Origin of the sequence: Sphingomonas sp. CD22, from assembly GCF_034556155.1 — a bacterium.
Taxonomy (GTDB): Bacteria; Pseudomonadota; Alphaproteobacteria; order Sphingomonadales; family Sphingomonadaceae; genus Sphingomonas.
In genome coordinates, this window is sequence record NZ_JAYDYX010000004.1 from 341419 (window position 1) to 399089 (window position 57671).

The 57671-nt window shown below is 68.2% G+C and carries 51 protein-coding genes (2 of these 51 only partly in view); 26 read left to right on the top strand and 25 right to left on the bottom strand.

Annotation, left to right across the window (positions count from 1 at the left end; all coding sequences use genetic code 11):
• Positions 1–610 carry the 3' portion of a 23S rRNA (guanosine(2251)-2'-O)-methyltransferase RlmB gene (gene rlmB / locus SFC76_RS10260; RefSeq protein WP_322849373.1) on the top strand. 134 nt of this gene lie to the left of the window's left edge, so the window shows 610 of its 744 coding nt (coding positions 135–744); its start codon lies off the left edge, out of view; it ends in the stop codon at positions 608–610.
• Between the two features lie 156 nt (positions 611–766).
• On the opposite strand, the gene SFC76_RS10265 is transcribed toward rlmB, so the two are convergent.
• Positions 767–1084: a 2Fe-2S iron-sulfur cluster-binding protein gene (locus SFC76_RS10265; RefSeq protein ID WP_179508309.1), complete on the bottom strand. Its 318-nt coding sequence runs from the start codon at positions 1082–1084 to the stop codon at positions 767–769.
• 57 nt (positions 1085–1141) lie between these two features.
• On the opposite strand from SFC76_RS10265, the gene SFC76_RS10270 reads away from it, so the two are divergent.
• From SFC76_RS10270 to treA, 9 genes are all read left to right on the top strand, one after another.
• Complete coding sequence (locus tag SFC76_RS10270) at positions 1142–1777, top strand: DNA-3-methyladenine glycosylase 2 family protein (protein WP_322849374.1); 636 nt, start codon at positions 1142–1144, stop codon at positions 1775–1777.
• A gap of 389 nt (positions 1778–2166) precedes the next feature.
• A complete protein-coding gene (locus SFC76_RS10275; RefSeq protein WP_322849375.1) occupies positions 2167–3474 on the top strand; it encodes an Nramp family divalent metal transporter in 1308 nt (435 codons plus the stop codon).
• Between the two features lie 79 nt (positions 3475–3553).
• A complete protein-coding gene (locus SFC76_RS10280; RefSeq protein WP_322849376.1) occupies positions 3554–5986 on the top strand; it encodes a glycogen/starch/alpha-glucan phosphorylase in 2433 nt (810 codons plus the stop codon).
• Entirely contained in the window at positions 5983–8148 is a 2166-nt protein-coding gene (gene glgB, locus SFC76_RS10285; protein ID WP_322849377.1) for a 1,4-alpha-glucan branching protein GlgB, read from the top strand. Before SFC76_RS10280 ends, glgB begins: the two co-directional genes overlap by 4 nt.
• Positions 8149–8193: 45 nt before the next feature.
• Entirely contained in the window at positions 8194–9456 is a 1263-nt protein-coding gene (gene glgC / locus SFC76_RS10290; RefSeq protein ID WP_322849378.1) for a glucose-1-phosphate adenylyltransferase, read from the top strand.
• The gene (gene glgA, locus SFC76_RS10295; RefSeq protein WP_322849379.1) at positions 9453–10868 is read left to right on the top strand and encodes a glycogen synthase GlgA; all 1416 of its coding nucleotides are present in this window, start codon (positions 9453–9455) and stop codon (positions 10866–10868) included. The genes glgC and glgA overlap by 4 nt, the downstream gene beginning before the upstream one ends.
• On the top strand, positions 10865–12484 hold the full coding sequence (locus tag SFC76_RS10300) for an alpha-D-glucose phosphate-specific phosphoglucomutase (protein WP_322849380.1): 1620 nt from the start codon (positions 10865–10867) through the stop codon (positions 12482–12484). Before glgA ends, SFC76_RS10300 begins: the two co-directional genes overlap by 4 nt.
• Complete coding sequence (locus SFC76_RS10305) at positions 12481–14373, top strand: isoamylase (RefSeq protein WP_322849381.1); 1893 nt, start codon at positions 12481–12483, stop codon at positions 14371–14373. The genes SFC76_RS10300 and SFC76_RS10305 overlap by 4 nt, the downstream gene beginning before the upstream one ends.
• Positions 14370–15908, top strand: coding sequence for an alpha,alpha-trehalase TreA (gene treA / locus SFC76_RS10310; RefSeq protein WP_322849382.1), 1539 nt, complete (start codon positions 14370–14372; stop codon positions 15906–15908). The genes SFC76_RS10305 and treA overlap by 4 nt, the downstream gene beginning before the upstream one ends.
• A 3-nt stretch (positions 15909–15911) precedes the next feature.
• On the opposite strand, the gene cyoD is transcribed toward treA, so the two are convergent.
• The 14 genes from cyoD to SFC76_RS10380 all read right to left on the bottom strand — a co-directional run bounded on the left by cyoD (position 15912) and on the right by SFC76_RS10380 (position 31536).
• Entirely contained in the window at positions 15912–16301 is a 390-nt protein-coding gene (gene cyoD, locus SFC76_RS10315) for a cytochrome o ubiquinol oxidase subunit IV (RefSeq protein WP_322849383.1), read from the bottom strand.
• Positions 16298–16921 carry a cytochrome o ubiquinol oxidase subunit III gene (cyoC, locus tag SFC76_RS10320; protein WP_322849384.1) on the bottom strand — a complete coding sequence of 208 codons (624 nt, stop codon included), beginning with the start codon at positions 16919–16921 and terminating at the stop codon, positions 16298–16300. The genes cyoD and cyoC overlap by 4 nt, the downstream gene beginning before the upstream one ends.
• Positions 16918–18924, bottom strand: a complete 2007-nt coding sequence (gene cyoB / locus SFC76_RS10325; RefSeq protein ID WP_322849385.1) for a cytochrome o ubiquinol oxidase subunit I — start codon at positions 18922–18924, stop codon at positions 16918–16920. The genes cyoC and cyoB overlap by 4 nt, the downstream gene beginning before the upstream one ends.
• 2 nt (positions 18925–18926) lie before the next feature.
• Positions 18927–19820 (bottom strand): ubiquinol oxidase subunit II, encoded by an 894-nt coding sequence (gene cyoA / locus SFC76_RS10330; RefSeq protein WP_322849386.1) that lies wholly within the window; start codon positions 19818–19820, stop codon positions 18927–18929.
• Between the two features lie 235 nt (positions 19821–20055).
• Positions 20056–20388 carry a GCN5-related N-acetyltransferase gene (locus tag SFC76_RS10335; RefSeq protein ID WP_322849387.1) on the bottom strand — a complete coding sequence of 111 codons (333 nt, stop codon included), beginning with the start codon at positions 20386–20388 and terminating at the stop codon, positions 20056–20058.
• 3 nt (positions 20389–20391) lie between these two features.
• Positions 20392–21792, bottom strand: a complete 1401-nt coding sequence (gene lpdA, locus SFC76_RS10340) for a dihydrolipoyl dehydrogenase (RefSeq protein ID WP_322849388.1) — start codon at positions 21790–21792, stop codon at positions 20392–20394.
• A 128-nt stretch (positions 21793–21920) separates the two neighbouring features.
• Positions 21921–23165, bottom strand: a complete 1245-nt coding sequence (gene odhB / locus SFC76_RS10345; RefSeq protein WP_322849389.1) for a 2-oxoglutarate dehydrogenase complex dihydrolipoyllysine-residue succinyltransferase — start codon at positions 23163–23165, stop codon at positions 21921–21923.
• A gap of 47 nt (positions 23166–23212) precedes the next feature.
• Entirely contained in the window at positions 23213–26185 is a 2973-nt protein-coding gene (locus SFC76_RS10350; RefSeq protein WP_322849390.1) for a 2-oxoglutarate dehydrogenase E1 component, read from the bottom strand.
• A 156-nt stretch (positions 26186–26341) separates the two neighbouring features.
• Positions 26342–27226 (bottom strand): succinate--CoA ligase subunit alpha, encoded by an 885-nt coding sequence (gene sucD / locus SFC76_RS10355; protein ID WP_293877422.1) that lies wholly within the window; start codon positions 27224–27226, stop codon positions 26342–26344.
• A 90-nt stretch (positions 27227–27316) separates the two neighbouring features.
• The gene (gene mdh, locus SFC76_RS10360) at positions 27317–28279 is read right to left on the bottom strand and encodes a malate dehydrogenase (RefSeq protein WP_322849391.1); all 963 of its coding nucleotides are present in this window, start codon (positions 28277–28279) and stop codon (positions 27317–27319) included.
• A 131-nt stretch (positions 28280–28410) separates the two neighbouring features.
• The gene (gene zapE, locus SFC76_RS10365) at positions 28411–29511 is read right to left on the bottom strand and encodes a cell division protein ZapE (RefSeq protein ID WP_322849392.1); all 1101 of its coding nucleotides are present in this window, start codon (positions 29509–29511) and stop codon (positions 28411–28413) included.
• 120 nt (positions 29512–29631) lie between these two features.
• Positions 29632–30078 (bottom strand): PaaI family thioesterase, encoded by a 447-nt coding sequence (locus tag SFC76_RS10370; RefSeq protein WP_322849393.1) that lies wholly within the window; start codon positions 30076–30078, stop codon positions 29632–29634.
• 10 nt (positions 30079–30088) lie between these two features.
• Entirely contained in the window at positions 30089–30874 is a 786-nt protein-coding gene (locus SFC76_RS10375; protein WP_038659584.1) for a succinate dehydrogenase iron-sulfur subunit, read from the bottom strand.
• 80 nt (positions 30875–30954) lie between these two features.
• The gene (locus SFC76_RS10380) at positions 30955–31536 is read right to left on the bottom strand and encodes a ClpP family protease (RefSeq protein ID WP_322849394.1); all 582 of its coding nucleotides are present in this window, start codon (positions 31534–31536) and stop codon (positions 30955–30957) included.
• A 99-nt stretch (positions 31537–31635) separates the two neighbouring features.
• Between SFC76_RS10380 and SFC76_RS10385 the strand changes: the two genes are divergently transcribed.
• Both SFC76_RS10385 and SFC76_RS10390 read left to right on the top strand, forming a co-directional pair.
• Positions 31636–32643, top strand: a complete 1008-nt coding sequence (locus SFC76_RS10385) for an SDR family oxidoreductase (protein WP_322849395.1) — start codon at positions 31636–31638, stop codon at positions 32641–32643.
• Positions 32640–32876, top strand: coding sequence for a hypothetical protein (locus SFC76_RS10390; RefSeq protein WP_322849396.1), 237 nt, complete (start codon positions 32640–32642; stop codon positions 32874–32876). Before SFC76_RS10385 ends, SFC76_RS10390 begins: the two co-directional genes overlap by 4 nt.
• Before the next feature lie 4 nt (positions 32877–32880).
• Here SFC76_RS10390 and galA read toward each other — a convergent pair whose 3' ends face one another.
• Positions 32881–35346 (bottom strand): beta-galactosidase GalA, encoded by a 2466-nt coding sequence (galA, locus tag SFC76_RS10395; RefSeq protein WP_322849397.1) that lies wholly within the window; start codon positions 35344–35346, stop codon positions 32881–32883.
• Between the two features lie 456 nt (positions 35347–35802).
• Between galA and SFC76_RS10400 the strand changes: the two genes are divergently transcribed.
• A complete protein-coding gene (locus SFC76_RS10400) occupies positions 35803–36045 on the top strand; it encodes a hypothetical protein (protein WP_179508589.1) in 243 nt (80 codons plus the stop codon).
• A 75-nt stretch (positions 36046–36120) separates the two neighbouring features.
• Here SFC76_RS10400 and SFC76_RS10405 read toward each other — a convergent pair whose 3' ends face one another.
• The 5 genes from SFC76_RS10405 to SFC76_RS10425 all read right to left on the bottom strand — a co-directional run bounded on the left by SFC76_RS10405 (position 36121) and on the right by SFC76_RS10425 (position 40113).
• Complete coding sequence (locus SFC76_RS10405; RefSeq protein WP_322849398.1) at positions 36121–36390, bottom strand: hypothetical protein; 270 nt, start codon at positions 36388–36390, stop codon at positions 36121–36123.
• Positions 36391–36594: 204 nt separating this feature from the next.
• Positions 36595–37176: a hypothetical protein gene (locus SFC76_RS10410; protein WP_322849399.1), complete on the bottom strand. Its 582-nt coding sequence runs from the start codon at positions 37174–37176 to the stop codon at positions 36595–36597.
• A 419-nt stretch (positions 37177–37595) separates the two neighbouring features.
• Positions 37596–38195, bottom strand: coding sequence for a hypothetical protein (locus tag SFC76_RS10415; protein ID WP_322849400.1), 600 nt, complete (start codon positions 38193–38195; stop codon positions 37596–37598).
• A gap of 9 nt (positions 38196–38204) precedes the next feature.
• Complete coding sequence (locus tag SFC76_RS10420) at positions 38205–39365, bottom strand: M48 family metallopeptidase (protein WP_322849401.1); 1161 nt, start codon at positions 39363–39365, stop codon at positions 38205–38207.
• A gap of 1 nt (position 39366) precedes the next feature.
• Positions 39367–40113: a hypothetical protein gene (locus SFC76_RS10425; protein ID WP_322849402.1), complete on the bottom strand. Its 747-nt coding sequence runs from the start codon at positions 40111–40113 to the stop codon at positions 39367–39369.
• A 228-nt stretch (positions 40114–40341) separates the two neighbouring features.
• Here SFC76_RS10425 and SFC76_RS10430 point away from each other — a divergent pair, with 228 nt between their 5' ends.
• From SFC76_RS10430 to SFC76_RS10475, 10 genes are all read left to right on the top strand, one after another.
• A complete protein-coding gene (locus SFC76_RS10430) occupies positions 40342–41049 on the top strand; it encodes an endonuclease/exonuclease/phosphatase family protein (RefSeq protein ID WP_322849403.1) in 708 nt (235 codons plus the stop codon).
• A complete protein-coding gene (locus SFC76_RS10435) occupies positions 41049–43343 on the top strand; it encodes a patatin-like protein (protein WP_322849404.1) in 2295 nt (764 codons plus the stop codon). The genes SFC76_RS10430 and SFC76_RS10435 overlap by 1 nt, the downstream gene beginning before the upstream one ends.
• Positions 43344–43561: 218 nt before the next feature.
• A complete protein-coding gene (locus SFC76_RS10440; RefSeq protein ID WP_322849405.1) occupies positions 43562–43906 on the top strand; it encodes a lipopolysaccharide assembly protein LapA domain-containing protein in 345 nt (114 codons plus the stop codon).
• Positions 43903–44574, top strand: coding sequence for an orotidine-5'-phosphate decarboxylase (pyrF, locus tag SFC76_RS10445; RefSeq protein ID WP_322849406.1), 672 nt, complete (start codon positions 43903–43905; stop codon positions 44572–44574). The genes SFC76_RS10440 and pyrF overlap by 4 nt, the downstream gene beginning before the upstream one ends.
• 183 nt (positions 44575–44757) lie before the next feature.
• Positions 44758–45393 (top strand): phosphoribosylanthranilate isomerase, encoded by a 636-nt coding sequence (locus SFC76_RS10450; protein WP_322849407.1) that lies wholly within the window; start codon positions 44758–44760, stop codon positions 45391–45393.
• A complete protein-coding gene (gene trpB / locus SFC76_RS10455; RefSeq protein WP_322849408.1) occupies positions 45390–46622 on the top strand; it encodes a tryptophan synthase subunit beta in 1233 nt (410 codons plus the stop codon). Before SFC76_RS10450 ends, trpB begins: the two co-directional genes overlap by 4 nt.
• Positions 46619–47422, top strand: coding sequence for a tryptophan synthase subunit alpha (gene trpA / locus SFC76_RS10460; RefSeq protein WP_322849409.1), 804 nt, complete (start codon positions 46619–46621; stop codon positions 47420–47422). The genes trpB and trpA overlap by 4 nt, the downstream gene beginning before the upstream one ends.
• Positions 47419–48273: an acetyl-CoA carboxylase, carboxyltransferase subunit beta gene (accD, locus tag SFC76_RS10465; RefSeq protein ID WP_322849410.1), complete on the top strand. Its 855-nt coding sequence runs from the start codon at positions 47419–47421 to the stop codon at positions 48271–48273. The genes trpA and accD overlap by 4 nt, the downstream gene beginning before the upstream one ends.
• Positions 48274–48415: 142 nt before the next feature.
• Complete coding sequence (locus tag SFC76_RS10470) at positions 48416–49741, top strand: folylpolyglutamate synthase/dihydrofolate synthase family protein (RefSeq protein WP_322849411.1); 1326 nt, start codon at positions 48416–48418, stop codon at positions 49739–49741.
• A gap of 69 nt (positions 49742–49810) precedes the next feature.
• The gene (locus SFC76_RS10475) at positions 49811–50239 is read left to right on the top strand and encodes a DUF6628 family protein (protein ID WP_322849412.1); all 429 of its coding nucleotides are present in this window, start codon (positions 49811–49813) and stop codon (positions 50237–50239) included.
• Here SFC76_RS10475 and SFC76_RS10480 read toward each other — a convergent pair.
• A complete protein-coding gene (locus SFC76_RS10480; protein WP_322849467.1) occupies positions 50236–51570 on the bottom strand; it encodes an AmpG family muropeptide MFS transporter in 1335 nt (444 codons plus the stop codon). The two genes, SFC76_RS10475 and SFC76_RS10480, sit on opposite strands and share 4 nt — an antisense overlap.
• Before the next feature lie 331 nt (positions 51571–51901).
• Complete coding sequence (locus tag SFC76_RS10485; RefSeq protein ID WP_322849413.1) at positions 51902–52336, bottom strand: response regulator; 435 nt, start codon at positions 52334–52336, stop codon at positions 51902–51904.
• Positions 52337–52452: 116 nt separating this feature from the next.
• On the opposite strand from SFC76_RS10485, the gene SFC76_RS10490 reads away from it, so the two are divergent.
• Entirely contained in the window at positions 52453–53988 is a 1536-nt protein-coding gene (locus SFC76_RS10490; RefSeq protein WP_322849414.1) for a pseudouridine synthase, read from the top strand.
• Positions 53985–54521 (top strand): 16S rRNA (guanine(966)-N(2))-methyltransferase RsmD, encoded by a 537-nt coding sequence (gene rsmD, locus SFC76_RS10495; protein ID WP_322849415.1) that lies wholly within the window; start codon positions 53985–53987, stop codon positions 54519–54521. The genes SFC76_RS10490 and rsmD overlap by 4 nt, the downstream gene beginning before the upstream one ends.
• Positions 54522–54526: 5 nt before the next feature.
• Here the strand turns inward: rsmD and SFC76_RS10500 are convergent, their stop codons facing one another.
• A complete protein-coding gene (locus SFC76_RS10500) occupies positions 54527–55807 on the bottom strand; it encodes an MFS transporter (protein WP_322849416.1) in 1281 nt (426 codons plus the stop codon).
• A gap of 248 nt (positions 55808–56055) precedes the next feature.
• The gene (locus SFC76_RS10505) at positions 56056–56400 is read right to left on the bottom strand and encodes a UrcA family protein (protein ID WP_322849417.1); all 345 of its coding nucleotides are present in this window, start codon (positions 56398–56400) and stop codon (positions 56056–56058) included.
• A gap of 215 nt (positions 56401–56615) precedes the next feature.
• Between SFC76_RS10505 and SFC76_RS10510 the strand changes: the two genes are divergently transcribed.
• Positions 56616–57671, top strand: partial view of an ATP-dependent helicase gene (locus SFC76_RS10510; protein WP_322849418.1) — the 5' end (the start) only. 1233 nt of this gene lie beyond the right edge of the window; only the first 1056 of its 2289 coding nucleotides appear in the window; its start codon is at positions 56616–56618; its stop codon lies beyond the right edge, outside the window.

Consider the following 57671-nt stretch of genomic DNA (forward strand, 5'->3'; position numbering starts at 1 on the left):
CGCCTCGCTCGATATTCCGGCGTCGATGCCGGTGGTCTATGCCGATGTCGCCGATCTCGGCCGGCTGGTGCCCTCCGACGCGCCGCATCAGGGCCTCGTCGCCGAGGTCGAGCCGCTCGAGGACAATTGGCTCGCCGATCTGCTGATCGAGGGCAAGGACGACCAGAGACCGCTGGTGGTGCTAGATCAGGTCACCGATCCGCACAACGTCGGCGCGATCCTGCGCTCGGCGGCGGCGTTCGACGCACTCGGCATCGTCACGCAGGACCGCCATGCGCCGCCCGAGAGCGGCACGGTCGCGCGCGCGGCCTCGGGGGCGCTGGAGACGGTGCCATGGGTGCGGGTCGTCAACCTCGCACGCGCGCTGGAGGAGATCGCCGAGGCGGGGTTCTGGCGGATCGGGCTCACCGGCCATGCAGAACAGACGCTCGCCGAAGCTTTGGGGACGCAGCGCATCTGCATCGTACTCGGCGCCGAGGGCGAGGGCATGCGCCAGAATACCGAGGCGCATTGCGACGAACTCGCCAAGCTGCCGATCAGCGAGAAGGTGGAGAGCCTCAACGTGTCAAACGCCGCGGCGATCGCGCTGTACGCAGTGGCGGCGCGGTAGCGTCCTAATTCCTCCCCCGCCAGGGGGAGGTGGCAGGCCGAAGGCCTGACGGAGGGGGAGGATACTGCGAACTTGGTTGTTTGCGGCAACGCCCCCTCCACCACCGGCCTGCGGCCGGCGGTCCCCCTCCCCCGCTTCGCGAGGAAGGAATTTGGCTTAATCCTCCCCCGCGATCGTCACCTTCAGGCCATCGAGCGCCGGCGTCATCTGGATCTGGCACGACAGGCGCGAGGTCGCGTTACGCTCGTCGCTCGAATCGAGCAGGTCGTCCTCGTCCGGCCCCATCGCCGGCAGCTTGTCGGCAAACGCCGGATCGACGTGGACGTGGCAGGTGGCGCAGCTGCAGCAGCCGCCGCATAGCGCCAGCAATTCGTCGATGCCGGCGTCGCGGATGACCTCCATCACCGACAAACCGGCCTCGCCGTTGATTTCGCGTTCTTCCCCCTCACGCGTGACGACGATAAGCTTGGGCATGACAGTCTCCGATACAGTTGCCGACGGCCATGCCGCGCGTTGGGTCAAGGATCAAGCATGGGCCTGAGCGCCGAACAGATTCGCACGGCGATGGATGCACTTGCATTGACGGAGCCGGCCTTCGCCGCCGGCCTCGCCCGCGTCGGCTATCCGCCGCCGCGGTTGCGCGAGCGCGGCTATGCGACGCTGCTGCGCACGATCCTCGGCCAGCAGGTGAGCGTCGCGTCGGCCGCCGCGGTGTATCGCAAGCTCGAGACGTTGGTCGGCGATCCCGGCGATCCCCACACCATCCTCGCGGCGAGCGACGAGACGCTGCGCGCCGCCGGCCTGTCGCGGCAGAAAGCGAGCTATGCGCGCAGCCTCGCCGAGGAGGTGACCAGCGGGCGGCTCGATCTCGATCATCTGCCCGCGGACGACGAGGAGGCGATCGCGCAGCTCGTCCGGGTCAAGGGGATCGGCCGGTGGTCGGCGGAAATCTATCTGCTGTTCGCCGAGGGACGCGAGGATGTCTGGCCGGCGGGCGACCTTGCGGTGCAGATCGAGGTCGGGCGGCTGCTCGGCCATGACGAGCGGCCATCGGAGAAACTGACGCGCGCGCTCGCCGAGGCATGGCGGCCGCATCGCGGCGCGCTGGCTATCTTCACTTGGCACCATTATGGTGCGGGTCCTGATGTGGACGCGGCGCCGGTTTAGCGCGGGGGCGACGGTCGGGGCCTCAGCGAAAATCCTCCCCCGCCAGGGAGTGCCGGGTTGAACGGCCCCCGGCCGTTCAAGGTCATGCCGGGGGCATGACCGACCCGGCACTGTGGCGCGGCGAAGCCGTGACGGAGGGGGAGGACACGGAACAGACGTGTCGCTTACCTCCCCCTCCGTCATGCCTTCGGCATGCCACCTCCCCCTGGCGGGGGAGGACTTTTTTTCAAAGCCCCTGACGCCGCCCCGTCCTCACACATGGCGGGGGTGTGGACGGGCGCAAGTGTCTGATCCGCCGCCTCTCCCTCGTCCGATAGTTGCAGCCGATTGATCCAGCCGGCGCGCTCGCACCTTGCCCGCGCGCGCCGCTTCCGCCACACACCGGCGCCATGACGCCACCCGCCTCTGCCCCAGCCGTATCCCTCAGCGGCAGCCACCGCAGTATCGCGGTGCCGGTGGGCGGCGCGGGGTGGCGGCGGTTGGCGGCGTTCATGGGGCCGGGGTTCCTCGTCGCGGTCGGCTATATGGACCCGGGTAATTGGGCGACCGACATCGCCGGCGGATCCGCCTTCGGCTATACCTTGCTGTCGGTCATCCTGCTGTCGAACCTGATGGCGATCGTGTTGCAGGCGCTGTCGGCGCGGCTGGGCATCGCCGCCGGGCTCGACCTCGCGCAGGCGTGCCGGGCCTATTATTCGAAACCGGTGTCGATGTTGCTCTGGCTGCTCGCCGAGATCGCGATCATCGCCTGCGACCTCGCCGAGGTGCTGGGCACCGCGATCGCGCTGCAATTGCTGTTCGGCATCCCGCTGGTATGGGGCGTGATCGTCACCGCGCTCGACGTGTTCCTGATCCTCGCGCTGCAACGCTACGGCTTCCGCAAGATCGAGGCGTTCATCGTCGCGCTGCTGCTGATCATCGCCGGCTGCTTCGCGTTCGAGCTGTTCAGCGCGCGGCCCGACATGGGCGCGGTGCTGGCGGGCTTCGTGCCGTCGCCGGGGATCGTCACCGATCCCGCCAAACTCTATCTGGCGATCGGCATCCTCGGCGCGACGGTGATGCCGCACAATCTCTATCTCCATTCCTCGATCGTCCAGACCCGCGCGTTCGAACCGAGCGATGCCGGCAAGGCGGAGGCGGCGAAATGGGCGACGATCGACAGCACGGTCGCGCTCGGCCTCGCCTTCTTCATCAACGCCGCGATCCTGATCGTCGCCGCGGCGGTGTTCCATACCGCCGGCCGCACCGAGATCGCCGAGATCGACGAGGCCTATCGCCTGCTCGCGCCAATGATGGGCGTCGGCGCGGCGAGCATCGTATTCGGCGTCGCGTTGCTCGCCTCGGGACAGAATTCCACCGTCACCGGGACGCTCGCCGGGCAGATCGTGATGGAGGGGTTCCTCAACCTGCGGCTGCCGGTGTGGCTGCGGCGGATGGTGACGCGGCTGCTCGCGATCGTGCCGGCGGTGTTCGTCGTCGGCCTGTCGGGTGACGGCGGCGCGACCAAGCTGCTGGTGCTGAGCCAGGTGGTGCTGAGCCTGCAATTGCCGTTCGCGGTCGTGCCGCTGGTGCTGTTCACCGGCCAGTCGCGGGTGATGGGGCGGTTCGTCAGCCCGTGGTGGCTGCGCACGCTCGCCTGGGGCATCGCGGCGATCATCATCGGGCTCAACCTGACCTTGCTCGTCGGCATGCTCTGACGCCGGATCGGCCGTTTTCGCGGGTGACTTTCGCGGACCGGCATCGTCTACTGCCCCCTCCTCTTGCTTCGGACATGCCGTGACAGACAGCCAAGCCGCCGCACCGACCGACCCCCGCCCCGCGCTCGCCTCGGCGATCGTCGACACGCTCGTCCACCGGATCGGCAAGGACGCGCAGGCGGCACGGCCGCACGACTGGCTCGCCGCGACGATCCTGACCCTGCGCAACGAGATCATCGAACGCTGGATGGAATCGACCAAGGCGGCGCATGCCGCCGGAGCGAAGCGGGTCTATTACCTTAGCCTCGAATTCCTCATCGGCCGGCTGCTGCGCGACGCTTTGTCCAACCTGCGCCATAACGACGAGGTCGCCGACGCGCTCGCCAGCCTGGGCGTCGACCTCGCCGCGATCGAGGAGATCGAGCCCGATGCCGCGCTAGGGAATGGCGGGCTCGGGCGGCTGGCGGCGTGTTTCATGGAGAGCCTCGCCAGCCTCGACCTGCCCGCTTACGGTTATGGCATCCGCTATGTGAACGGCATGTTCCGCCAGCGGCTCGACGACGGCTGGCAGGTCGAGCTGCCGGAGAATTGGCTCGCCCACGGCAACCCCTGGGAGTTCGAGCGGCGCGAGAGCGCCTATTTCGTCGGCTTCGGCGGCGAGGTCACCGCGACCGCGGCGGGCCAGATCCACTGGTCGCCCGCCGAGGCGGTCGAGGCGGTCGCGGTCGACACGCCGATGGTCGGCTGGCGCGGCAAGCGCGTCAACACACTGCGATTGTGGAACGCCCGCGCCTTCGACCCGATCAAGCTCGACCGGTTCAACGCCGGCGATTTCGAGGGCGCGCTCGCCGGGCAGATGCGCGCCGAGACGCTGACCCGCGTGCTCTATCCCAACGACAGCACGCCGGCGGGGCAGGAATTGCGGTTGCGGCAGGAGTATTTCTTCTCCTCCGCATCGATCCAGGACATCGTCCGCCGGCACCTGCAATATTTCGGCGATATCCGCACTTTGTCCGACAAGGCGGCGATCCAGCTCAACGACACGCACCCGGCGGTCGCGGTCGCCGAACTGATGCGGTTGCTCACCGATTTCCACGAACTGTCGTTCGACGAGGCGTGGGACATCACCCGGGCGACCTTCGGCTATACCAACCACACGTTGCTGCCCGAGGCGCTGGAAAGCTGGCCGCTGCCGTTGTTCGAGCGGTTGCTGCCGCGGCACATGCAGATCGTCTATGCGATCAACGCCAGATTGCTGCGCGAGGCGAGCAAAGTCGATGGCATCGACGGCCGTGCGATCGCCGCGATCAGCCTGATCGACGAGGGCGGCGAGCGGCGCGTCAGGATGGCGAACCTCGCCTTCGCCGGCAGCCACAGCGTCAACGGCGTGGCGGCATTGCACACCGAATTGATGAAGAAGACGGTGTTCGCCGATCTTCACACACTCTATCCCGACCGCATCAACAACAAGACCAACGGCATCACCCCGCGCCGCTGGCTGCAGCAGTGCAACCCGGGCCTCACCGGCCTGCTGGTCGAGGCGATCGGCGAGGATTTCAAGGACGACGCCGCCAAGCTGACCGCGCTCGCGCCCTTCGCAAATGATTCATCGTTTCGGGAGCGTTTCGCCGCCGTTAAGCGTTCGAACAAGGTGACGCTCTCGACCTACATCAAGGACAGCATGGGGCTGGCGCTCGACCCGGATGCGATCTTCGATGTGCAGATCAAGCGCATCCACGAATACAAGCGCCAGTTGCTCGGGATCGTCGAGGCGGTGGCGCTGTACGACCAGATCCGCAGCCATCCCGAGCGCAATTGGGTGCCCCGCGTCAAGCTGTTCGCCGGCAAGGCGGCGTCGAGCTATCATACCGCCAAGCTCGTCATCAAACTGGCGAACGACGTCGCCAAGCGGATCAACGCCGACCCCGCGGTCGGCGACCTGCTGAAGGTGGCGTTCATCCCCAATTACAACGTGAGCCTCGCCGAGCGGATCATCCCCGCCGCCGATCTGTCCGAGCAGATCTCGACCGCGGGCATGGAGGCGTCGGGCACCGGCAACATGAAGTTCGCGCTCAACGGCGCGCTGACCATCGGCACGCTGGACGGCGCCAATATCGAGATCAAGGATCATGTCGGCGACGACAATATCTTCATCTTCGGCCTCACCGCCGACGAGGTCGCCGAGAAGCGCGCGAGCGGCTATCGCGGCCGCCAAGTGATCGAGGGGTCGCGCGAGCTGGCGCAGGCGGTCAACGCGATCGCGTCGGGCGTGTTCTCGCCCGACGATCCCGATCGCTACAAGGGGCTGATGGACGGTTTGTACGAGCATGACTGGTTCATGCTCGCCGCCGACTTCGACGCTTATGCCGCCGCGCAGCGACAGGTCGATACACGCTGGAGCGATGCCGATGCTTGGGGCCGGTCGGCGGTGCTCAACGTCGCCAACATGGGCTGGTTCTCGTCGGACCGGACGATCGGCGAATATGCCAAACAGATCTGGGGTGTGATGTGAAACCGCCGCGTGGCGCCATCGCCGCATTGCTGGAAGGGCGCCACGACGATCCGTTCTCGTTGCTCGGCACGTTCGCCGGGCCGGAAGGGACGTTCGCGCGCGCCTGGATCCCCGGCGCCGAGACCGCGGAAGCGCATGATCTCGCCGGGACGCCGCTGGGCGCGCTGACCCGGATCGAGGATGCCGGCCTGTTCGAAGGTCCGATCGCCGGTGCGCCGCAGCCGATCAGACACAAGGCACAGGGGTTCGGCGCGGAATGGTGGGTGACCGATCCCTATAGTTTCGGGCCGGTGCTCGGCCCGACCGACGATTATCTGATCGCCGAGGGCTCGCATTTCCGCCTCTACGACAAGATGGGCGCGCATCTGATCGAGCATCAGGGCGCGAGCGGCATGCATTTCGCGGTATGGGCCCCCAATGCGCGGCGCGTTTCGGTGGTCGGCGACTTCAACGACTGGAACGACACCCGCCACGTGATGCGCCGGCGCAGCGACATCGGCGTGTGGGAAATCTTCCTGCCCGACGTCGGGGCGGGTCGCAGCTACAAATTCGCGATCGTCGGACCCGACGGCACGCTCCAGCCGCTGAAGGCCGATCCCTTCGCCTTCGCCGCCGAACTGCGGCCGAAGACCGCATCGATCACCACCGCGCCGCCCGCACACGTCTGGGGCGACGACGCGCATCGCGAGACCTGGGCGAAGGTCGATCCGCGCCGGGTGCCGGTCAGCATCTACGAGGTCCATGCGGGAAGCTGGGACAAGGATGCGAACGGCTGGTATCTGTCGTGGGACGCGCTCGCCGACCGGCTGATCCCCTATGTCGTCGACCTCGGCTTCACCCACATCGAATTCATGCCGATCAGCGAGCATCCCTATGATCCGTCATGGGGCTATCAGACGACGGGGCTCTACGCGCCGTCGGCACGGTTCGGCGATGCGGACGGGTTCGCGCGCTTCGTCGACGGTGCGCATCGCGCCGGGATCGGCGTGCTGCTCGACTGGGTGCCGGCGCATTTCCCGGTCGACCCGCACGGCCTCACGCGCTTCGACGGCACCGCTTTGTACGAGCACGAAGACCCGCGGCTCGGCTTCCATCCCGACTGGAACACCGCGATCTACAATTTCGGGCGGCGCGAAGTGCGCTCGTTCCTCATCAACAACGCGCTGTTCTGGCCGGAACGCTATCATGTCGACGGCCTGCGCGTCGATGCGGTCGCCTCGATGCTCTACCGCGACTATAGCCGCGAGGCGGGCGAGTGGATCCCCAACGACGAGGGCGGCCGCGAGAATTGGGAGGCGGTGAGCTTCCTGCGCGAGATGAACCGCGCGGTCTACGGCAAGGAAGACGGCGTCTTCACCGTCGCCGAAGAATCGACGAGCTGGCCGGGCGTGTCGATGCCCGCGTTCGAGGAGGGGCCGCGCGAGGCGCTCGGCTTCGGCTTCAAGTGGAACATGGGCTGGATGCACGACACGCTCCAGTATTTCGCGCGCGAGCCGGTGCATCGCCGGCACCATCACGGCGAGATCACCTTCGGCTTCGTCTATGCCTTCGACGAGAATTTCGTGCTGCCGCTGAGCCACGACGAGGTCGTCCACGGCAAGGGATCGCTGCTGACCAAGATGGCGGGCGACGACTGGCAACAATTCGCCAATCTGCGCGCTTATTACGCGTTCATGTGGGGTTATCCGGGCAAGAAGCTGCTGTTCATGGGGCAGGAATTCGCACAGCGGCAGGAATGGAGCGAGGAGCGCGCGCTCGACTGGCATCTCGGCCAGTCCGCGGCGCATGGCGGCGTGCGCAGGCTGGTCCGCGATCTCAACCGCCTCTACCGCGATACCCCGGCGCTGCACGCGCGCGATTGCGAGCCGGAAGGGTTCGAATGGCTGATCGGCGACGATGCCGCAAATTCGGTGTTCGCCTGGCTGCGCAAGGCACCGGGCGAGCGACCGGTGGCGGTGATCGCCAACCTGACGCCGGTGGCGCGGGCGCCGTATCGCATCCCCCTGCCCCATGACGGACGCTGGCGGGAGATCATCAATTCCGACGCGCACGATTATTGGGGATCGGGCCTCGGCAATCTCGGCGGGGTCGAGGCCAAGGACGGCGCGGCCTGGGTGACGCTGCCGCCGCTGGCGACGGTCATGCTGCAATTCGACGGCTAAGCGCGCGACGCGCGCACCGATAACGACGATATTTGGAGGGAGCCGATGGTAGACAGACGAGGACAGCCGCTTTCGCGCGACGCGATGGCATACGTGCTGGCGGGCGGGCGCGGCAGCCGGTTGATGGAGCTGACCGACACGCGCGCCAAGCCCGCGGTGTATTTCGGCGGCAAGAGCCGGATCATTGACTTCGCGCTGTCGAATGCGATCAATTCGGGCATCCGCCGGATCGGCGTCGCGACGCAATACAAGGCGCATTCGTTGATCCGCCATCTCCAGCGCGGCTGGAACTTCCTGCGCCCGGAGCGCAACGAGAGCTTCGACATCCTGCCCGCCTCGCAGCGCGTGTCGGAGTTCCAATGGTATGAGGGTACCGCCGATGCGGTGTTCCAGAACATCGACATCATCGAGACGTATAACGTCGAGTATATGGTGATCCTGGCCGGGGATCACATCTACAAGATGGATTACGAGATCATGCTCCAGCAGCATTGCGACAGCGGTGCGGACGTGACCGTCGCCTGTATGGAGGTGCCGCGGATGGAGGCGGTGGCGTTCGGCGTGATGCACGTCGACGAGACCGACCGGATCATCGACTTCGTCGAGAAGCCCGCCGATCCCCCCGCGATCCCCGGCCAGCCCGATATCGCATTGGCCAGCCTCGGCATCTACGTCTTCCGCACCAAGTTCCTGATCGAGCAGCTCAAGCGCGACGCCGCGACCGAGGGTTCGGCACGCGACTTCGGCAAGGACATCATCCCCTATCTGGTCGAGCATGGCGTCGCGCAGGCGCATCGCTTCTCGAAGAGCTGCGTGCGGACCAGCGAGGAGCCGGCGGCCTATTGGCGCGACGTCGGCACGGTCGATGCCTATTGGGAGGCGAACATCGACCTCACCGATATCATCCCGCAGCTCGACGTCTACGATCACGAATGGCCTCTCTGGACCTATTCGGAGATCACCCCGCCGGCGAAGTTCGTCCATGACGAGGACGGGCGGCGCGGTTCGGCGGTGTCGAGCCTCGTGTCCGGCAATTGCATCGTCTCTGGCTCGGCGATCCACCGCAGCCTGTTGTCGACGGGCGTGCGGGCGCACAGCTTCTCGTCGCTCGATGAAGCGGTGGTCCTCCCCTATTGCCATATCGGCCGCAACGCGCGGTTGAGCCGCGTGGTGATCGACCGCGGCGTCGTCATCCCCGACGGGCTGGTCGTCGGCGAGGACCCCGAGCTGGATACGCGCCGGTTCCGGCGGACCGACAAGGGCATCTGCCTGATCACCCAGCCGATGATCGACCGCCTCGATCTGTGAGCCTGTCCGTCCTCTCGGTCGCCTCGGAGGCGTTTCCGCTGGTCAAGACCGGCGGGCTCGCCGACGTGGTGGGCGCGCTGCCCGATGCGCTGGCGCCGCATGGCGTCGCGACGACGACGATGATCCCGGGCTATCCGGCGGTCGGCAAGGCGGTGAAGGGGGCGAAGGTCGTGCGGCGCTGGCGCGACCTGCTCGGCGTCGAGGCGCGGCTGCTCAGCGCGCGGATCGGCGAGCATCCGTTGCTGGTGCTCGACGCGCCGGCGCTGTTCGCGCGTCCGGGCGGGCTCTACGACAAGCCCGACGACTGGCACCGCTTCGCGGCGCTGGCGCGGGCGGCGGCGGAGGTGGCGCAGGGCTATGACGTGCTCCACGCGCACGACTGGCAGGCGGCGCTGGCACCGGCCTATCTGCGCTACCGGCGCACCGCACAAAGCCGTACCGCCAGCGTGATGACGGTCCACAACATCGCCTTCCAGGGCCAGTTCGGGGCGGAGGTGTTCGCCGGACTGGATTTGCCGGACGAAGCCTATGCGATCGACGGCGTCGAATATTACGGTGGTGTCGGCTTCCTGAAGGCAGGGCTGGAGGCGGCCGATGCGATCACCACGGTCAGCCCGACCTATGCCGCGGAGGTCCGCGAGCCGCGGTTCGGCATGGGGCTGGAAGGGCTGATCGAGACGCGGCGCGACCGCGTGCACGGCATCGTCAACGGCATCGATCCCGCCGTGTGGAACCCCGAGACGGACACCGCCCTGCCGAGCCGCTTCACCGCGCGGGCGCTCGGCCGGCGCAAGGCGAACAAGCGCGCGGTCGAAAAGGTGTTCGGGCTCGACAAGGGCGACGGCCCGCTGTTCACCGTCATCAGCCGGCTGACGTGGCAGAAGGGCATGGACGTGCTCGTCACCTGCCTCGACGAACTGGTCGCCGGCGGCGCGCGGCTGGCACTGCTCGGCTCGGGCGATGCGCATCTGGAGGCGGCGCTGCTCGCCGCGGCGGCGCGCTATCCGGGGCGGATCGCGGTGACGATCGGCTATGACGAGCCGCTGTCGCACCTGTTGCAGGGCGGCGCGGACGCGATCCTGATCCCGTCGCGCTTCGAGCCGTGCGGGCTGACGCAGCTCTACGGCCTCGCCTACGGCTGCGTGCCCGTCGTCGCGCGCACCGGCGGGCTCGCCGACACGGTGATCGACGCCAACGAGGCGGCGCTCGCCGCCGGCGTCGCCACCGGCTTCCAGCACGGCGAGGCGAGCCATCATTCGCTCGGCCACGCGATCCGCCGCGCCATTGCCGCTTACGCGCGCCCCGATCTATGGTGCGCGATCCAGCGCAACGGGATGCGCGCCGATTTCTCCTGGTCGGAAAGCGGCCGCCGCTATGCCGACCTCTACAAGAGCCTGACAGGAACCGCATGATCCGTACCGTCGCCAGCCAAGCCTATTCCGACCAGAAGCCCGGCACGTCCGGTTTGCGCAAGAAGGTCACCGTCTTTCAGCAGCCCGATTATGCCGAGAACTTCGTCCAGGCGGTGTTCGACGTGATCGACGGCAAGGACGGCGCGACTTTGGTGATCGGCGGCGACGGCCGCTTCCTCAACCGCGAGGTGATCCAGAAGGCGATCCGCATCGCCGCGGCGAACGGCTTCGGCCGCGTCGTCGTCGGGCGCGGCGGGCTGCTGTCGACCCCGGCGGCGAGCAACATGATCCGCATCCGCAAGGCGCTGGGCGGGCTGGTGCTGTCGGCGAGCCACAATCCCGGTGGGCCGACCGAGGATTTCGGGATCAAATACAATATTGCCAACGGCGGCCCGGCGCCCGAGCAGGTCACCGAGGCGCTGTACGAGCGGACGAAGACGATCGATCGCTGGCTGACGGTCGATGCCGCGGACGTCGATCTCGACACGCTCGGCGAGGTGACGGTCGGCGACATGACGGTCGAGGTGGTCGACCCGGTCGCGGATTATGCCGCGCTGATGGAGCAACTGTTCGACTTCGACGCGATCCGCGCCGCCAAGCTGACGATGGCGTTCGATGCGATGAGCGCGATCACCGGGCCCTATGCGACCGAGATCCTGGAGAAGCGGCTCGGCTTCGCGGCGGGCACGGTGCGCAACGGCGAGCCGCTGGAGGATTTCGGCGGGCATCACCCCGACCCCAATCTCGTCCACGCGCACGAATTGTACGAGACGATGATGGCGGCGGATGCGCCGGATTTCGGCGCGGCGTCGGACGGCGACGGCGACCGCAACCTCATCATCGGGCGGGCCCGGTTCGTGACGCCGTCGGACAGTCTCGCGATGCTGGCGGCCAACGCGCATCTCGCGCCAGGCTACAAGGCCGGCCTCAAGGGGATCGCGCGATCGATGCCGACCAGCGCCGCGGCGGATCGCGTCGCGGAGAAGCTGGGCCTGCCGATCTTCGAAACGCCGACGGGGTGGAAATTCTTCGGCAATCTGCTCGACGCCGGCATGGCGACGATCTGCGGCGAGGAAAGCGCCGGCACCGGATCGGATCACGTCCGCGAGAAGGACGGGCTGTGGGCGGTGCTGCTGTGGCTCAACATCCTCAGCGTTCGGGGCGAGTCGGTCGACGCGATCGCACGCGATCACTGGGCGACCTATGGCCGCAACTATTACGCCCGCCACGATTACGAGGGCGTCGAGAGCGCGCGCGCCGATGCGCTGATGGCCGAGTTGCGCGGCAAGCTCGGCACGCTGACGGGGACGGAGGTCGCCGGGCTGAGAATCGCGGCGGCGGACGATTTCGCCTATACCGATCCGACCGACGGCTCGGTGAGCCGCAACCAGGGCGTGCGCATCCTGTTCGAGGGCGGCAGCCGCGTGGTGTTCCGCCTGTCGGGCACCGGCACCAGCGGCGCGACGTTGCGGGTGTATCTGGAACGCTACGAGCCGGCGGGCGGCGATCTCGATCGCGAGACCGGCGAGATGCTGGCGGATATCGTCGCGGCGGCGGATGCGATCGCCGGCATCGTGCAGCACACCGGACGGACCGAGCCGGACGTCATCACGTGAGCGACGCGCCCGCGCTGGGCGCGATCTTGTACGATGGCGGAGTCCGGTTCGCGGTGCGCTCGGCGACGGCGGTGACGCTGTGCCTGTGGGACGGCGCGGTCGAGCGGCGGGTGGCGATGGCCGGTGCGGGTGGCATCTGGTCGGTGGACGTGCCGGGGATCGAGGCCGGCCAGCGCTACGGGTTCCGGGCGGCGGCCGATCCCGCCAAGCTGCTGGTCGATCCCTATGCCGTCGAGCTGGACCGGGCGTTCGTTTATGACCCGCGGCTCGGTCAGCCGGGAGTCGAGACGGGCGTGCTGGTGCCTTGGGGCGTGGTGGTCTCGTCCGATTCCGCGCGCCGGACCCCGGCGGAGGCCGGGGTCCAGTTGGGCGACGGCAGCGACTTGCCCCCGAGGCCTTCCCAACCGGGCCCCGGCCTCCGCCGGGGTTTCGAAGGGAATGAGGCCGGCGCCCTCTCCCCACCGCTCTTCACGCCCGGCGGGCTGATCTACGAACTCAACGTCCGCGGGTTCACGATGCTGCATCCGGATGTGTCGGAGGCGCAGCGGGGGACGATCGCGGCGCTCGCGCATCCCGCGGTAATCGCGCATCTGCAACGGTTGCGGGTGAGCGCGATTGAGCTGATGCCGATCGTCGCGTGGATCGATGAGCGGCATCTCCCGCCGCTCGGGCTGCGCAACGCCTGGGGCTATAATCCGGTGGTGCCGATGGCGATCGATCCGCGGCTGGCGCCGGGCGGGATCGCCGAGCTGCGCGAGACCGTCGCGGCGCTGCGTGCGGCGGGGATCGGCGTGATCCTCGACCTCGTCTTCAATCACACCGGCGAGAGCGATGTCTACGGGCCGACCCTGTCGCTGCGCGGTTTGGACGAGCGGCTGTATCATGCGCATGCCGACGACGGCACGCTGATCAACGACACCGGCACCGGCAACACGCTCGATTGCTCGCGACCCGAAGTGCGCGCGCTGATCCTCGCCAGCCTGCGGCATTTCGCGCGGCTCGGGGTCGACGGCTTCCGGTTCGATCTGGCGCCGGTGCTGGCGCGCGGGCCGGGGTTCGATCCGCACGCGCCGATCTTCGCCGAGATCGCCGCCGACCCCTTGCTCGCGAGCCGCATCATGATCGCCGAGCCGTGGGACATCGGGCCGGACGGGTATCAGCTCGGGCGTTTTCCGGCGCACTGGCTCGAATGGAACGACCGCTATCGCGACGATGTCCGGCGCTTCTGGAAAGGCGACGGCGATGCGGGCGCGCTGGCGACGCGGCTCGCCGGATCGGACGACGTGTTCGGCGGCGGCGACACGCGCAGCGTCAATTTCATCGCGGCGCACGACGGCTTCACGCTCGCCGATACCGTCGCCTATGCCGAGCGGCACAATCACGCCAACGGCGAGGACAATCGCGACGGCCACGGCGACAACCATAGCTGGAACAACGGCGTCGAAGGGCCGAGCGACGATCCCGCCGTCGTCGCCCGTCGCGATGCCGACCGGCGCGCCTTGCTGGCGACGCTGTTCGCGTCGCGCGGCACGATCCTGCTGACCGCGGGCGATGAATTCGGGCGGACGCAGGGGGGCAACAACAACGCTTATGCGCAGGACAATGCGATCGGCTGGGTGGATTGGGCCGGGCGCGATCGGGCGCTGGAGGATTTCGCCTGCGCGCTGGCGGCATTCCGCGCGGCGGCGGGTCTGGATCGCGTCGCGCCCTATGACGTGCCCGACTGGCGGCGGCTGGACGGTGCACCGATGCGGCAGGATGATTGGGCCGGCGCCGACGGCTTCGCGCTGCGCTTGCCCGACGGCGAGCGGCGCGTCACATTGCGGGTCGATCGCCGGGCGCGGCGCGTGACGCTGGGCCATGGCACGCTGTTGGAGAGTCGCGCATGATCCGTCCCTTGATGCTGTCGCTCGCCGGGCTGCTCGTCGCCGCCGCACCGCTGTCGCCGGCGCAGCGCTTCGGTCCGCTGTTCCGCGACGTGCAGATGCGGCAGGTCTTTCCGGATTCGAAGACCTTCGCCGATGCCGAGCCGCGGCGGGGCGATGCTGCGATCCTCGCCGATTATCGTCGCTGCGACTGCAAGGACGATGCCGCGCTGAAGGCGTTCGTGCTCGCCAATTTCACCTTGCCGGTGACGCCGGCGGCGCCGCCGCCGTCGCGCAAGCTGGGGCTCGCCGAGCATATCGACGTGCTGTGGCCGCAACTGACGCGGACGCTGCCGACCGTGCCGGCGGGATCGTCGGCGCTGCCGCTGCCCAAGCGCTTCGTGGTGCCGGGCGGGCGATTCCGCGAGATGTATTATTGGGATAGCTGGTTCACGATGCTCGGACTGCAAGTGTCCGGGCGGCAGGATCTGGTCGAGGACATGGTCGCCGACTTCGGCAGCCTGATCGATCGCTACGGGCGCATCCCCAACGGCACGCGCAGCTATTATCTCAGCCGCTCGCAACCGCCGTTCTTCTACCTGATCGCCGGCCTGTCGAAGGACACGGCGACGCTGGCGCAGCGCACGGCATGGATGCGCGCCGAGCATGATTTCTGGATGGCGGGGGCCGCCGGGCTGCGGCCGGGCGGCGAGAACGCGCGCGTGGTGCGGCTGACGGACGGGTCGCTGCTCAACCGCTATTGGGACGATCGCGACGATCCCCGCGACGAGAGCTATCGCGAGGATGCGTCGCTGGTCGCGGCGACGCCGGGGCGCGATGCGAAGGCGATGTACCGCGACCTGCGCGCCGGCGCGGAGAGCGGCTGGGACTTCAGCTCGCGTTGGCTCGGCGACGGGCGGACGCTGGCGACGATCCGGACGACGCGGATCGTGCCGGTCGATCTCAACAGCCTGATGTACGGGATGGAGCGCAGCATCGCCGACAATTGCCGCCTGCTCAAGGATGCCGGCTGCGCCGCTACGTATGCGGCGGCGGCGGATGCGCGGGAGAAGGCGATCGCGGCGCATCTGTGGAACGCCGCGGGCTATTACGCCGATTACGACCTCGACGCGCGCCGCGTCGCCGACGGGCGGACCGCGGCGATGGCTTACCCCCTGTTCGTCGGCCTCGCTTCGGCGGAGCGGGCGAAGGCGACCGCGCAGGCGCTCGCGCCGCTGGTCGGCGAAGGCGGGCTCGGAACGACCGCGGTCAAGACCGGGCAGCAATGGGACGAGCCCAACGGCTGGGCGCCACTGCAATGGATCGCGATCCAGGGGCTGCGCCGCTATCGCGAGGATGTGCTGGCGAAGCGGATCGCGACCAACTGGCTGGCGACGGTCAGCCGCGAATATGCGGCGAGCGGCAAGCTGCTCGAAAAGTACAATGTCGTCGAGCGGCTGCCGGGTGGCGGCGGCGAATATCCGCTGCAGGACGGCTTCGGCTGGACCAACGGCGTGACGCGCGCGCTGCTCGCGGCGGGGGATGCCCCGCCGCGCTAGGCGCTACATCGGCGGCATGTCCGCCGGCATCAGATTGTGGTCGAGGTGCGCCATGATCCAGATCGAGCCGATCAGCACCAGCCCGACGATCAGCACGCCGAACGCCAGAGCGAGGACGTTGTTGGTATTGTCCGGCCCGCTGGTGACGTGGAGGAAGAAGACGAGGTGGACGCCCATCTGCGCGATCGCCAGCGCGATCAATGCCACCGGAATGCCGGGACCGTAGATCACCCCGCTGTGCACCGCCGCGAACGAAGCGATGCTGAGCACCGCCGCCAGCACGAAGCCGGCGACATAGGTCATCACCTTGGCGCGGATGTCGCCCGTTTCGCTGCTGCCCTCACCGGGCGCGCGATCGTCGTCCAGGTCGCTCCTGTCGCTCCGGTCGCTCATCGCGCCACTCCCAGCAGATAGACGGTGGTGAACAGCGCCACCCAGATGATGTCGAGCGCGTGCCAGAACAGGCTGAAACAGGCGATCCGGCGGACGATCTCGTCGCGGAAGCCCTTGGCCTGCACCTGCGCCATCATCGTCGTCAGCCAGACGAGGCCGAGCGTGACGTGCAGGCCGTGGCAGCCGACGAGCGCGAAGAAGGCGGACAGGAAGGCGCTGCGCTGCGGCCCGTTGCCCTCGCCGATGAGATGCAGGAACTCATAGGCTTCGAGGCCGAGGAAGCCGGCGCCGAGCAGTGCGGTCGCCGCCATCGCGATCTGGAACCAGGCGCGGTTCTTCGCTTCCACCGCGATCCCCGCCATGCCGCAGGCGAAGCTGGAGGCGAGCAGCAAGGCCGTCTCGGCGCCGACCAGCGGCAGCTCGACGATGTCGCGCGCCGCGGGGCCGCCGGCCGTCGCCTTAGCCAGCACCGCATAAGCGGCGAAGAAGCCGGCGAACATGATGAAATCGGTGAGCAGGAAGATCCAAAAGCCGTAGGCGACGACGATCCGCTTGGGCGCGGGACCGCGTTCGCTGGGCGCCGTCTCACCTCGGCCGAGCTTGTGCGGATCGCCGCTCATGCCGGCTGGTCCGCGGGGATGTCGAGCAACTCCGCCTTGGCGGCGCGGCGATCGCGGTCGAGCCGTTCGGCCTCCGCGGCGCTGATCTCGGTCTCGTTCTCGTCGCGCCACGCGAAGACGACGAAGGTCGCCCAGGCACCGAGGAAGCCCAGTCCGAACAGCCACCAGATATGCCAGACCGCGGCAAAGCCGAGCGCGGTGGTGAAGAAGGCGGTGACGACGCCGGTCGGCGAGTTGCGCGGCATGTGGAACGCCTCATAGTTCGGCCGCTCCGACAGTTCGCGGTTCTCGCGCGCGGTCGACTTGATGCCCCAATAGGCTTCCTCGCCCTTCACGTCGGGCAGGACCGCGAAATTGAACGGCGGCGGCGGCGAGGTGGTGATCCATTCCAGGCTGCGGCCGTCCCACGGATCGCCGCTGGTGTCGGCGAGGTCCTTGCGGTTGCGGATCGAGACGTAGAGCTGGATCACCTGGCACGCCATGCCGCCGGCGATCATCAGCGCACCGAAGGCGGCGGCGATCAGCCACGGCTGCCAGCCCGGCACGTCGTAATGCTGCATCCGCCGCGTCATCCCCATCAGCCCGAGCACGTAGAGCGGCATGAAGGCGACGTAGAAGCCGATCACCCACAACCAGAAGGCGCGCTTGCCCCAGCGTTCGTCGAGCGTGAAGCCGAAGGCCTTGGGAAACCAGTAATTGTAGCCGGCAAAGGCGCCGAACAGCACGCCGCCGATGATGACGTTGTGGAAATGCGCGACGAGGAACAAGGAATTGTGCAGCACGAAATCGGCGGGCGGTACCGCCAGCAGCACGCCGGTCATGCCGCCGATCACGAAGGTGATCATGAACGCCACCGCCCACATCATCGGCACGTGGAAACGGATGCGGCCGCCGTACATCGTGAACAGCCAGTTGAAGACCTTCACCCCGGTCGGCACCGCGATGATCATCGTCGTCACGCCGAAGAAGCCGTTGACGTCGGCGCCCGCACCCATCGTGAAGAAGTGATGCAGCCAGACGATGAACGACAGGATGCAGATCACCATCGTCGCGACGACCATCGACCGATAACCGAACAGCGGCTTGCCCGAAAAGGTCGAAACGACCTCGCTAAAAACGCCGAACGCCGGCAAGATCAGGATATAGACCTCGGGATGGCCCCAAGCCCAGATGAGGTTGACGAACATCATCTGGTTGCCGCCGGCATCGTTGGTGAAGAAGTGGAAGCCGAGATAGCGGTCGAGCAGCAGCATCGCGAGCGTCGCGGTAAGGATCGGGAAGGCGGCGACGATCAGCAGGTTGGAGGCGAGGCTCGTCCAGCAGAACATCGGCATGCGGGTATAGCCCATGCCGGGGGCGCGCATCTTGAGAATCGTCGTGACGAGGTTGACCCCCGACAGCAAGGTGCCGACGCCCGAAATCTGTAGCGCCCACAGATAGTAATCGACGCCGACGCCGGGCGAGAAGCGCAGCTCCGACAGCGGCGGATAGGCGAGCCAGCCGGTCTTGGCGAACTCGCCGATGACGAGGCTGAGATTGATCAGCAGCGCGCCGCTCGCGGTGAGCCAGAAGCTGACGTTGTTGAGCGTCGGAAAGGCGACGTCGCGCACGCCGAGTTGCAACGGCACGACGAAGTTCATCAGCCCGATGACGAACGGCATCGCCACGAAGAAGATCATGATCGTGCCGTGCGCGGAGAAGATCTGGTCGTAATGTTCCGGCGGCAGATAACCGGGATTGCCGTAGGCGATCGCCTGCTGGCTGCGCATCATCGCCGCATCGACGAAGCCGCGCATCAGCATCAGCAGCGCGAAGATGCAATACATGACGCCGATCCGCTTGTGATCGACCGAGGTGATCCACTCGTTCCAGATATAGGGGACGTGGCCGGCGCGCCATGTCCAGACCAGCACCGCGAGGATGCCGCTGCCGACGATTGCCGCGGCGATCAGCGGGATCGGCTGGTCCCAGGGGATCGAATGCCAATTGAGCTTGCCGAACATGCTCAATTCTCCCGCCCGCCGTTATCGACTTCATGCACCGGCGCGCCCGCTTCCCGCACGGCGGCGGCGAAGAAGCCGGCCGGGACGCTGCCATAAGCGAACGGCTTCACATTGCCCCGCTGACGCGCGAGCGCGTGATAGCTGTCGCCGTTTAGTGCAGGCCCCCGCCCCTTCGTCCCTGCCGCCCAGGCTGCGAATTGCTGCGGCGGTACGGCGTCGACGACGAAGTCCATGTCTGAAAACCCCTCGCCGCTATAATGCGCGGACAGGCCGGGGAATTGGCCGGGCTTGTCCGCCATCAGGTTCAGCTTCGCCTCCATGCCCGACATCGCGTAGATCTGGCTGCCCAGCCGCGGCACGAAGAAGCTGTTCATCACGGTCGCGGAGGTGATGCGGAAGTCGATCGGCGTGCCGGCGGGGACGATGACGCGGTTGACGGTGGCGATACCCTGTTCGGGATAGACGAACAGCCATTTCCAATCGAGCGCGACGACCTGGATGACGATCGGCTTCTGCTTCGATGCGAGCGGGCGGCGTGGGTCGAGTTCGTGTGCGGCGATCCAGCCCATCCCGCCGAGGAAGATGATGACGAGCAACGGCACCGACCAGACCAGCAGTTCGAGCTTGCCGGAATAGGCGAAATCGGGGCGGCGTTTGGCGCGGGCATTGCCGGCGCGGAACCACCAGGCGAAGGCGATCGTCGCGACGATCACCGGGACGACGATACCGAGCATCACCGCGAGCGAATTGATCAGCAGCGTCTTCTCGCCCGCGGCCACCGGGCCGGCGGGATCGAGCAGCGCGGGCGCGCAACCGCTCAGCCCGAGCGCAGTCGTGGCGATGGCGATCGGTTTCAACATGCGGTCGACGGCAAGCAGATCATCGGGTCCCTTCACGGAGCCGTTTTGACGGTTCTCCCTAACGGGGCCAACGGATGGGGGTGCGGGTGGTTTCGTCGGGTGACGAACTATTGCCGGCGGCGGATGTGTGGAAGATTTCTGCGCCCCGCCCACGGTACTCCTGCGAAAGCAGGAGCACAGTGCTGGTTTACCGGAGAGGCAGACGTTCGCCGACGGGCGAGCCAATGCGGGGTGACGGAGTGGTTGAAGGCGCGCGTGCGCGCTGTCACGCCTACAGCATCGACGGAGCCGCAGCCTTCTTCTCGCGCCGCCACGCCAGCGACTGGCGGTTCAATGCGGCGAGGTCGACCGTTCCGTCGACCGCCCCCTGCCCGAACGACACCGCCCGCTCCAGCAGGTCCATCGCGATGAACCGATATGCCGGGCGCGCGCGGACGGCGTCATACCACACCCCGCCGACCGCGGCGTCGAGCAGGATGCGCTGAAAACAATGATCGGCGCGCACCGGCCACGAACGAAGACCCGCGAGACCGGGCAGGGTCTCGCGGGTCAGCGTCAGCCATGCGGCTTCCAGCGCGGCGCGGTGGGTATCCGCGCCCGCCATCGATCAGATGTGGATCGGCTTGCCGGTCACCGCCATCGCCGCTTCCTTCATCGCCTCGGAATGCGTCGGGTGGGCGTGGCAGGTGTAGGCAATATCCTCCGACGTCGCGCCGAACTCCATCGCCTGCGCGGCCTGCGCGATCATCGTGCCGGCGACGCTGGCGATCGCCCAGACGCCGACGACGCGATCGGTCTTGGCGTCGGCGATGATCTTCACGAAGCCGTCGGGCTCGTGGTTGGTCTTGGCGCGGCTGTTGGCCATCATCGGGAACTTGCCGACCTTGATCTCGCCCTTCGCCTTGGCGGCTTCCTCGGTGAGGCCGACACCGGCGAATTCGGGCAGCGTGTAGACGACGCTCGGGATGATGTCGTGGTTCACGATGCCGGTCAGGCCGGCGATGTTCTCGGCGACCGCGATCCCTTCGTCCTCGGCCTTGTGTGCGAGCATCAGGCCCGGCGCGACGTCGCCTATCGCCCAGATGCCGGGCACGCTGGTGGCGAAATCATGGTCGATCTCGACCTGGCCACGCGCGTTGACCGACAGGCCGGCGGCTTCGAGGTTGAGGCCGTCGGTATTCGGCTTGCGACCGATCGCGAGCAGCACCACGTCGGCCTCGATCGTCTGCGCCTCGCCACCGGCGGCGGGCTCGACGGTCAGCGTCGCGGCATCGCCGTTGACCGCGACGCCGGTGACCTTGGTCGACAGCTTGAACTCGAAACCCTGCTTCTTGAAGATCTTCTGCGCTTCCTTGCGGACGTCGCCGTCGAAGCCGGGCAGGATCTGGTCGAGATATTCGACGACGGTGACCTTCGCACCGAGCCGGCGCCAGACGCTGCCGAGCTCGAGGCCGATGACGCCGCCACCGATGACGACGAGATGCTGCGGCACCTTGGCGAGTTCCAGCGCGCCGGTGCTGTCGACGATCACCGTCTGGTCGACGGTGACGCCGGGCAGCGGCGTGACAGACGAGCCGGTGGCGATGACGATGTTCTTGGCGCGGACGGCCTTGCCGTCGATCTCGACGCTGTCCTTGCCGGTGAAGCTGGCGCGGCCCTTGAGCCATTCGACCTTGTTCTTCTTGAACAGATATTCGATGCCGCCGGTGAGCTGGTTGACCGCATCGCGGCGCTGGCCGTGCATCGTGTCGAGATCGAGCTCGGCGGTGACCTTGATGCCCATCTTGGCCATCGTGCCGTTCGAGGCGGCATCGAAGAATTCGGACGCGTGCAGCATCGCCTTCGACGGAATGCAGCCGACGTTGAGGCAGGTGCCGCCGAGCGTCTCGCGGCTCTCGGCGCAGGCGGTCTTGAGCCCGAGCTGCGCGGCGCGGATCGCGGCGACATAGCCGCCGGGGCCGGCACCGATCACGAGGACGTCATAGTCGTATTGCTGTTCGTCAGCCATTTCAGGTCTCCTCCCCGGCGCAGGCCGGGGTCCAGTTGGGGGACATATGGGAAGAGCGTGGCGCTTCGTCACCGCCGCCTTCCCAACTGGGCCCCGGCTTTCGCCGGGGTGAGTTGGTGTTCGGCCTCTTACAGGTCGATCAGGATGCGGGTCGGGTCCTCGATCGCGTTCTTGAGCGCGACGAGGAAGGTCACCGCCTCGCGGCCGTCGATCAGGCGGTGATCGTAGGACAAAGCGAGGTACATCATCGGGCGCACGACGACCTGGCCGCCGACCACCACGGGGCGCTCCTCGATGCGATGCAGGCCGAGCACCGCCGCCTGCGGCGGGTTGATGATCGGGGTCGACATCAGCGAGCCGAAGACGCCGCCGTTGGAGATGGTGAAGGTACCGCCCTTCATCTCGTCCATCTTGAGCGTGCCGTCCTTGGCGCGGCGACCGAAGTCGCCGATCGTCTTCTCGATGCCGGCGACGGTCAGGTCCTGCGCGTCGCGGATCACCGGCACGACGAGGCCGTTCGGCGCGCTGACCGCGACCGAGATATCGGCATAATCGTGATAGACGATCTCGTCGCCCTCGATCGAGGCGTTGACCGACGGGATGTCCTTCAGCGCCATCGTCGCGGCCTTCACGAAGAAGCCCATGAAGCCGAGGCGAACGCCGTGCTTCTTCTCGAAGAGATCCTTGTACTTGGCGCGCGCCTCGATCACCGCGGTCATGTCGACGTCGTTGAACGTCGTCAGCATCGCGGCGGTGTTCTGCGCTTCCTTGAGGCGCTTGGCGATCGTCTGGCGCAGGCGCGTCATCTTGACGCGCTCTTCCTTGCGACCCCCCGTTGCGACAGCGGCGGAAGCCGGCGCGGCGGCGGGCGCCTGCGTCGCGGGCTTCGACGCGGCGGCGGCGGCGACGTCCTCCTTGGTGATGCGGCCGTCCTTGCCGGTGCCGGTGATCGACGACGGATCGAGACCATATTCGAGCACTGCACGACGCACCGACGGCGACAGCGCCGCGGGCGAATCGCTCGACGCTTCGGGCTGCGCGGCAGGCGCCGGCGCGGCTGTCGGAGCCGGCGCGGCGGCGGGAGCCGGTGCCGCCGCGGGAGCGGGCATGGCTGCCGGAGCGGCGGCCGCGCCGTCACCCGCCTCGATCGTCGCGAGCATCGCGCCGACCTCGACCGTGTCGCCGACCTTGACCGCATGCTGGCCCATCACGCCGGCGACCGGCGAGGGCACCTCGACCGAGACCTTGTCGGTTTCGAGGCTGGCGATCGGCTCGTCGACCTTGACGGGGTCGCCGGGCTGCTTGAGCCATTCGCCGACGGTGGCTTCGGTGATCGATTCACCCAGAACGGGCACGGTAACTTCGGTTGCCATCTCTTGCATCCTTCTCCCCGCGGAGGGGTCTCAATCGGGGAACGTTGTTAGCTGCTGGGGGACTGGGTCGGCCGGGCGGTCGTCGTCGAACCCTCGCTGCGGGTGCGGCGGATTTCCTCGCGGACGTTGTGGCCGAGCGCATCGGCGACCAGCGCACCCTGTTCGGCGGTATGACGCTTCATCAGGCCGGTCGCCGGCGAGGCGGAGGCCTGACGACCGGCATAGCGCGGCCGCTTGACCGCGCAATCGGCGGCCTTGAGCGATTCCTCGATCAGCGGCTCGACGAAGAACCAATAGCCGTTGTTCTTCGGCTCTTCCTGCGCCCAGACGACATCCTCGAGCTGCGGCATCCGCGCGATCCGGCGGGCGAGCGCGTCGCCGGGAAACGGATAGAGCTGCTCGACACGGACGATCTGCGTCCCGGTATCGCCGGCGGCGTTGCGCGCCTCGATCAGATCGTAGGCGACCTTGCCGGTGCACAGCACCAGCCGCTTCGTCTCGGCATCCGCCGCACCGTTGGTGTCGGACAGGATGCGCTTGAAGTGGCTGTCGCCCTGGAAGTCCGCCGCCGCCGACACCGCCAATTTGTGGCGGAGCAGCGACTTGGGCGTCATCACGATGAGCGGTTTACGGAAGTTGCGATGCATCTGCCGGCGCAGCAGGTGGAAATAGTTCGCCGGCGTGGTGCAATTGGCGACCTGGATATTATCCTGCGCGCACGACTGGAGGAAGCGTTCGGGACGCGCCGAGCTATGCTCGGGCCCCTGCCCTTCGTAGCCGTGCGGCAGCAGCATCACGAGGCCGTTGGCGCGCAGCCACTTGGACTCACCGCTGGTGATGAACTGGTCGATCATGATCTGCGCGCCGTTGACGAAATCGCCGAACTGCGCCTCCCACATCACCAGCGTCTTCGGGTCGGCGAGCGCATAGCCATATTCGAAACCGAGCACCCCGTATTCGGAAAGCGGGCTGTCGAGCACTTCGAACCGGCCGTGCTCGACGGTGGTCAGCGGTACGTATTTATGCTCGTCGGTCTGGTCGACCCAGACGGCGTGGCGCTGCGAGAAGGTGCCGCGGCCCGAATCCTGGCCCGACAGGCGGACGCCATAGCCCTCCGACAGCAGCGAGCCGAAGGCCAAGGCCTCACCCGTCGCCCAGTCGAAATTCTCGCCCGTCTTGAACATCTGGCGCTTGGCATCGATCACGCGCGACAGCGTCTTGTGGATCTGGATGCCCTCCGGCACCGTCGTCAGCGTGCGGCCGAGCGCGTCGAACAGCTTGAGCTCGATCCCCGTCTCGACGTTGCGGCGCTCGCTGCCGCCGTCGGTCGGCGCCGACAGGCCCGACCAGCGGCCGGCGAACCAGTCCGCCTTGTTCGGCTTGTAGCTCGCGCCCGCCTCGAACTCGCCTTCCAGCAGGGTGGTGAACTGGTGGACCTTGTCGTCCAGCCACGCCTGGTCGATCACGCCTTCGGAAATCAGGCGCTTGGCGTAGATCTCGCTGACGCCCGGGTGCTGGCGGATGACATTGTACATCAGCGGCTGGGTGAAGCCGGGCTCGTCGCCTTCGTTATGGCCGAAGCGGCGGTAGCACCACATGTCGATGACGATGTCGCGGTGGAACTTCTGCCGGAATTCGATCGCCATCTTGGTGGCGAAGGTCACCGCCTCGGGATCGTCGCCGTTGACGTGGAAGACCGGCGCCTGCACGCCCTTCGCCACGTCGGACGGATAGGGCGACGAGCGCGCGAATTGCGGCGACGTCGTGAAGCCGACCTGGTTGTTGATGATGAAGTGAACGCAGCCGCCGGTGTTGTAGCCGCGGATCCCCGAGAAGCCGAGGCATTCCCAGACGATCCCCTGCCCCGCGAACGCCGCGTCGCCGTGGATCAGCACCGGCAGCGAGGCGACGTGATCGGTCAGGTCGTTGGCCAGCGTCTGAATCGCGCGGGTCTTGCCGAGCACGACCGGATCGGCCGCCTCGAGGTGCGACGGATTGGCGACCAGCGACATATGCACCTTGTGACCGTCGAACTCGCGGTCGGTGGAGGTGCCGAGGTGATATTTGACGTCGCCCGACCCGCCGATCTCGTCGGGGTTGGCCGAGCCGCCGGCAAATTCGTGGAAGATGACGCGCAGCGGCTTCGCCATGACGTTGGCGAGGACGTTGAGCCGGCCGCGATGCGCCATGCCGAACACCATCTCGCGCACGCCGGCCTGGCCGCCGTACTTGATGACGCTTTCGAGCGCCGGGATCATGCTCTCACCGCCGTCGAGGCCGAAGCGCTTGGTCCCGACATACTTCTTGCCGAGGAACTTCTCCCACTGCTCGGCCTCGATGACCTTGCTGAGGATCGCGCGCTTGCCGTCGGTGCTGAACTCGATCGCCTTGTCCTTGCCCTCCATGCGATCCTGCAGGAAGCGGCGCTCCTCGACGTCGACGATGTGCATATATTCGAGGCCGACGTTGCCGCAATAATTGCGGCGCAGCGTGTCGACCAGCTCGCGCACGGTCGCCCATTCGAAGCCGAGCGTGCCGCCGAGGTAGATCGGCCGGTCGAGATCGGCGTCGGTGAAGCCGTGATATTCGGTACGCAGATCCTCGGGCATGTCGCGATTCGACCGGCCGAGCGGATCGAGGTTGGCGGCGAGATGGCCGCGAACGCGATAGGTGCGGACCAGCATCTGCGCGCGGATCGCGTCGCCTGCCGCTTTGATAACGTCGTCCTTGGACGGGGCGGCCGCAGGCGCCGCGGCGGGCTTGCCGCCCTTGGCGGGCTTGGGCGCCGGCTCCATCTGCGTCGGGTCGAGGCCCGCGGTCAGGTCGTCGGTGGTCGACAAAGGCCAGCGCTTGTTGGTCCAACTCGGGCCACCGGTGCCCGCCTCGAGACCCTCGAAGAAGCCACGCCAGCCGAGATCGACCGACGATTGGTCAGCCTGATATTTGGCGTAGAGCGCTTCGATGAACGCAGGCGACACGCCGGATGCGATGTCGCTGAAATCCTGACCTTCGTAGCCCATGGTCTTCTTCCTTTACCCTTCTCCCATCGGGAGAAGGAGGGGCCCGCCCGCGTCAGCGGGTGGGAGGATGAGGGCGAGTGTGGCACGTCGCCCTCACCCTTCCGCCGCCCTTCGGACGGCTCCCTCCCTCTCCCGGCGGGAGAGGGAGATATCGTGTCAGCCGTTCAGCACTTCCAGCAGCGTCGAGCCGAGTTCCGAAGGGCTCGCCGCGACCTTGATGCCGGCGGCTTCCATCGCCGCGATCTTGCTCTCGGCGTCGCCCTTGCCGCCCGACACGATCGCGCCGGCGTGGCCCATGCGACGGCCCGGAGGCGCGGTGCGGCCCGCGATGAAGCCGGCCATCGGCTTCTTGCGGCCACGCTTGGCCTCGTCGATCAGGAACTGCGCCGCCTGCTCCTCGGCATCGCCGCCGATCTCGCCGATCATGATGATCGACTGCGTCGCCTCGTCGGCGAGGAACAGTTCGAGCACATCGATGAAATTGGTGCCGTTGACCGGATCGCCGCCGATGCCGACCGCGGTGGTCTGGCCGAGCCCGGCGTTCGAGGTCTGGAACACCGCCTCATAGGTCAGCGTGCCCGAGCGCGACACGACGCCGACCGACCCCTGCTTGAAGATCGAGCCCGGCATGATGCCGATCTTGCACTCGCCCGGCGTCAGCACGCCCGGGCAGTTCGGCCCGATCAGCCGCGACTTGGAGCCCGACAGCGCGCGCTTGACGCGGACCATGTCGAGCACCGGGATACCTTCGGTGATCGCGACGATCAGCGGGATCTCGGCATCGATCGCCTCGAGGATCGAATCGGCCGCGAAGGGCGGCGGCACGTAGATCACCGACGCATCCGCGCCGGTCTTCGACTTGGCTTCGGCCACGGTGTTGTAGACCGGCAGGCCGAGATGCTCGGTCCCGCCCTTGCCCGGCGTCACGCCGCCGACCATCTGCGTGCCATATTCCAGCGCCGCCTTGGTGTGGAAGCTGCCGGTTTCGCCGGTCATGCCCTGGGTGATGACCTTGGTGTTCTTGTTGACGAGGATGCTCATGGAGGCTCCCTGGATGTGACGCAGCCCCCGTCACGTGCGGGAGCGCTATAAGAGGGGCGGAGCGGCCGGTCGCCGCCCCGCACCGAAAGGTTAATTCAGCGAGCTATCGATGCCCTTGCACGCCTCGAGCAGTTCCTTGACCGCATCGACCGAGACGGCGAGGTTCGCCTTTGCTTCGTCGTCGAGCGCGATCTCGACGATCTGCTCGACGCCGCCGGCACCGATCACCACCGGCACGCCGACATAGAGGTCGTTCACGCCATATTGGCCGTCGACATAGGCCGCCGCGGGCAGGACGCGCTTCTGGTCGTAGAGATAGGCCTCGGCCATCGCGATGCCGCTGGTCGCCGGGGCGTAATAGGCCGAGCCGGTCTTGAGCAGGCCAACGATCTCGCCGCCGCCGCCCCGCGTGCGCTTGACGATCGCGTCGATCTTGTCCTGCGTCGAGCGGCCCATCTTGATGAGGTCGGGGATCGGAATGCCCGAGACGGTCGAATAGGAGATGACCGGGACCATCGTGTCGCCATGGCCGCCGAGCACGAAGCTGGTGACGTCCTTGACCGAGACCTGGAATTCGTCGGCGAGGAAGTGGCTGAAGCGCGCCGAGTCGAGCACGCCGGCCATGCCAACGACCTTGTTGTGCGGCAGGCCGGAGAATTCACGCAGCGCCCAGACCATCGCATCGAGCGGGTTGGTGATGCAGATCACGAAAGCGTCAGGGGCGTTGGCCTTGATGCCCTCGCCGACCGCCTTCATCACCTTGAGGTTGATGCCGAGCAGATCGTCGCGGCTCATGCCGGGCTTGCGCGCGACACCGGCGGTGACGATGATGACGTCGGCGCCGGCGATGTCGGCATAATCGTTCGAGCCGGTGATCTTGGCATCGAAGCCTTCGACCGGGCCGCACTGGCTGAGGTCGAGCGCCTTGCCCTGCGGCACGCCTTCGACGACGTCGAACAGCACGATGTCGCCAAGACCCTTCAAAGCCGCGAGGTGCGCGAGCGTGCCGCCGATGTTACCGGCGCCGATCAGCGCGATCTTCTTGCGAGCCATCCAATCCATCTCCGTTGGCCCCAATTCGGGGCGGGGCGTGATTGGCCACGCCGACTACGCCCGTTTTGCGCGCCCGGCAACCGATAAACGCCATCGGTTAAGAGTTTATATGATAATGGTTCGCAACTGCATTAAGCTGCGCCATGGCCCTGCGCGAGGTAGTCCTCGGAGCGCATTTCCTCCAGCCGACTGACCGTCCGCTGGAATTCGAACCTGCCGTCGCCTGCCGGATACAGCGCATCCGGCTCGGCATCGGCAGCGGCGAGCAGCTTGACCTTATGCTCGTATAGCGCGTCGATCAGCGCGACGAAGCGCGCCGCCTCGTTGCGGTTCTCCGGGCCGAGCCGCGGGATGCCGACAAGGATCACCGTATGATAACGGCGCGCCACCGCGATATAGTCGGCAGCACCGCGCGCCTCGCCGCACAGCTTCTTGAACGAGAAGACGGCGACGCCTTTCAACGTCTTTGGGACGTGGAGCGTGCGGCCCTGTATTGCGATATCCTCCGACGGGATCGGCTCGGTCACCTCGTGATCGGTCAGGCGGAAGAAGGCGGCGGAGAGGTTCCGCGTCGCCTCCGCGCCGTTGGGGACGAGCCAGGTGTTCTGCTGACCCAGCCGGTCGCGGCGATAATCGATCGGGCCGTTCAGGGTCACCACATCGAGGCGGCTTTCGATCAGCGCGATGAAGGGCAGGAAATGCTCGCGGTTGAGCCCGTTCTTGTAGAGATCGGCGGGTGCGCGGTTGGAGGTGGTGACCATCGTCACGCCGGCTTCGAGCAAGGCGGTGAACAGGCGGCTGAGGATCATCGCGTCGGGCGAGTTGGTGACCATCATCTCGTCGAAGGCGAGCAGCCGCGTCTCCTCGGCGAGCGCGGCGGCGACGGGGGCGATGGGGTCGCCGGCCTCCTTGCGGCGCTCGATCGCGATGCGGCCGTGCACTTCGAGCATGAACTCCGAGAAATGCACGCGGCGCTTCTTGCCGACGGCGACGTTGGCGAAGAACAGGTCCATCATCATCGACTTGCCGCGGCCGACATCGCCGAACATGTACACGCCGCGCGGCGTGCCGCCGCCGCGCCCGGTGAGGCGGCCGAACAGGCTCTTCTTGCGCGGCGCTTCGAGCGCGGCGGCGAGTTCGTCGAGGCGGGTGGCGGCGGCGCGCTGCTCGGCGTCGGGGCGAAGCTCCCCGGCGGCGACGAGCGCGTCATAGGCGTTGAGGACTTTGGTCATGCGATGTTCCTGCGGCGCCGTGGGGCGCCCTATCCTGCAATTATAGGCGTGGCGCCCCCGCCCTCGCCGATCGCGAGGGGAGAGATGCCGAGGGCGGGTGCGATCGGTGAATGGTCGGGGTCAGGCGGCGGCCTTGCGCAGCGTGCCGGTGAAGCTCGCGATCGTTCGCGCCTCCTGCACGACGAGCCCGCGCAGGAAGAGCATCCGGCCGGTTTCACGCAGCAACTCGATGCGCGCTTCTAGCGGCACGTCGATCGCGCCGCCATCGATGAACTGCGCCGACAGATCGACCGTCACAGCGCCGCCTGCCCCGAGTACGCCGAACGCGCGCGACGCGGCGAACAGCGCGACATCCATGAAGCCGAGCAGTGCGCCGCCGTGGACGTTGTCGCGCATATTGGAATGGTATCGCCTGGGCAGCATGCGGACGCGGGCGATCTCGCCCTCGACGCGGACATGCAGCGGCTCGATGAAGGCGTTGAAGCGGGACACGTCCCGGACCTGCCAGCGCGTCCAGCCGGGCAGGTCCGGGTCGTCGTCATCGACGAAGGCCGGGGACTCCGTCACGCCCCCCGCCTTACAGGATGCGCTCGGCTTCCATCTTCTTGATCTCGGCGATCGCCTTGGCGGGGTTGAGACCCTTCGGGCAGGTGTTCGCACAGTTCATGATCGTGTGGCAGCGATACAGGCGGAACGGATCCTCGAGCTGGTCGAGCCGCTCGCCGGTCATCTCGTCGCGGCTGTCGGCGAGCCAGCGATAGGCCTGGAGCAGGATCGCCGGCCCCAGGAACTTGTCGGCGTTCCACCAATAGCTCGGGCAGGACGTCGAGCAGCAGGCACACAGGATGCACTCGTAGAGGCCATCGAGCTTCGCGCGATCCTCCGGCGACTGCAACCGCTCCTTGCCCGAGGGGGGCGGGCTGACCGTCTGCATCCACGGCTTGATCGAGCTGTATTGCGCGTAGAAATGCGTGAAGTCGGGAACGAGGTCCTTGATGACGTCCATCGCCGGAAGCGGCGTGATCTTCACCTCGCCCTTCACGTCCTCGATCGCGGTGGTGCAGGCGAGACCGTTGCGGCCGTCGATGTTCATCGAACACGAACCGCAGATGCCCTCGCGGCATGACCGGCGGAAGGTAAGCGAGGAATCCTGCTCCGCCTTCATCTTGATCAGCGCGTCGAGCACCATCGGACCGCATTCGTCGAGGTTGATCTCGAACGTGTCGTAACGCGGGTTCTCGGCGGTATCGGGATCGTAGCGATAGACCTTGAAGGTCTTGATGCGCTGCGCGTCACCGGTCGCTTTATGAACCTTGCCCTTCGCCTTGACCTTGCTGTTCTTGGGCAGGGTGAACTCGGCCATCGCCGCAACGCTCCTCTATATGCTGCGTTGCGGCTATGCCTTTCGTCGGGCGAGTGCAACCCCCGAGAGATAGGTCGCGATCAGATCACATCAAGAACAAGACCGCGCTGCCGCGCCTCCTCGGCCTCGATATACCAATTGGATGGCGCCTTGCTGCGCAGCTCGTCCAGCGTCACCGACGAGCCGCGGACGATCTCGCGGAAGCCCTCTTCCTGGATCTTGATCGACTCCTCGATCTCGTGGAGCTTGGCCTTGAGCACCGCGGGCAAGGTGGTGAGCGGGCCGGAGAGCTGGACCGTGCTCGTCATCAGCCGCTCGTGCAGCATCAGCCGGGTGCCGCGGGTGAGGAAGCGCTTCTCGACCGGGAAGGCCGCCATGAAGGTGGCGCCGGCGGAATAAACCGCGACCTTGCCGAGGAACAAGGTCTCGCGGCCGGTGTAATCGCGCAGCAACTGGATGTCGTCGCCCATCGCACGGCCCATCTCGGGGTCGCCGCCGAGCGTCGTGATTGAGACGACGAGCGGTCCGTCCTGCGGCGCTTCGGCGAGCTGCGTCTTGAAGCGGGCGTACATCATGTCGTCCACGGTGCCGTGGAGCTGGATGTGCGGGAAGGCGAGCAAAGGGTATTTGCTGGCGACGTTTTCACGGGCGAAGTCGGTCATGTCGCGGCGAACCCTTGTGATCGGTCGAGGTTCCCAACCATCGCGGAACCCGCCGCGGTGCTGGGGCGCTTGTGGCGCGACCCGATGAAAGATTGCTTCATGAAACCAGCGCTCAAGCCCCTTTCCGAGCAGGTGATCGTGATCACCGGGGCAAGTTCCGGAATCGGCCTCGTCACCGCACGGATGGCGGCGGAGCGCGGTGCCAGGGTGCTGCTGGTCGCGCGCGACGAGGCGGCGTTGCGCGACGCGGTGCAGGGCATCGTCGCGGCGGGCGGGACGGCGGACGCTTATGCCGCCGACATCGGCGATGCGGATGCGATCCGCGCCGCGGCGGCGCATGCCAACCAGCGGTTCGGGCGGATCGACACCTGGGTCAACGATGCCGGCACCGCGATCTACGGCAAATTGGTTGAGCTGCCCGACGACGAGCATCGCCAGCTGTTCCGGACCAACTATTTCGGTACCGTCCATGGCTGCCTCGCCGCGATCCCGTATCTGACCACGTCGCGCGGTACGCTGATCACGGTCGGGTCGGTCGCGTCGGATATGCCGAGCCCGATCATGGGCGCTTATGCCGCGAGCAAGCACGCGACCAAGGCCTATATCGACGCGCTGCGGATGGAGCTGGCCAGCGACGGCGTGCCGATCCAGGTGACTCTGGTCAAGCCGGCGGGGATCGACACGCCGATCGCGCAGCATGCCGCCAATCACGAGCCCGGCGAGGCGCAGATCCCGCCGCCAGTCTATGCGCCCGAGCTGGTCGCGGACGCGATCCTGTTCTGCGCGACGCATGCCAAGCGCGACATCACCGTCGGCGGCGCGGGCCGCGCGCAGGCCTTGTTCGCGGCGCATTTCCCTACATTGTTCGACCGGCTCGCGCCGCTGGCGGCGACGATGTTCGTCGATCCGAAGAAAGAGCAGCCCGCGCCCAGCAATCTGTTCACCACAGCCGATACCGGCCGTGTCCATTCGGGCGAGCATCCGGCGGCGCGGCGGACCAGCCTGTATACCGCCGCGGCGAAGCGTTCGGGACTGACCAAGACGCTGATCGCGGCCGCGGCGATAGGTGCCGGAGCGTTTCTCTATCGTCGGAAGGATGCGGCATGAGCGACATCGAATGGCAGATGAGCGCGGTCCTCGCCAATGTCGATCGCGGCGGCAACGAGGTCCCCGAAGTGACCAACCTCGCCGATGCGGTGCGGGCGTGGCTGGCGCTCGACAACGGGTTGCAGAATGACGCGGTGCTGCGCCCCGAACGCGCGGTTGAGGTGGATGGGGAACCGGTCGCGGTGTTCGCCGGGCAGGCGATCCGCGGACTGGCGGCGCGGCTGACCGGCTGAGCCGCTAGCCCCGGTCCACACTCCCGATCAGCGCCAGCATCGTCGGGGCGAGGCCCTCGCCGCGGCCTTCAAGGCGAATCGGGCCGCCCTTCGGCCCCGCCTGGACCAGCGCCATCGCCAAGCCGTTGAACATCGATCGTGTCGTCGCGTGATCGGGCTCCAGACTGCGCGGATCGCCGTTGCCGACGCCAAGCAGCACGGCATCGCCGGTCAGCGCGAAGGCGATACGGTTGCTGGCGGTCGGCACCTCGCGACGCTCGGCATCGAGAATGGCGGCGCGGACCACCGCGACCTCCCCCGGCGCGAGCTGCCGCCGGTCGCTCGACAGACCGATCCGCGCCGGCACACCGGTCGTCTGCCGCTCGGCGGTCAGGATGCGCCGACCGCCGCGAAAGCCGTGCGCGGTGATCCGACCCGGCTCGTAGGGCACCTGCCAGGCGAGATGCGTATTGCGCGTCACCGTCTGCCGTCCGAGGCTGCGGCCGTTGACGAACAATTCGACCGCCTCGCAATTGCTGTGCACCCAGACCGCGACCGCCTGCCCCTCGCGGCCGGGCCAGTTCCAGTGCGGGAAGAGGTGCAGCACCGGCTCCGATCCCCACCATGCCCGGTAATAATGATAATTGTCCTTGGGGAAGCCGCACAGGTCCATCTGGCCGAAATGCGAGACATTCTCCGGCCAGCGTTCGAACGGCGTCGGCTCGCCGCGATAGTCGAACCCGGTCCAGACGAAGCCGCCGGCGAGGAACGGCCGCGCGTCGTAGAAGGACCACCATGTTTCGGCGGTGGTCGCCCAGACGGGGAAGTCCCGGTCGTAGGCGGGAACCAGCCCTTCCTTGTCGTTGCGGGCATATTCGCCGCGGGTCATCACCGTGCTGCCCGTCTCGGTGCCGATCATCGGCACGGTCGGATGCTTGGCGTGGAAGCCGTCGATCTCGGTCAGATAATAATTGCAGCCCATCACGTCGAGCACGCGCGATGCGCCCTGCCCCAGCCTGCCGTTGAACGCCTCGGTGACGGGGCGGGTGCCGTCGAGCGCGTAGACGCGGCGCTTCATCGTCTCGGCGATGCGGGCGCCGTTTTCGGTGCCGCGGTGGATCTCCTCGTTGCCGATGCTCCAGATGAAGACGCTGGGGTGGTTGCGCCCCTGCCGCACGACGCGGTCGAGTTGCGACATACCCTCGGCGTTGCTGGACATTTGCCGCGTCTCGCTCATCACGAGGATGCCGAGCCGGTCGCAGGCGTCGAGCACCGCGGGCGCGGGCGCGTGATGCGTCGAGCGATAGGCATTGGACCCCATCGCCTTGAGCTGTTCGAGCCGCCAGACGTGCAGGCTGTCGGGCACCGCGAAGCCGACGCCGGCATGATCCTGATGGTTGCAGGTGCCCTTGATCTTCACCGGACGGTCGTTGAGGAAGAAACCGCGGTCGGGATCGAAGCGGATCGTGCGGATGCCGAAGCGCGTCTCGTCGCGGTCGACCGCGGCGTCGTCGATCAGGATTTCGCTGGTCAGGGTGTGAAGTTGCGGCGTCTCCAGCGACCAGAGCGCGGGATCGGCGAGCAGCGTCTGCTGCCCGGCGATCGTCTCGCCCCAGGCGGGCAGCGCGAGGGGGTCGGAGGTCAGCCGCGCGAGCACGCGCCCGTCCGGCCCGGCGATGGTCGAGCGCAGCCGCACGGTCGTGGCGGGGCCGTCGTTCGCGATCTCGGTGGCGATCGCGACCTGTGCGCCCGCCGCGGCGATCGTGGTGCGGACGGTCGCGCCCCATTGCCGGACGTGGACGGGCGCGGTCTTGACCAGCCGCGCGTGGCGGTAGAGGCCGGCGCCCTCGTAGGACCAGGCCTCGCCGAGGCTGACATCGCAGCGGACGAGCAGCACATTGTCCTCGCCCGGCTTGGCGAAGTCGGTGACGTCGATCTCGAAGGGTGTGTAGCCGCTCTCGTTCGATCCGACGATGAAGCCGTTGAGGATGACGAGACAGTCGCGCGATACGCCGTCGAACTGGAGCAGCAGGCGGCGCCCGGCGTCGTCCGGGGTCAGCTTGATGATGCGGCGGTACCAGCCGACGCTGGTCGCCGGCCACATCCGGCCGAGCGGCTTGAAGCCCTGATAGGCGCCGGTCTTGTCCTCGTCGCTGCCGGGCGCGCCGAACTTCTCGAACGGCAGGTCGACCGCCCAATCGTGCGGCAGCGACACGGTCGCCCAATCCCTGGCATCGAACTTGGCCTCGGCGGCGGGCGTGCCGGCATCGCCGGATTTGGCATAAGTGTCGTGGCTGCGGCCGAAGCCGAAGTCCTTGGCGGGATCGCTGGCGTGGCCGAGATGGAAGCGCCAGTCGGCGTCGAGCGGCTCGACGATGCGCGGGCTCGACGTGGGCGCCGCCGCGGCGGCGGGAGGTGCGACGGGCAGCAGCGCCGCGACGGCGGAGGCGCCGCCGGTCTTCAGAAGCGCGCGGCGGTGCGGGTGGCTCAAGAGGCATCCTTCCAAGGTGGTTAGGAGGCCATTCCAACATGCCGTCTTTATGCCGTCAAATATATTATACGATACCAGCCTCTCCAACTTCGCGCTTCCGGCGGCCCGTCCGATGGAAGCTGGGGCAATGTTCTGCCACGATTACAGCGGCTTGCCGACATGCCCTTTGTCGGGTCCTCAATGCCTGTCAGACGTCAGTACCATGGGTGGATTTGTATCAGGGCGTCCACGCAGGGCCCGTCCAGGAGCATCGATATTTCTTTGATCAAGCCGTTGTATTTGCGTGCTTTAGATGAAGATCATGGGAGCCTGCGCGAACATTTTACGGGGCGGGTCTGACGGGTGGCGACACCGGCGCGCGCGGCGCCCGAGATTGCAAAATCGGCCGCATTAACCCAATGGTAGCCTCCTCGTGCCAGGGATGGCCGAGGGGTAACCCTACAATAGGAGATTAGCGTGATTCGTAAGTACCTCACCGCCGTTGCCGCCACGGCCCTCGTCGCTGCACCGGTCGCTGCGGCACCGGCCAACCCCGCTGCGAGCCTGTCGGTCGCCAAGTCGGTGCGCACTGGTTCGACCTCGGCCAAGAAGAACGAGCTCGCCGGTGGCGGCGTGATCATCGCCGTGCTGGCGGTCGCCGCCGTGGCAGCCGGCATCGTCGCCGTCGCTTCGGACGACGGCAAGGCCGACAGCAACTAAGATCCGCTGTCCGCGGTCGTCGCCTTCGCGCACGGCCGCCGGTCACGGCAGCGCCACGGGCGCTCGCAAAGGGGGCTACGGCCCCCTTTGTTGTGGCTGCGGCCGCGGCGCGTCCTCACGCTGGTCGGTCAGGCGCGCCGGGCCGCGGCCCCATCGCGCCATCAGCGTGCGGACCAGCCCGCCGCGACGAAAATAGGCATCGTGCCATTCGGCGGCGCGCCGCCGTTGCAGGCGCCGGTCGTAGCGGAGTGCGAGATAGAGGCTGGCGATCACCACCGCGATCGCGGCGAGGATCAGGGCATCGCTTGCGGAAAGATGTTCCCAATACATTCTCAAGCGCCCCATCGGGCGCCCTGCCGGCCCGGGAGTTGACGAGCCCGCCGGCAGGGCGTGGTACAGACATGCCGGTCGGGACGCCCGCGAGCAACCGCAATCGCCATAGCGACTTACGGCGGAATCCCGTTCCGAAACAGGTCAACTCGCGCAGCGCGGCTTCGCTCCGCCCCGCGCAAGGCCGCCGTTCGCCGCGATCGCGGCCGGCGGCGGGCGTCAGGCGCGCTTCGTCGCCAGCACCACCGGCGCGGCGGCGGAGGTGTCGGGGACGGGCAGGTCCTTGACGCGACGGGCGCGGATGGTGCCGGTGGGACCGGCCATGTTGACGTACAGCCCGTTTGGCTCGGTATCCTCGACCACCATCGCCTTGGCGCCGATCTCGCAGCCTTCGCCGATCGTGACGCCGGGGTTGATCGTGACGTCGGTCATCACCCAGCTGCCCGCCTTGATCGTGATCGGCGAGTCGATCGTCTCCGGCGACGAGCGCCGCCTGGGATCGCCGGTGTGATGATGCGTGCTGGTGGTGAAGGTGACGCCCGACGACACCCGCGCCCCCGCCTCGAAGATCAACGGCGCGGCGCCGTCGTAGCGGGCGAAGCAATTGAGCATCGCATCCGGCCCCATCACGATATCGGCACTGTCGAGCCAGCATGAATGACGGATGGTCGCGGTCGGGTGAATCCGGGCGCCCGCGAAGTTGAGCAGGCGCCGCCGCAAGGCGTCGGAAATGAACACGGAGCCCTGAATGCGCAGGATCAGGGCGCGCAGCTTCGTTCTTCGCCAACGAACCTGGGTCATCTTATGTCTCCCGGCACACTACGGTCGTCGTCACTTGCGACGGAACTCGGGCACGAATGCTGTCCTAACGCGACAGGCCCATTTTGTCATTAGTCAAATGCCCCGTCCGATAGGGATCGGACCTTTATGGTACCCGAGCGATCGATCTGGCGCGTCGCTCCACGCCCAACGATGGATGCGAAACGCGGCGTTAACCTTCTCCCGGTACAGGCAGGAACGGTCCGAAAGACCATGAAAGGGATTACCGGACTGACCCGCCCGCCCAGTATCTGGTGGGCTGGTCAGTCTCCCCCCTGCCCCCGGCGCTGCACCGCCCGATCGCCGATGCGCGGTCATGCCGATCGCGCGCCGGCCGGGCGACGGGACCGGTTCGGGGTGACCAAACCGACCGGGCAACGGCGCGAACCTCGCTGCGCCCGTCATACCCTGGCGCTTTCGGCGACGCGGCGTGCGGCGGGGGCGCTGCGTTCGTAATAATGAAGCGCGGGAGCCTCGTAGGTGATCAGATAGAGGCGGCCGCGGATGATCGCGCCGAACGCCTCGCCGCGGCGGTGCAGCGATTCGTTCGAACGGATATAGCTGTAGGTGAAATGCACGCCGTTATTGCCGGCGAAGCGCGCCGGCTCGACGCGCTCGATCGTCATCGCCGCGATGCCAAGCGCGACGCGATAGCTGTTCTCCAGCAAGGTCGGGATGTCGGTGATCAGCATCGTCGCCGCGACGCGCGGCAGTGGCCGGGCCTTGCGATCGACCTCGCGGAACAGCGTCTTGCCGTCGGCGATGCCGCCATAGAAGGTCAGCGCGTCGAGCGGCGCGCCGTCGATCGTCCAGCGTTCGGCATAACGGCCGGGGCGCGCGGCGAGCCGGTTCCATTCGGCGTCGGGCTGGACGGTCAGCGTCGATCCGGCGACGGCGACACGCCGCCCCGCGGGGATCAGCGTGTTGCCCGCCTGAATCGGCACCGCCAGACCAAGCGCGACGGCGGCGAGCGCGATGGAGGTGGAGCGGCGCAACGTCATCGGCAAGCCTCATGAAGCGATCAGGGTGGAGATCAGCGGCGCGTCGCCCGCATCGGGCTTGCGGCGGAGATAGTCGCGCAGCGCCGCCTTGCCGGGCTCGGCCTGGTTGCCGCGCAGCAGCGCGAGGCCGAGACCGCGATAGGCCTCGGGCGGCGCATCGCCGTGGCCGATCGCGTCGCGATAGAAGCCGGCGGCGCTGACCAGATCGCGCGGATGGCCGCGTTCGCGATAGAGTTCGCCGCGCGCGAACAGCAACGGCGTCGTCCAGCCGTCCGCCGCCAGTTGCGCGAGCAGATATTCGCTGCCGCCGAAATCGTTGAGCTTGATCTGGTCGACGAGCAGCCGCGGCAGCCATGGCGCCAACGCCGCGCGATATCGCGCCGCCTCGTCCGCGCCGTGGACGCCGATCTGCGCCGCGGCGGCCCGCAGATAGGTGGCGCGGGTAAGCTCGGTCGGATGCGTCGCGAAGAAGCCGGCGGTATAGCGCTGGTCGGGCTTGCGATAGCGGCCGATCGCGGACGCGTCGGTCTCCGCCATGACCCGCACCCAGATGTCCGCCGCCGCCGATGTCGGATAGGGCGACGCCGCGAGATAGCGCAGGCCGAGCAGATCCGCCGCTTTCTCCTGCGCGCGATCGAACCGGTAGAAGCCGCCGACCGTCGCCACCTGCAACGCGAAGCCGCCGCCGAGGATCGATGCCCAGGCGAGCAGATCGTTGCCGCTGCGCCGATGGCGGAAGTCCGCGACGGAATGACGCAGCTCGAAATGGCCGAATTCGTGGCCGAGCATCGCCCCCAGTTCGGCCTCGTTGCGCAGCCGCAGCAGCGCACCCGACCATAATGTCATCATCCCGTTGGCATAAGTGGTCGCGTTGAACGCCGGGATGCGCACGATGTAGAGCCGGATCGCGTCGCAGCGATCGGCGCCGACGGTGCGACACAGGACGCCGCGGACGAAGGCGTTGAGCGCGGGATCGCGGATCACGTCCGGCGCATCGCGCAGCCGCCGCTCCTCGTCGTCGGCGAGCATCCAGGCGCCGCGCTCGTCGATGTCGCTCGGCTGATAGGCCGCGACATAAGGCGGCAGCGCCCATGCCGCGTCGGACGCGGCGCGCGCCGGGCTCGTGGCGAATATCGCGACGACGAGCGCGGCGGCGATCGGGCGGCGCATCTCAGGGCACCGCCGCGGCCGTCACCGGCGCGGCGGGCCTGCCGGGAAAGCCCGCGAGCAACTGCCGGACGCGCTTCGCCGCGCCCGCGGCATCGCGGACGTCGCCGCCCATCTGCCAATCGGCGTTGAGCCATACCAGATCGCCGGTGCGCAGATCGACCAGCCCGGCGAACCCGCGATGGACCCCGGCGGTGACCGGCACCCGCGCGAGCGCGGCGACGACCTGCAACACCTTGCGTGCCGTCGAACCGAAATGATCCTCGGTCGACACGAACAGCGCATAATCGGCGCCGGCGAGACCGGGCAGCTTCGCGACGTCGGGCCCCAGGCTCCAGTCGAACTGGTCCTTGCGCTTCTTGGTCGGCAGCCGGTTGCCGGCGAAGAACTGATATTCGATCACCGAGGCCGCCACCGTGTCGAACAGCGCCTGATATTCGGCGAGCGTCGCGGCGTCGGCGCCCCCGCCGACGGGCTCGGCATAATCGGTCACCGCATTGCCGAGCTGCCGCTCCGCCGCGCGCAGCGCCGTGCCGAGCATGTCGCGGGCCTGCGCGGTCCAATCGGCATTGGGTTCGAACATTCCAGCAGTCGATTGCGCACCGACCAGGATCGATGGCCGCAGCAGCACGATATGCGCCGACCCCGGCGCCAGCGTGAAACCCGGCTTGATGCCGGACTTCTCCTGCGCCGACGCGGACGATGCCCCGAACAGAAGGCAGCCCGCCAGAATGATCCGTACAATCCGCAAGTTACCGCCCCCGGATATCGAACCCCGTCCGACTCGCTAACCTATCGTATCATGACGACGGTACCTTTAAAACTACTACGGTCGATCGATGTTTCACTTTATTCTCCTAGATCATAGGTGATTCATTGTACATTTCAGCAATGTATTGACTGGATTGCATTTTCCCGACGTTGCGAGACCGATTGTCGGATCGGCACCAAATCGGCGTACGGGCGTTACGATCGCGCAATGGTTTCCCGCCACCTGAAAGTCGCCAGCTACAATATCCACAAGGGCGTCGGTCTCGACCGTCGCCGCAACCCGGAACGGGTGCTGGAGGTGCTGCGTGAAATCGACGCCGACGTCATCGCCTTGCAGGAGGCGGACCGCCGCTTCGGCACGCGCGAATCGGTGCTGCCGTCGCATCTGCTCGACGAGCACAGCGACTGGAAGCCGGTCGAATTCGGCATGCGCGCGCTGTCGATGGGCTGGCACGGCAACGTCATCCTCGTTCGCAAATCGGCACGGGTGGTCGAGCGCGCGCCGATCCATCTGCCCTCGCTCGAACCGCGCGGCGCGGTGATGGCGGATATCGAGACGCATGCCGGGATGCTGCGCGTCGTCGGCATGCATCTCGATCTGTCGGGCCTGTGGCGGCGGCGGCAGGCGGCGGCGATCATGGCGCATGTCGAGACGGCGACGCTGCGCCACCCGACCGTGCTGATGGGCGACCTCAACGAATGGACCGCCGCGGCGGGCTGCCTGCGCGACTTCAGCCGCGACTATCGCATGGCGGCGACCGGGCCGAGCTTCCACGCGCGCCGGCCGGTGGGGCGGCTCGACCGGATCATGGTGTCGCAGGAGCTGATCGTCGCCGAATGTGGCGTCCATGCCAGCGCCGCGGCGCGCAAGACCTCGGATCACCTGCCGATCTGGGCGACGCTGGCGCCAGCCTGATGCGCGAGAAGGAGCTGCGCCTCGCATTGGTCTGCTACGGCGGGATCAGCCTCGCGGTCTATATGCACGGCATCACCAAGGAGGTGTGGCATCTGGTCCGCGCCAGCCGCGCCTTCCATGCCGGTGACGCGCCGTCGGGCGGCAGCGAGACGGTCTATGCCGCGTTGATCGAGGAGATCGAGGCGCTCGCGGATATCCGGCTGCGCGTGCTCGCCGACATCATCGCCGGCGCCTCGGCGGGCGGGATCAACGGCATCTTCCTCGCGCAGGCGATCGCCTCGGGCCAGAGTCTCGAACCGCTCACCGACCTGTGGCTGACCTCCGCCGACGTCGAGGCGCTGATCGATCCCGATGCCGCGCCCGCGGGCCGCTTCTCCAAACTCTGGGCGCTGCCGCTCGCCTGGGTCGCGGCAGGGCGCAGCAAGGACAAGGTCGAGGCGCTCGACGCCGCGACGCAAGACGAGGTGCGCACCAAGCTGTCGCATTTCGTGCGCTCGCGCTGGTTCGAGCCGCCGTTCGGTGGCGCCACCTTTACCGGGTTGCTGCTCGACGCGTTCGCGGCGATGGCGCGGTCGGCGGCGGGGCCGCGGCTGCTGCCCGACGGCCAGCCGCTCGACCTGTTCGTCACCTGCACCGATTTCACCGGCCATCCCGAACGGCTGCGACTCAACTCGCCGCCCGAGGTGATGGAGACCGAGCATCGCGTCGTGCTCGGCTTCTCCGATCATGCCAGCGGCGGCGAGATCGGGGCGATGCCCGACCTCGCCTTCGCGGCACGCGCGACGTCGAGCTTCCCCGGCGCGTTTCCGCCGTTCACCGTCGGCGAACTCGACGAGGTGCTGGCGGCGCGCGGGATCGACTGGCCGGGACGCGCCGCCTTCCTCAAGCGCGCGTTGCCGCGCCAATTCGCCGCCAACCAGGTCGACAAAGCGGTGCTGATCGACGGATCGGTGCTCGCCAACGCGCCGTTCCGCCCGGCGATCGACGCGCTCAAGGAACGCCCGGCACGGCGCGAGGTCGACCGCCGCTTCGTCTACATCGACCCCTCGCCGGGCATCAAGATCCGGCTCGGCTCGGGCGGCGAGAAGCCCGGTTTCTTCCAGACGATCCTCGGCGCCCTGAGCGACCTGCCGCGCCAGCAGCCGATCCGCGACAATCTGGATGCGCTCGCCGAACGCTCCGGGCGGATCGACCGGATGCGCGGCATCGTCACCGCGCTGCGCCCCGCGGTCGAGGAGGAGATCGAGCAGCTCTTCGGCCACACCTTGTTCCTAAACCGGCCGACGCCGGCGCGGCTGGTCGCGTGGCGGCGGCGCGCGCAGACCGCGGCGGCGACGCGCGCCGGCTACAGCTACGCCGCTTACGGCCATCTCAAGCTCAGCGGCGTGGTCGAGACGATCACCGGGCTGCTCTATCAGGTCGGCGGCGAGCCCGGGCAGCAACGCTGGCGCCGCATCCGCGCGAGCATCGAGGCGGCGATCGCCGAGCGCGGCTTCGGCGGGGTGGCGCCGAGCTTCTCGGGCAAGGAGAGCGCGGCGACGATCGATTTCCTGCGCACCTTCGACCTCGGCTTCCGCATCCGCCGGCTGCGGCTGATGGCGCGGCGGCTGGAGGAGATCGAGGGCCAGCACGACGGTGCCGCGGGCGAGGCGAACGCGATGCGCGAGGCGATCTACGCCTCGCTCGCCGCCTATCTCGACCGCCAGCGCGCCGACCAGCATCCCGAACTCGGCCATCACGTCCGCCGCCTGCGCAGCGGCGATGCCGCGCCGCTGCTCGACGCGCTCGGCGTCGCGCTGGACCTTGCGACGCTCGACGGCGATACCGACGGGCGTCTGGCGCACGCCTTCGCGACGCTCGACCGGCCGACGCGGCGGGCGTTGCTGCTCGCCTATCTCGGCTTCCCCTATTTCGACACCGCGACTTTGCCGCTGCTGCAGGGCGAGGGGCTCGACGAATTCGACCCGATCAAGGTCGACCGCATCGCCCCCGACGACGCCACCGCGATCCGGGCGGGCGGCGCCGAGGCGACGTTGAAGGGCATCCAGTTCAACAGCTTCGGCGCGTTCTTCAGCCGCGCCTATCGCGAGAACGACTATCTGTGGGGCCGGCTGCACGGCGCCGAGCGGATGATCGACATCTGCGTCTCGACCTTGCCCGCGCAGGTGCGGATGAAGCCCGGCCGCGTCGCCGCGATTAAACGCGCCGCCTTCCGCGCGATCCTCGACGAGGAAGAACCGCGGCTGACCGCGATCCCCGCGCTGATCGCGAGCCTGCGGGTGGAGGTGGGGTGACGCACCAAGTTCCTCCCCCGCAAGGGGAAGGTGGCAGCGCGGAGCACTGACGGAGGAGGAGAAAAGGGTGGAGGTCCGTCATCCATCTCCCGCCCCATCCTCGCCCTCCACCACCACGCTGACGGGTGGCGGTCCCCATCCCCCTTGCGGGGGAGGACTGGCCCCTCTGGCCATCGGCGCGCGCCCCGGCTACCTTCGGCGCTCCTCAGGAGTGTTGCATGCAGTTCCTCAAGATCCTGTTCTGGTTTCTGCTCGCGTTCGTCGCGGCGCTGTTCACCTATGGCAATTGGACCGGGGTCCAGATCAACCTGTGGAGCGGGCTGATCGCCGACGTGAACCTGCCGCTGCTGCTGCTCGTCACCTTCCTGCTCGGCTTCCTGCCGACCTATCTGTATCTCGGCACGGTGCGGTGGCGGCTGCGCCAGCGGCTCGCGGCGTGCGAACGGCTGCTGGTCGACCAGCGCGCGACGACGGTGATGCCCGCCGTGCCGGTCGCCCCCGCGCCGGTCGCGCCCGAGCCGGTCGCGCCCATCGAGCCGACGACCGACGGACGCCCGGCATGAGCCCGATCTACGTCGCCATCGACACCCCCGATCTCGCCCGCGCCAAGGCGATCGCCACCCGCACCCGCGCGCATATCGGCGGCATCAAGCTCGGCCTCGAATTCTTCTGCGCGCACGGCCAGCCCGGCGTGCGCGAGATGGCGGACCTCGGCCTGCCGATCTTCCTCGACCTGAAGTTGCACGACATCCCCAACACCGTCGCCAAGGCGGTGCAGGCGCTCAGCCCGATCGAGCCCGCGATCCTGACCGTCCACGCCAGCGGCGGCCGCGCGATGCTGGAGGACGCCAAGGCGGCGGCGCCGCTCAACACCAAGGTCGTCGCGGTGACGATGCTGACCAGCCTCGATGCGAGCGACCTCGCCGCCACCGGCATCGGCGGCAGCGCGCACGACCAGGTCCTGCGCCTCACCCAATTGGCGCATGAGGCGGGGATCGACGGCATCGTCTGCTCGGGCGCCGAAGTCGCCGCGGCGCGGAAGGCCTGGCCCAAGGGCTTCTTCGTCGTCCCCGGCGTCCGCCCCGCGGACGGTCCGACCGGCGACCAGAAGCGCGTCGTCACCCCCCGCGCCGCGCTCGACGCGGGCGCATCGATCCTCGTCATCGGCCGCCCGATCACCCAGGCGGAGGACCCCGACGCCGCCGCGCGCGCGATCGGCGCGACGCTGTAGGACCCGATCAACCCTCACCCTTCCCACCGCCTACGGCGGCGGGCCCCTTCCCTCTCCCGCCGGGAGAGGGAAAAGCCGCCGAAGGCGGCGAAGGGTGAGGATGACGGTGCCGGTGAATGCGATCGGCCTGTAGCTGCCGCCGAACCCTTGCACTTACCCCGCCGAACGCCGACACGCGCAATCATGCCCGTCCTCACCAAGATCTGCGGTCTCTCCACGCCCGAGACGCTCGACGCCTCGCTGCGCCATGGCGCCGGCCATGTCGGCTTCGTCTTCTTCCCGCCGTCGCCGCGTCACCTCGATTTCGCTCGGGCGGCGCAGCTCGCCGCGCGCGTGCCGTCGCATGTCCGCCGCGTCGGCGTGTTCGTCGATCCCGACGATGCGCTGATCGAACAGGCGGTCGCCAGCGGCACGGTCGACGCGGTGCAGCTCCACAAGACCGCCGCACCCCGTGTCGCCGCGATCCGCGCCCGCAGCGGCCTCGAAAGCTGGGCGGCGGTGGCGGTGAAGACCCGCGCCGATCTCGACGCCGCGCGCGGCTTCGTCGGGGCCGCCGACCGTATCCTCTACGACGCCAAGACTCCCGACGACGCCAAGCTGCCCGGCGGCATGGGGCTGCGCTTCGACTGGTCGCTGCTCGACGGCTTCCGCCACCCGTTGCCCTGGGCGCTGTCGGGCGGGCTCGATCCCGCCAATGTCGGCGAGGCGATCGCGCGGACCGGCGCGGAATTGGTCGACGTCTCCTCGGGGGTCGAATCCGCGCCGGGGGTCAAGGATATGGACAAGATCGGCGCCTTCCTTAAAGCGACGCAGTCATGAACGCCCCCAACACCTATCGCGCGCAGCCCGACGAGCGCGGCCACTTCGGCCAGTTCGGCGGCCGCTTTGTCGCCGAGACGCTTATGCCTTTGGTCCTCGACCTCGACCGCGAATATCGCGCCGCCAAGGCCGACCCGGCCTTCGCCGCGCAGTTCGACGATCTCATGGAACATTATGTCGGCCGCCCCAGCCCGCTCTATCACGCCGAACGGCTGAGCGATGCGGTGCGCGAGGGCGCCGGTGACGGCATGGGCGCGCAGATCTGGTTCAAGCGCGACGAGCTGAATCATACCGGCGCGCACAAGATCAACAATTGCATCGGCCAGATCCTACTCGCGATCCGCATGGGCAAGACGCGGATCATCGCCGAGACCGGCGCGGGGCAGCACGGCGTCGCCACCGCCGCGGTCTGCGCGCGCTTCGGCCTGCCCTGCGTCATCTACATGGGCGCCAAGGACGTCGCGCGACAGCAGCCCAACGTCTTCCGCATGAAGCTGCTCGGCGCCGAGGTCCGCCCCGTGACGAGCGGCGCGGCGACGCTGTCCGACGCGATGAACGAGGGGCTGCGCGACTGGGTCGCGAACGTCCACGACACGTTCTACATCATCGGCACCGCCGCCGGCCCACACCCCTATCCCGAGATGGTCCGCGACTTCCAGAGCATCATCGGCCGCGAGGCGCGCGAACAGATGCTCGCGCGGACCGGCCGCCTGCCCGATCTGCTCTGCGCGGCGATCGGCGGCGGATCGAACGCCATCGGCCTGTTCCATCCGTTCCTTGACGATCCGCAGGTGGGCATGCTCGGCGTCGAGGCGGCTGGCCATGGGCTGGAGGGTAGCGAACATGCCGCGAGCCTCGCCGGCGGCTTCCCCGGCGTGCTCCACGGCAACAAGACCTATCTGTTGCAGGACGAGGACGGCCAGATCGCCGAGGGTCATTCGATCTCTGCCGGCCTGGATTATCCCGGCATCGGCCCCGAACACGCCTGGCTGCGCGATATCGGCCGCGTCGAATATACCAGCGCGACCGACAAGGACGCGCTCGACGCCTTCCAGTTGCTCTGCCGCACCGAGGGGATCATCCCCGCGCTGGAGCCGGCGCATGCGATCGCCGCGGTGGCGGTGCGTGCGCGGACGATGCGCGACGACCAGATCATCCTCGCCAACCTCTGCGGTCGCGGCGACAAGGACATCTTCACCGTCGCCGAGGCGCTGGGGGTGGCGATATGAGCCAGCGGCTCGCCAATGCCTTCGCCAAGGGTCGCCCGGCGCTGGTGACCTTCGTCACCGCCGGCGATCCGACGCCTGACGCGACCGGCGCGATCCTCGACGCGCTCGTCGCGGGCGGCGCCGACGTGATCGAGCTCGGCATGCCGTTCACCGATCCGATGGCGGACGGCCCGGCGATCCAGGCGGCGAACCTGCGCAGCCTCGCCGCCGGCACGCGCACCGCCGACATCCTCGCGATCGCCACCGCCTTCCGGGAACGGCATGCGGACGTGCCGCTGGTGCTGATGGGCTATGCCAATCCGATGCTGCGCCGCGGCCCCGACTGGTTCGCCGAGGCGGCATCGGCGGCGGGTGTCGACGGCGTGATCTGCGTCGACATCCCGCCCGAGGAGGACGATGCGCTGGGGCCGGAGTTGCGCGCGCGCGGCATCGATCCGATCCGCCTCGCCACGCCGACCACCGATGCCGCGCGCCTGCCGCGCGTGCTCGATGGCGCGAGCGGTTTCCTCTATTACGTCTCGGTCGCCGGCATCACCGGGCTGCAACAGGCGGCGCAGGGCTCGATCGACCAAGCGGTCGCGCGGCTCAAGGCGACCACCGATCTGCCGGTCGCGGTCGGATTCGGCGTCCGCACCCCCGAACAGGCCGCGGCGATCGGCGCGGTCGCCGACGGCGTCGTCGTCGGATCGGCGATCGTCGAGCTGGTCGGCACGCACGGCGCCGCCGCGCCCGATGCGGTCCGCGCCTATGTCCAATCCCTCAGCGAGGCGGTGGCCTCGTCGCGAAAGGTCGTCCGATGAGCTGGATCACCAACGTCCGCAACGCCTTGCCCTTCGTCGCCAAGCGCGAATCGTCCGACGAGAACCTGTGGCACAAGTGCAAGGGCTGCGGGCAGATGATCTTCACCAAGGAGCTGGAGGAAAACCTCTACGTCTGCCCGAAATGCGATCATCACGAACGTATCGGTCCCAAGATCCGCTTCGCGCAGATCTTCGACGAGGGGAGCTGCGCCGAGCTGCCGGTGCCCAGGGTGCCCGAGGACCCGCTCAAGTTCCGCGATTCGAAGCGCTATAGCGACCGGCTCAAGGCGGCGCGTACCTCGGCGCAGGAACAGGATGCGCTGATCAACGCGCGCGGCACGATCCTCGGCCATCGCGTCGTGATGGGCGTGCAGGATTTCGCCTTCATGGGCGGGTCGATGGGACTTGCGGTCGGCGAGGCGTTCGTCCGCGGCGTCGAGGAAGCGATCCGGGAGAAGGCGCCCTATGTGATCTTCACCGCGGCGGGCGGCGCGCGCATGCAGGAGGGCATCCTCAGCCTGATGCAGATGCCGCGCAGCACCGTCGCGATCCAGATGCTGCACGACGCCGGCCTGCCCTATGTCGTCGTGCTGACCGATCCGACCACCGGCGGCGTCACCGCGAGCTATGCGATGCTCGGGGACGTGCAGATTTCCGAACCCAATGCGCTGATCGGCTTCGCCGGCCAGCGGGTGATCGAGAGCACGATCCGCGAGAAACTGCCCGAGGGCTTCCAGCGTGCCGAATATCTGCTCGACCACGGGATGCTCGACATGGTCGTCCATCGCAAGGAGTTGCGCGAGCGGCTGGCGACGGTGATCGGCTATCTGTCGGTAGCGCAGGCCGCGTAACCGGCGGAGGGCGTTCCATCCCACCCGCGCCGTCACCCCGGACGTGATCCGGGGTCCCGCTTTACGCTGGCTGGATAGCGGGACCTCGGATCAGGTCCGGGGTGACGAAGGAATAGGCAAGCGGACACCCGGACCCCAGCACATGCCAGACCACGCCACCTCCACCGATCCCGCCGTCCAGCAGCAGCTCGACCGGGTGTGGGCGCTGTCCCCCGGCGCCGATATCCTAGGCCTCGACCGTATCACCACGCTGCTCGCGCGGCTCGGCGATCCGCATCTGGCGCTGCCGCCGGTGTTCCATGTCGCCGGTACCAACGGCAAGGGCTCGACCTGCGCCTTCCTCCGGGCGGGGCTCGAGGCGGCGGGGCATGACGTCCACGTCTTCTCCAGCCCGCATCTCGTCCGCTTCAACGAGCGTATCCGCATCGCCGGGCGACTGATCGACGACGCCGCGCTCGCCGCGCTTTTGTCCGAGGTCCTCGACGCTGCCGGCGCTGGGGCCGACGGCATCGGCGCGAGCTTCTTCGAGGTCACCACCGCCGCCGCCTTCCTCGCCTTCGCACGGACGCCCGCCGCCGCTGCGATCGTCGAGGTCGGGCTCGGCGGCCGGCTCGATGCGACCAACGTCATTCCCCGCCCGGCGGTCACCGGGATCGCCGCGCTCGGCATGGACCACGAGGCGTTCCTTGGGACCCGCATCGTCGACATCGCCGGCGAGAAGGCGGGGATCGCCAAGCCCGGCGTGCCGCTGGTGACGATGAACTATCCCGCCCCCTGCCGCGCCCGGATCGCCGCGGTGGCCGAGAATGCCGGCGCACCGGTGATCGCGCGCAACGCAGACTGGTGGAGCGAGACCGCGCGACAGACGATGCGCTATCGCGACCGCGGCTTCGCGGTGGTCGCGCACCGGCCGCGGCTGGTCGGGCCGCACCAGTCGCGCAACCTCGCGCTCGCCATCGCGATGCTGCGCCATCAGGGCGATGTCGCGATCCCCGAAGCCGCGATGCGCGCCGCCGCCGATTGGGCGCAATGGCCCGCGCGGATGCAGCGACTCGGCGGCGGCCCGCTGCACGATCGATTGCCGGCGGGCGGCGAATTGTGGCTGGACGGCGCGCACAACCCCTCCGCGGCGCGGCCGGTGGCGCGGGCGTTGCGGACGATCGCGGGCGGACGGCCGGTGGTGCTGGTGCTCGGCATGCTCGCCAACAAGGATGCGCGCGGGGTGCTGCGCCTGCTCGCGCCCGCGGTGTCGCGCATCGTCGCGGTGCCGGTTCCCGGCCATGCCTGTCATGCCCCCGCGATGCTCGCGGCGCTGGCCGCCGAGCTCGGCGTTGCCGGGGGAGTCGCCGACGATTTGCCGCAAGCGCTCGATCTGGCTGCGAATATCGACGCGCCGGTCGTGCTGATCGCCGGTTCGCTCTACCTCGCCGGTGAAGCGCTCCGCCTTAACGACGAGTACCCAAACTGACGCGCTGATTGCGATTGACTTGCAATAGCGGATTGAGGAGTGTTCGGGACGACCACAGGAGTTGCCCCGATGTCCGACCTGACCACCACGATCGCAGCCCTGCCTTATGCGCTCCCCGCCTGCCCCAATGCGCGAATCGCCCTGTTCGCGCTGCGCCGGATGGGCGCGCAGGGGTTGCACGACGCGCGCGCCAGCCACGCGTTGTTCACCGCCTTCGGGCAGGACTTCCGGCGGCCATTGGTGCTGATGCGCGCGCTGATGGCGGACCTCGCCGGTACCGCGGCGGGGACGATCGCGATCGCGCCGTGCTGTTGCGCGCGGATGACCGCGGCGGAGCGGACGATGCTCACCATCCTCGCCCGCGTCGAGACCGCGCCCGACACCGCGCGGCTGCTGCTCGGCGACCTGCTCGGCGTGCGCCGCGTCGATGCGGTGCTGGCGAGCGTCGCCGCGGTCGCGACCGCCTTCGCCGACGACGGCCGCCCGATCTGCGTCTAGGCTTCGGCCGCGTCGCGCACGTCGCCCTCGCCCGCGACGCCGGCGCTGCCGATCGACCGGTCGACCAGGCCCGACCGGCACATCCACCAGAAGAGCAACACGCCCGGCAGCGCCGCGACGGTCGTCCCCCAATAGAAAGCGACATAGCCGAAGCTGTCGACCAGCCGCCCAGTCGTCGTCGCGGTCAGCACGCGGCCGACGATGCTCGCCGCCGCCGAGATCAGCGCATATTGCGCGGCGGTGAAGCGCAGGTCGCACAGCGCCGAGAAATAGGCGACGACGGTCACGCCGCCGATGCCGCTGGCCAGATTCTCGAACGCCATCGCACCCGCCAGCCCGAGATTGCTGTGCCCCGCCCCGGCGAGCAGCGCGAAGGCGGCGTTGGAGACCATCATCAGCACGAGGCTGAGCATCACCGAGCGCTTCAGCCCCATGCGCGCGTAGAGCACGCCGCCGACCGCGATGCCGATCCAGAACGCCCAGAAGCCGATGAGGACGTCGTACAGCGCGATCTCGTCGTTGCTGAAGTGGAGGTCGTCGAGCAACAGCCGCAGCGCCTGCTGCCCCAAGGTGTCGCCGATCTTGTGGAGCAGGATGAAGGCGAGGATGACGAAAGCGCCGTGGCGCCGGAAGAATTCGAGGAACGGGCTGACGATCGACGCGGCGATGTCGCGCGCGCCGTGCCGCTTGATCGGCTCGCGGCGGCGGTGCGGCTCGCCGCGGACCAACGCGACGATCATCGCCGGAAAGGCGAACAGCACGCAGGCGAGATAGGCGACATGCCAATTGGAGCGGGCCGCGATCACCAGCGCCAGCGCGCCGGCGAGCACCGAACCGATCCGCCAGCCATATTGCGTCATCCCCGAGCCGATGCCCATCTGCTCGGGCTCCAGCGTCTCGATGCGATAGGCGTCGATGACGATGTCGTAGGTCGCGCCGGCGAAGCCGACCAGCACCGTCGCGACGATCGTCGCCTGCAGACTGGCGGCGGGATCGACGAAGGCGAGATTGGCGACCGCGAGGATCACCAGCACGCCCGACAGCAACACCCACGACACCCGCTGCCCCAGCCGGCCGATCAGCGGCAGCCGCACGCCATCGACCATCCACGCCCATAACGGCTTGAGATTGTAGACGAGGAAGCCGAGCGTGAAGGCCGTGATCGTGCTCTTGTCGAGCCCGTCCTGCTTCAGCCGCGTGGTCAGCGTGGCGCCGATCATCGTGAAGGCGAGCCCCGAGGATATGCCCATGAAGAACACCGCGATCGGCCCGCGCTCGGCATAAGGCGCCAGCGGCGCGAGCCGCGTCCGCAACGCCGCGGAGCGCCGCATCGCTACGATCAGCACCAGCACGATTGCGACGACGATCAGGAAATACAAGTTATTGCCGGTCATCGGCGCGACACTAACGGCAATTTCGCGTGCGCCTAGCGGCTTTGCGGGCGGGCGCATTCGATCGCCATCGCGCGTGGGGTGATCGGCACAAGCGGCAGAAATGGTTCACGCGGAGGCGCGGAGGCGCGGAGGTGATGCGCTCGCCGCATGCGCGGCCCGTTTCAAAAAGGATGAGAGAGAGCCACGCTGACCCAAGCGAAACCCCTCCGAGCGAACCTAATCCTTCTATCGTTCGCACGCGTCACCAAGACCCGGATGTCGCCCGCGCCTATCCCGCCGGCGCCTCGAACAACTGGAACCCGGACGGCAGCCGCTTGGTCTTGCGTCCGGCGCGCTTGGCTTCGATCGCCTCGATCGCGCCGATCAGGTCGCGCTGCTGGTATGGCTTGGCGAGGCAGCCGGCGGCGAGCGGCATCGCCTCGGCCGGGAAATTGCCGGTGACGAACAGGACCGGCACGCCGCCCTCGCCCGCGGCGCGCGCGACGTCGAGACCCGAGCCGTCGGCGAGGTGGACGTCGACCAGCACCAGATCGATCTCCGCGTCCGAGCGCAGCACGCGCAGCGCCTCGGCGACGCGATCCACGGTCGCGACGATCTCGTAGCTCGCGTCGGTGAGGAGATGCTCGACGTCGAAGGCGATCAGCGGTTCGTCCTCGACCACCAGCAGACGCACGATCTGGCGCTTCTTCCTCCCGAACAGCATCGATACGCTCCGCCCGGCGTCAGGGTGATTGTTACGCCTCCGCGACATAACGCACGCACGCGGCTTCGGACGCAAATATTTTCGCAGCCGGGACGAATGCACGTTATGGGCGCAGCATGGCCCAAACCCCCGAACCCCGCACCGGCGACCGGATCGCGAAACTGCTCGCCCGCGCCGGCATCGCGAGCCGCCGCGAAATCGAACGGATGATCGCCGACGGGCGCGTCGCGCTCGACGGCAAGGTGCTCGATACGCCCGCGACGGTGTTGCGCTCGCTCGCTGGCGTCACCGTCGACGGCGAACCCGTCGCGCAGCCCGAACCGACGCGCCTCTTCCTCTATCACAAGCCGACCGGGCTGCTCGTCACCGAGAACGATCCCAAGGGACGGCCGACGATCTACGACAAATTGCCCGACGACCTGCCGCGGCTGGTGCCGGTCGGCCGGCTCGATCTCAATACCGAAGGATTGCTGCTCCTCACCACCGACGGCGGCTTCAAGCGGCAGCTCGAACTGCCCTCGACAGGGGTCGAGCGCAGCTACCGCGCCCGCGCTTATGGCAACGTCACGCAGCAGCAGCTCGAGGAGCTTGCCGAGGGCGTCGAGATCGACGGCATCCGCTATGGCCCGATCGACGCCAATATCGAGCGGCGCACCGGCGCCAACGTCTGGATCGAGGTGACGATCACCGAGGGCAAGAACCGCGAGGTGCGGCGCGTGCTCGAACATCTCGAATTGCAGGTCAGCCGGCTGATCCGCACCCGCTACGGCCCGTTCATCCTCGGGGATTTGCCGGTCGGCGGGGTCGGCGAGGTCAAGCAGCACGAAGTCGTCGCCTTCCGCCGCACGCTCAAGGGCGGCGCGCCCGACGAGCCGATGATCGAGGCGCCGCGCGACGGCTTCCGCACTGCGCCGACCGCGAACCGGCCCGCACGCGCCCGGCCGCGCGCCGTCGAGGCGCCGGCACCGCGCGAGGCGCAGGAACGCCCGGCCTCGGCGCGAACGCCCGCTACCGGCGAAGGCCGTCGCGCGCCGCGCCGCAGCGATGCGGCACCGGCCGGCGTCGCGCCGCGTCCCGCCCGCCCCGGCGCGACGCCGGCGTCGTCGGCAGGCGGCCGTCAGGACGCCCGCCGCGGCGCACCCCGCGCCGACCGTGGCGGCGACCGCACCGGTTCGCAGGACGGCCGCCGCTTCGCGCCGCGTGCCAACCGTGGCGACGAGCGCGACGCCCCCCGTCAGGACGGCCGCCGCTTCGCGCCGCGCGCCGATCGCGGCGACGAGCGCGAGCCCGGCCGCGGCCGGTTCGGCGATGCCCGCCGCGCGGCCCGTATCGCGGATGCCAAGCCCGCCGGCGCACGTCCGCCACGCTCGAGCACCCGCCCGCCGCGCGACGACGAGCGCCCCGCGAAGGTCCCGACCGGCGGCTCGGCGATCAAGCCGTGGGAGAAGGGCGACGACCGCAGCGCGGGCCGCGCCCGGTCCAATGACGGGCAACGCTCGGGCGGCACTGGCGGTCGTCCTGCACGCACGGGTGCCCGCCCGCCACGCGGCGATGCGCCCCGCAGCGGCGGTCCCGCCGGCGGTCGTGGGTCGCCGCGGCCCAAGCCGTCCGGCGGCGCGCCGCGTGGCGCGCCGAAGGGTGGCCGTCGATGAGGGTGATCGCCGGCCAATGGCGTGGCCGCCCGCTCGTCGCGCCCAAGGGCGACGCCACCCGCCCCACCGCCGACCGGACGCGCGAGGCGCTGTTCTCGATGCTGACCAGCCGGCTGGGGAGTTTCGAAGGGCTGGCCGTCGCCGACCTGTTCGCCGGCTCGGGCGCGCTCGGGATCGAGGCGCTGTCGCGCGGTGCGGCCTCGTGCCTGTTCGTCGAGCAGGACGGCGCGGCGCTCGACGCGCTCAAGGGCAATCTCGCCAAGCTCGGCACCCGCGCCGATGTGCGCGCCGGATCGGTGATGGGACTCGGCCCGGCATCCGCGGCGCTCGACCTCATCATGATGGACCCGCCTTATGGCACCGGCGCCGGCCTCGTCGCGCTCGACAAGCTCGCGCGGCTCGGCTGGGTGTCGCCGGCGACCTGGATCAGTATCGAGACGGCGAAGGCGGAGGAGATCGCCCCGCCCGGCTTCACCGTCGATGCCAGCCGCGTCCACGGCAAGGCGCGGCTGACGCTGTTGCGGCAGGCGTAACGGGGTTACGCCGCGCTGCGCCCGCGCAGCAACGCCAGCCCGCCGAGGCTCAGCAGCCCCGCGCCGACCAGATACAGGCCGATCCACCCCAGGCCGCGATGCGCCAGCGCCTCCGCGGCGATCGGCGCGACCGCGCCGCCGAGGATGCCGCCGAGGTTGAAGGTCATCGACACGCCGGTATAGCGCACGCCCGCCGGGAACAGGCTCGGCAGCCATCCGCCAAGCGGCCCATAGGCGAAGCCCATCACGAACAAGGCGAAGGCGAGCCAGAGGAAGACGACGAACAGCGAGCCCGCGCCGAGCATCGGCCCCATCGCGAGCCCCGCGACCATGCAGCCGATGAAGCCGATCACCAACATCCGCCGCGCGCCCGTGCGATCGGCGGTGACGCTGGCGACGATCACCCCGGCGGCGAGAAACAGGATCGCGACCAGTTCGACCGCCAGCATCGCCTCGCGCCCATACCCCAGCGTCTTGGTCCCGTATCCCAGCGTGAAGGCGGTCGCGAGATAGAAGAGCGCGAAACAGGCGATCACCCCGCCCGTCCCCGCGAGCACCGCGCGGCCATGTTCGAGCATCAGCGTGGCGATCGGCACCTTGGGCAGCGCCTCGGCCTGCTCCGCCTCGACGAAGGCGGGCGTTTCGGTGAGCTTCAGTCGCACCCACAGGCCGAGCACGACCAGCACCGCGCTGACCAGGAACGGCAGCCGCCACCCCCACGCCCGGAACTGCGCCTCGTCGAGCGCGAGGCCGAGGATCAGGAACAGCCCGTTCGCCATCAGGAAGCCGACGGGCGCACCGAGCGGCGGAAACATGCCCCAGGTGTTGCGCCGGTGCGGCGGCGCATTCTCGACCGCGAGGAGCGCCGCCCCGCCCCATTCGCCGCCGAGCCCGAACCCCTGCCCCAGCCGCAACAGGCATAGCAACAACGGCGCGACCCAGCCGACCTGATCGTAGGTCGGCAGGAAGGCGATCGCGACGGTCGAGCCGCCCATCAGCATCAGGCTGGCGACGAGCGTCGACTTGCGCCCGACGCGGTCGCCGAAATGACCGAAGACGATCGCGCCCACCGGCCGCGCGATGAAGGCGAGGCCGAAGCTGGCGAAGCTCAGCATCTGCTGCGCGGTCATGCTTTCCGCGGGGAAGAACAATTCGCCGAACACCAACGCGGCGGCGGTCGCGTAGATGTAGAAATCGTAGAATTCGACCGCGGTGCCGACCAGGCTGGCGGTCAGGATGCGACGGGCGGAGGCGGGCGCGGGCGGCGTGGCGGACAACGAAGTCATGCCGCCACTCTAATCGCGAAAAAAACGTCGCGGGCAACAGTTGTGAAATCCGTTCGCAACAATCCGGGGCTAGACAGGGATCGTCGCTGCTCCTCTCCCCCTGTGGGTAGCGACGTGTCGGTCGCCTCCCCTGTCGGCCGACCCTCCCTGAACTACGGGGCGGTCGCTTTGCGGCTGCCCCGATTTTTCATGGACTTGGCCGCTCGTCGAGGCGACCCGCCGATCGACGCGCCGCCTCATTCGAATCTTTATTCCGGACGATCCGCCTTGCGCAGGGCGGCGAATCGCACGTCGTCGCCGACCAGCGCGGCGAGCTTGCGGGTGCCGTCGTCGCGCATTTCCCGGAAGCAGCGCTGCGCATCGAGTCGCATCTTCAGCGTCGCGCCGGTGGGGATGCATGCGGCGTGCGCCGCACGGACGATGCGCGCGTCGAGGGTGCGGCGGCCCGCCTCGCTGTGCAGGTCGAGTCCCTTGGCCGATACCTTGACCTGCACCGGCTCGCGCTCCGCGGCGGGGGCGGCATTGCCCGGAACGGCGGCGAACAGGCACGACAAAGCGGCCGCCGCAATGGCGGCGTGATGCGACGTCTTCATGATGACACTCCTGCTACTCGGACTTGCCGTGGCGGTCCGGCTCGGTCCGCGCGCCTCTCTCGGGCGCGGGCTGGACGAAGCCGAACGGTCCGCCGGCTTGATCGCCGTAGCAGCCGGTCGTTACGCATGCGTTACAGGTGCGTGTCACCAGCGTGACGGGGGCCGCTGCCCGATCGGACTTGCCGGCTCGCGCGCCGTTCCCTACCTGTTCGCCGGTGACCGATCTCAGCGCCCCCGCCAACGCCTTGCAGGACCCGCCCTATCTCAAGGGGCTCAACCCCCCGCAGCGCGATGCGGTGCTGACCACCGAAGGCCCGGTGCTGATGCTTGCCGGCGCCGGCACCGGCAAGACCGCCGCGCTGACCGCGCGGCTCGCGCATCTGCTGTGGACGCGCAAGGCGTGGCCGTCGGAGATCCTTAGCGTCACCTTCACCAACAAGGCGGCGCGCGAGATGCGCGAACGCGTCGGGCGGCTTGTCGGCGATGCGGTCGAGGGGATGCCGTGGCTCGGCACGTTCCACGCGATCGGCGCCAAGATGCTACGCCGCCACGCCGAGCTGGTCGGATTGCAGAGCAATTTCAGCATCCTCGACACCGACGACCAGCTCCGCCTGCTCAAGCAGTTGATCGTCGCCGCCGATCTCGACGAGAAGCGTTTCCCCGCGCGCAGCCTCGCCGGCTTGATCGACGACTGGAAGAACAAGGGGCTGGTCCCCGCCGACATCGATGCCGGCGAGAGCGAACGCTATGCCAACGGCCGCGGCGGTGAACTCTACGCGCAATATCAGGAGCGGCTGAAGGCTCTCAACGCCTGCGATTTCGGCGACCTGCTGCTGCACATGCTGACCGTGCTGAAGACCTATCCCGAGGTGCTGAAAATGTACCAGGAACGGTTCAAATACATCATGGTCGACGAATATCAGGACACCAACGTCGTCCAATATCTCTGGCTGCGGCTGCTGGCGCAGGCGCGCAAGAACATCGCCTGCGTCGGCGACGACGACCAGTCGATCTATTCCTGGCGCGGTGCGCAGGTCGAGAACATCCTCAAGTTCGAGAAGGACTTTCCGGGCGCGAAGGTGATCCGGCTCGAACAGAATTACCGATCGACGCCGCACATCCTCGGTGCCGCCTCGGGCGTCATCGCCAACAACGGCGGCCGGCTCGGCAAGACGCTGTGGACCGAGCTCGACGCGGGCGAGAAGGTGCGTGTGCTCGGCGTTTGGGACGGCCCAGAGGAAGCGCGCCGCGTCGGCGAGGAGATCGAGGCG

Coding starts and splice junctions, on each gene's coding strand:
- SFC76_RS10405 (WP_322849398.1), bottom strand. CDS start 36,390: ATGGGGCGCTTGAGAATGTATTGGGAACATCTTTCCGCAAGCGATGCC.
- SFC76_RS10430 (WP_322849403.1), top strand. CDS start 40,342: ATGGTTTCCCGCCACCTGAAAGTCGCCAGCTACAATATCCACAAGGGC.
- SFC76_RS10390 (WP_322849396.1), top strand. CDS start 32,640: ATGAGCGACATCGAATGGCAGATGAGCGCGGTCCTCGCCAATGTCGAT.
- odhB (WP_322849389.1), bottom strand. CDS start 23,165: ATGGCAACCGAAGTTACCGTGCCCGTTCTGGGTGAATCGATCACCGAA.
- glgC (WP_322849378.1), top strand. CDS start 8,194: ATGGTAGACAGACGAGGACAGCCGCTTTCGCGCGACGCGATGGCATAC.
- SFC76_RS10500 (WP_322849416.1), bottom strand. CDS start 55,807: ATGACTTCGTTGTCCGCCACGCCGCCCGCGCCCGCCTCCGCCCGTCGC.
- SFC76_RS10475 (WP_322849412.1), top strand. CDS start 49,811: ATGTCCGACCTGACCACCACGATCGCAGCCCTGCCTTATGCGCTCCCC.
- SFC76_RS10440 (WP_322849405.1), top strand. CDS start 43,562: ATGCAGTTCCTCAAGATCCTGTTCTGGTTTCTGCTCGCGTTCGTCGCG.
- pyrF (WP_322849406.1), top strand. CDS start 43,903: ATGAGCCCGATCTACGTCGCCATCGACACCCCCGATCTCGCCCGCGCC.
- SFC76_RS10270 (WP_322849374.1), top strand. CDS start 1,142: ATGGGCCTGAGCGCCGAACAGATTCGCACGGCGATGGATGCACTTGCA.
- SFC76_RS10275 (WP_322849375.1), top strand. CDS start 2,167: ATGACGCCACCCGCCTCTGCCCCAGCCGTATCCCTCAGCGGCAGCCAC.
- SFC76_RS10380 (WP_322849394.1), bottom strand. CDS start 31,536: ATGACCGACTTCGCCCGTGAAAACGTCGCCAGCAAATACCCTTTGCTC.
- SFC76_RS10350 (WP_322849390.1), bottom strand. CDS start 26,185: ATGGGCTACGAAGGTCAGGATTTCAGCGACATCGCATCCGGCGTGTCG.
- mdh (WP_322849391.1), bottom strand. CDS start 28,279: ATGGCTCGCAAGAAGATCGCGCTGATCGGCGCCGGTAACATCGGCGGC.
- zapE (WP_322849392.1), bottom strand. CDS start 29,511: ATGACCAAAGTCCTCAACGCCTATGACGCGCTCGTCGCCGCCGGGGAG.
- SFC76_RS10415 (WP_322849400.1), bottom strand. CDS start 38,195: ATGACGTTGCGCCGCTCCACCTCCATCGCGCTCGCCGCCGTCGCGCTT.
- cyoB (WP_322849385.1), bottom strand. CDS start 18,924: ATGTTCGGCAAGCTCAATTGGCATTCGATCCCCTGGGACCAGCCGATC.
- rsmD (WP_322849415.1), top strand. CDS start 53,985: ATGAGGGTGATCGCCGGCCAATGGCGTGGCCGCCCGCTCGTCGCGCCC.
- trpB (WP_322849408.1), top strand. CDS start 45,390: ATGAACGCCCCCAACACCTATCGCGCGCAGCCCGACGAGCGCGGCCAC.
- SFC76_RS10480 (WP_322849467.1), bottom strand. CDS start 51,570: ATGCGGCGCTCCGCGGCGTTGCGGACGCGGCTCGCGCCGCTGGCGCCT.
- SFC76_RS10335 (WP_322849387.1), bottom strand. CDS start 20,388: ATGGCGGGCGCGGATACCCACCGCGCCGCGCTGGAAGCCGCATGGCTG.
- SFC76_RS10450 (WP_322849407.1), top strand. CDS start 44,758: ATGCCCGTCCTCACCAAGATCTGCGGTCTCTCCACGCCCGAGACGCTC.
- SFC76_RS10485 (WP_322849413.1), bottom strand. CDS start 52,336: ATGCTGTTCGGGAGGAAGAAGCGCCAGATCGTGCGTCTGCTGGTGGTC.
- treA (WP_322849382.1), top strand. CDS start 14,370: ATGATCCGTCCCTTGATGCTGTCGCTCGCCGGGCTGCTCGTCGCCGCC.
- cyoC (WP_322849384.1), bottom strand. CDS start 16,921: ATGAGCGGCGATCCGCACAAGCTCGGCCGAGGTGAGACGGCGCCCAGC.
- SFC76_RS10385 (WP_322849395.1), top strand. CDS start 31,636: ATGAAACCAGCGCTCAAGCCCCTTTCCGAGCAGGTGATCGTGATCACC.
- lpdA (WP_322849388.1), bottom strand. CDS start 21,792: ATGGCTGACGAACAGCAATACGACTATGACGTCCTCGTGATCGGTGCC.
- SFC76_RS10300 (WP_322849380.1), top strand. CDS start 10,865: ATGATCCGTACCGTCGCCAGCCAAGCCTATTCCGACCAGAAGCCCGGC.
- cyoD (WP_322849383.1), bottom strand. CDS start 16,301: ATGAGCGACCGGAGCGACAGGAGCGACCTGGACGACGATCGCGCGCCC.
- SFC76_RS10420 (WP_322849401.1), bottom strand. CDS start 39,365: ATGCGCCGCCCGATCGCCGCCGCGCTCGTCGTCGCGATATTCGCCACG.
- SFC76_RS10375 (WP_038659584.1), bottom strand. CDS start 30,874: ATGGCCGAGTTCACCCTGCCCAAGAACAGCAAGGTCAAGGCGAAGGGC.
- trpA (WP_322849409.1), top strand. CDS start 46,619: ATGAGCCAGCGGCTCGCCAATGCCTTCGCCAAGGGTCGCCCGGCGCTG.
- SFC76_RS10490 (WP_322849414.1), top strand. CDS start 52,453: ATGGCCCAAACCCCCGAACCCCGCACCGGCGACCGGATCGCGAAACTG.
- accD (WP_322849410.1), top strand. CDS start 47,419: ATGAGCTGGATCACCAACGTCCGCAACGCCTTGCCCTTCGTCGCCAAG.
- SFC76_RS10435 (WP_322849404.1), top strand. CDS start 41,049: ATGCGCGAGAAGGAGCTGCGCCTCGCATTGGTCTGCTACGGCGGGATC.
- SFC76_RS10265 (WP_179508309.1), bottom strand. CDS start 1,084: ATGCCCAAGCTTATCGTCGTCACGCGTGAGGGGGAAGAACGCGAAATC.
- SFC76_RS10470 (WP_322849411.1), top strand. CDS start 48,416: ATGCCAGACCACGCCACCTCCACCGATCCCGCCGTCCAGCAGCAGCTC.
- sucD (WP_293877422.1), bottom strand. CDS start 27,226: ATGAGCATCCTCGTCAACAAGAACACCAAGGTCATCACCCAGGGCATG.
- SFC76_RS10505 (WP_322849417.1), bottom strand. CDS start 56,400: ATGAAGACGTCGCATCACGCCGCCATTGCGGCGGCCGCTTTGTCGTGC.
- SFC76_RS10410 (WP_322849399.1), bottom strand. CDS start 37,176: ATGACCCAGGTTCGTTGGCGAAGAACGAAGCTGCGCGCCCTGATCCTG.